Source organism: Rhodobacteraceae bacterium LMO-JJ12, assembly GCA_021555075.1.
GTDB lineage: Bacteria > Pseudomonadota > Alphaproteobacteria > Rhodobacterales > Rhodobacteraceae > JAKGBX01.
In genome coordinates, this window is record JAKGBX010000002.1 from 56,185 (window position 1) to 111,522 (window position 55,338).

Below are 55,338 nucleotides of genomic sequence, written 5' to 3' on the forward strand. Positions count from 1 at the left end.
CGATGACCGCGCTGATGTAAAAGATGAGGCCCATCAGCAGGAAAACCGAGCCCATGCCGGGGACTGCGCGGATGAAGCCTTCGACGACGCGGCGCAGAGAGGGCGCGACCGAAATCACCCGCAGAACCCGAAGGATGCGCAGCGCGCGCAGGGCCGAGAAGCCCTGACCTGCGGGCACGAGGGAAATGCCGACGATCACGAAATCGAAGATGTTCCAGCCATTGCGAAAGAAGCGCGGGCCGTATGCGATAAGTTTGAGTGCGATTTCCACAACAAAGATGGCGAGGCAGATGTAATCAAGCGTGACGATCAGCGCGCCAGAGGCTTGCATGACAGTCTTGGAAGTTTCCAGACCGAGGATGATCGCGTTGAAGGCGATTACTGCGGTGATGAAGCCGGTAAAGCGGGAGCTTTCGACCAGGGCAGCGAGGTGTTGGCGCATGCGTTCAGTTTTCCTTGGCCAGGAGGGCGGGGAGGCCATCGCGATAGCTTGGATAGAGCAGAGAGACGCCAAGCTCCTGCTTGATCCGGTCGTTATGCACGCGTTTGGATTCGGCATAGAAGCTGCGTGCCATTGGTGTCATTTCAGCAGTCGTATAGCTTTCTTCGGGCGGCGGTGGCATACCGAGCAACTCAGCAGCATGGGCGAGAACATCCTGCGGCGGGGCGGGATCATTATCGCAGACATTGTAGATTGCGCCGGGATTGGGCCGCTTGATCGAGGCAAGAAGGGTTTGCGCGATGTCATCGACATGGATGCGCGAGAACACCTGATTTGGCTTGATAATGCGTCGGGCCGTGCCGTGTCGCACCTTGGCGAATGGGCCGCGACCGGGGCCATAGATACCGGCGAGGCGGAAAATATGCAGTGGAGTGCCGAGCTGTTGCCATTGGCGTTCGGCCAGGACGCGGTGGTGACCGCGTTTGGTGGAGGGCGTGAGGGGGGTCGTTTCATCGACCCAGCCACCTTGGTGATCGCCATAGACGCCCGTTGTGGAGAGATAGCCGACCCATTCAAGATTTGGTGCGTATTGGGCCATATCAGAGCCGAATTCGGCAATCACGGGGTCGCCGTTTTCATCCGGTGCAGCAGAGAGCAGCAGATGTGTCGCCTTGGCCAGTGCAGGGCGCGGATCGGTGCCGGGCCAGAGGATCGGGGCGACGCCCTGCGCCGCGATGGCGTCAAGACGCTCCGGGTCACGGGTGGTGCCATGGAGCGCCCAACCCAGAGGGGTGAGGAGCCGGGCGAGCGCCGTGGCGGAGTATCCATGGCCGAAGGTGAGAAGCGTTTTTGTCATAGTGCTTTATCTGCTGTGCGGGGCGGGGGAAATCAAGAGTGCAGAGGCGGCCAGAGGCATGTCGTCGGGGGGCGTGTTGCACAGGGTGGCAGAAATGGGGGCCAGCCCCCATACCCCCCGGATATTTCCGGTCAGAGGAAGGGGCGGGCCCGGCGTGCGGCACGCAGTTGGCGGAACATCACCGTGGTGTAGAGGATGAGGGCCAGCCAGATCATCGGAAAGGCAATCATCCGGGCGCGTCCGAAGGGTTCGTCGAAGACAAAAACGCCGATGAGCATGATCATCGTGGGTGCAGTGTATTGCAGGATCGCCATGGTCGAGAGCCGCAACAATTTGGCACCGTTCGCATAAAGCAAGAGCGGCACAGCCGTGGCCACACCGGTGCCGAGCAGCAACCACGTATTGGCAGCGCCGGAATTGGCAAAATGGTTGTCGCCGGTGGCTATTAGCCAGGCGATATAGCCAAGTGCGGGCGGCGTGAGGATCAGCACTTCGAGCAGGAAGCCCTGATTTGGGCCGATAGGCAGCGATTTCTTGAAGAAGGCGTAAAAGCCCCAGGTGAACGTGAGGGTGAGTGCGACCCAGGGGACCGAGCCATTATCAATCGTGAGGATCACAACAGCGACAGCGGCGAGGCCGATGGCGACCCATTGCAGCGGTTTAAGTCGTTCGCCCAGCAATACGGCGGCGAGGAACACCGAAAACAGCGGGTTGATGTAATAGCCAAGAGCGGCATCGAGCGCGTGGTCTGAGATGATCGCCCAGATGTAGACGCCCCAGTTTACGGTGATGAGTGAGGCCGTGATGCAGCCCATGGCCAGCATTTTCGGGGTGCGCAGGGCGGTGCGGATATCATCGGTGCGCCCCAAAAGAACCAAGAGCGCGCCCGCAATGGGCACCGACCAAATGATCCGATGCGCGACAACCTCGGCCGGGGAAATGTGGCTAAGCAACTTCATATAAAGAGGCAGAAACCCCCAGATGGCATAAGCGCCGAGCGCGTAGGCAAGCCCCGCCGGTGTGTCGCGATCTTCTCTCATGGCGCTTTGCCTCCTTGGCATTGGCTTAGCGCCAGTTTGGCGGATGTTCCAGTAGGCGTGGAGGCGTCAGGCTTTCACACGCTCTGACGTTGGGTCGTAGAGCGGTTTGAGGGAAGCTTGCGCCGCAACACGGGTGCCCATGACGTCGATCTCATAGGTGGAGGCGAGCACATCTGAGGCGCTTTCGCCGGGGCAGGGCACATACCCCATGCCGATGGCAGCACCGAGCGTATGGCCATAGGCACCTGAACTGAGATAGCCGACGATCTCGCCATTCCGCAGGATCGGCTCGTTGTGATAGAGGAGCGGTTCGGGGTCTTGCAGCACGAATTGGACCATGCGGGATTGCGGACCGTCGGCCTTGCGTTTGAGTACGGCCTCGCGGCCGATGAAATCGGGTTTGCTTGTGTGGACGGCGAAACCGAGACCCGCGTCGATCACATGATCTTCGGGGGTGATATCGTGGCCGAAATGGCGGAAAGCCTTTTCGATGCGGCAAGAATCCATCATGTGCATGCCGCAGAGTTTGAGATTCATCTCTTGCCCTGCTTCCCAGAGAGTTTCAAAGGCGTGACCGGCCATGTCGGCGCTGATGTAAAGCTCCCAGCCAAGCTCACCCACGTAGCTGACGCGGTGGGCGCGGGCGAGGCCCATGCCAAGTTCGATTTCTTGCGCGGTGCCGAACGGATTCGTGTCGTTCGAGAAGTCGTTGGGCGAAACGGCCTGCAAGAGCTGGCGCGCGTTGGGGCCCATGACGGCAAGAGTGCCTTCGGCGGCGGTAATATCTGTAATTGTGGCTCTATCATTGCCCAAATGGCGCCTTAGCCATGTTTCATCATTGAGCCGTGTGGCGGCGGGGGTAACGACAAGATAGGCCGTTTCAGACAAGCGTGTGACGGTCACATCGGCCTCGATGCCACCTGTTGGGTTTAGAAACTGGGTATAGACGATCTTGCCCGGAGCAACCTGCATTTCGGCGCCGCAAACACGATTGAGGAAGGCTGTGGCATCGGGGCCTTCGACGCGGATCTTGCCAAATGAGGACATGTCATACATTCCGACATTCTCGCGAATGGCGCGATGTTCGCGGACAGCGTTGTCGAACCAGTTCTGGCGTTTCCAGGTGTATTGATATTCGCGCTCTTGTCCGGGATCGGCGAACCAATTGGCGCGCTCCCACCCGGCAATTTCGCCCATGACGGCGCCGTTTTGCAGAAGATGGTGATGGAACGGGGTGCGCCGGATGCCACGCGCGGTAGCCTTTTGACGGTAAGGGAAATGATCGGCATAGAGCAGACCGAGGGTCTCTTTCGAGCGTTCGAAGAGGTAGGTCTTGTTGCCCTGAAAGGGTTGCATCCTGGCAATATCGACATCGCCCAGATCGAAAGGCTTTTCGCCCGTATCCATCCAGGAGGCCAGCGCCATGCCAGCGCCGCCCGCCGATTGGATGCCGACGGAGTTAAACCCGGCAGCGACCCAGACATTGTCCATCTCGGGCGCGAGGCCGAGGTGATAGGCATCATCCGGGGTGAAGCTCTCGGGGCCGTTAAAGAAGGTGTGGATTCCGGTTTCGGCGAGCATGGGCATACGGTTGACTGCCATTTCGAGGATCGGCTCGAAATGGTCGAAATCTTCGGGAAGCTGGTCGAACTCGAAATCGGGGGAAATGCCGGCCATGCCCCAGGGCTTGGAGACCGGTTCAAACGCGCCAAGCATCAATTTGCCTGCGTCTTCCTTGTAGTAGGCGCATTCATCGGGAACACGTAGGACGGGAAGCTGGGTGAGGCCTGCGATTGGTTCGGAGACGATATAGAAATGTTCGCAGGCGTGAAGCGGAACATTGATACCGGCCATGCGGCCTATCTGATGGCCCCACATCCCGGCACAATTGACGATATGGTCGCAGGTGATATGGCCCGAGGTGCCATCTTCACCTTGCCAGTCAACACCAGTGATACGGTGGCCCTTTTTGGCGATATTAGAGACCGACACGCGTTCCTGAACGATAGCGCCGCGTTGACGCGCGCCTTTGGCGAGGGCGAGAGCGATGTTGGCGGGATCGCCCTGGCCGTCCTTGTCAAGATAGACGCCGCCCTTGACTCCATCGAGATTGAGATGGGGATAGCGGGCGCCGACCTCAGAAGGGGTGATCTCTTCGATATCGACGCCGAAGGCGCGCGCCATGGCGGCAGAGCGATAGATTTCTTCAAGGCGTTCATCGGTGAGTGCAGCCGTGATTGAGCCGACGCGCTTGAAGCCGGTGGCGACACCGGTTTCGGCCTCAAGACTACCGTAGAGTTCTTGGGAATACTTTGCCAGTTTGGTCATGTTGGCGGTTGCGCGGAGTTGAGCGATGAGGCCGGCGGCGTGCCAGGTGGTGCCCGAGGTGAGCTGTTTGCGCTCAAGCAGGATCACGTCTTTCCAGCCAAGTTTGGTGAGGTGATAGGCGACGGAACAACCGACGATGCCGCCGCCGATAATGACAACGCGGGCGTGAGTGGGAAGAGTAGGCATACCATGGCTCCTGTGCGTTCGGGAAGAGGGCAGGAGTGGGGGCCAACCCCCACACCCCCGGGATATTTTCAGTCAGAGGAAAAGCTAGGCCAACATTTGGTGCGCATGGCAAAAAGGGCGGAAAGGAGGAGTGTGACGCTGGTCCAAAGGGTGATCCAGCTGAAATACCAGTTGCGCCCTGCTGTTGCGTTGAAGTCCTCGGCGCTGACGAAGGCGGTTTTGGCGAAAGCAGCCGTAAAAGCGGCAGCGATCAGCGCGAGAAGGGCGGCAAGTGCGATCCATAGAGGGTTGATCGCGAAAATACGGGCAGCGAGAAAAAGCACGAGGCCGATCGGCGCGCCGATCAGACCAGAGCGCGCGGCCCACCACGGATGCGCGCCGAGTGCCTGGGAAAGGCCCCACCAAGAGGCAGCGGCGAGAGTAAGCGCAATTGCCACGGCAAAGATGGCATCCATGGGTGAGAGTTTCATGTGCGAATCCTTTCGTTTTGAGGATCCCAAAGGGGTTGGTCGGGTTCGACCGTGGCCTTGCGGCGGGTGCCGTAGATTTCGACTTCTATTTCGGTTCCTGGCGTGGCCAGATCGGCTCTGACCATGCCCAAAGCGATGGATTTTTCGATCCGGTAACCCCAGCCGCCCGAGGTTGTTTCACCGACGATTTCACCATCATGCCAGAGGGTGGACATATATGGGGCGTCGGCTTCGCCTGCGTCGACCGTGAGGGTGACGAAGCGCTTTTTCACGCCGCGCTGCTTTTCGGCGAGAAGGGCTGTCTTGCCGGGGAAATCCTGTGGTTTGTCGAATTTAATGAACCGATCAAGGCCGCCTTCGAGAAGGGAGTAATCGGTGGAAAGATCGCCCTTCCAGGCGCGGTAGCCTTTTTCGAGGCGTAGGGAGTTGAGCGCATACATGCCGAAAGGTTTGGCACCCGCAGAGAGCACGGCGTCGTAGATTGTGGGGAGGTCTTGATTGTCGGCATGGATTTCCCAGCCGAGTTCTCCGGCGAAGGAGACCCGTAGGAGCATCGCAGCCTGTCCCGCGACGGTGGCGGTCTGGCGCGAAAGCCACGGGAGGGTGAGGTCGGCATCTGATATCTCGGCCATCAGCGCGCGGGACTTGGGACCGGAGACGATGAGTGTGCCGTATTCGTTGGTGTGATCGGTTAATTCAATTTCAGACGTTTTGGGGAGGTTATGTCTGAGGTGCTCGAAATCATGCCATTGGGCGGCGGCTGCTGTGATCAGGGTGAACAATTCCTCGTCGTGGCGGATGATCGACATTTCGGTGAGGATGCGGCCGCGATGGTCGGGGAAATAGGCCAGGTTCATGCGGCCGACCTTGGGCAATGCCCCGGCAATCAGGCCGCGCAGCCATTCGGCAGCGCCATCGTTGCGCAGGGTGAAGCGCGAGAAACCAGGCAGATCGAGCACGCCGACATGATCGCGCACGGCTTCGCATTCTTCGCGAACGCGCGTGGCCCAAGGGCCAGCGCGATTCCAGGTTTGGGTGGCGTCATGCGAGGTGTCATCGCCGGGTTGGGCGAACCAGTTGGCGCGTTCCCAACCATTATAGGCGCCCATGACGCCGCCGAGGGCTTTGATGCGGTCATGCACGGGCGAGAGTTTGCGGTCGCGCCCGGCGGGCCATTCGTGATGCGGGAAATGCATGGCGTATTCGTTGCCATAGGTCTCCATTCCCTTGGCGACGCAATAGGCGGGGTCGGTGTAATCGGTGTAGCGGCGCGGATCAACGGCCCACATGTCCCATTCGGGCGCACCCTCGACGATCCATTCGGCCAGCACCTTGCCCGCGCCGCCGCCTTGGGCGATGCCGAAGGTAAAGACGCAAGCCTCAAAGGCATTTTTGACGCCGGGCATTGGGCCGAGCAGCGGCAGGCCATCGGGGGCATAGGGGATTGGGCCGTTGATCACCCGGCTGATACCGGAGGTGCCGAGAAGGGGCACGCGCTCCATTGCGTCGGTTACGATGTCTTCGATGCGGTCGAGATCGTCGGGGTAGAGTTGGAAGCTAAAATCATCCGGCATTGGATCATCGGGATTGACCCAATGGGCGCGGCAGTTGGGTTCGTAAGGGCCGAGATTGAAGCCGTTTTTTTCTTGCCGCAGGTAGTAAGAAACGTCGACATCGCGCAAAAGAGGCAGTTTAGAGCCTGATTTCTTGCTCCAAGCTGTGATTTCGGGGATTTCTTCGGAGAGTAGATATTGATGGCTCATAACCATCATTGGCACGGTGCGCCCGCCGTAGGGTTTGAACCATTCTCCGACGCGCTGGGCGTAGTATCCGGCGGCGTTGACGACGTAGTCGCAGGCGATATCGCCTTTCTCAGTGTGGACCGTCCATGTGCCGTCGTCATGCTGGGTCACGCCGGTGGCGGGGGTGAAGCGGTGAATGGACTGGCCCATGTCACGCGCACCCTTGGCCAGAGCCTGGGTTAGCTGGGCTGGGTCGATATCGCCGTCATGCGGATCGTAGAGCGCGCCAGCGAGATCGTGGGTTTCAAGGAAGGGGTAGCGGGCCTTGGCTTCTTCGGGAGTCAGGATTTCGATGTCCATGCCCTGATAAAGGCCCATGCCCTTGGCGCGCTCAAACTCCTGCATCCGCTCTTTGGTATGTGCGAGCCGAAGCGAGCCGGTTTGGTGATAGTTCATCGGGTAGTCGACCTCGTCTCCGAGGCGGGCGTAAAGCTCGGTCGAATAGCGTTGCATGTTCATGATCGACCAGGAGGTCGAGAAGGTCGGAACGTTGCCCGCTGCGTGCCATGTGGACCCGGCGGTGAGTTCGTTTTTTTCGAGCAGCACGCAATCGCTCCAACCCTTGAGGCCGAGATGATAGAGTACTGAGGCGCCAATGACGCCGCCCCCGATAATGACGACGCGGGCTTGGGCGGGCAGATCGGACATGGTTGTTTACTCCCAGATAAGACGGACTGCGAGGCCGCCGAAGATGAGTGCGGTCAGCTTGTTGAGCGGACCGGTTATACGTTGCAGCGCAGTGCGGAAGACCCCTGCGGCGGCGCCATAGGCGGAGGTGATGATCATGCCGGTGAGCGAAAAGAGCACACCGAGGATCAGGATTTGATGCCATATCGGGCCGATGGCCGGGTCGGCGAATTGCGGCAGGAAGGCGAGGATAAAGAGCGCCACCTTCGGGTTGAGAAGATTGGTGATGAACCCGCGCTTGAGGGCGGAATAGAGACGCTTTTCGCCATTTGAGTGGTTCGGTTGAACGGGTGCCCGCCATGCTTTGACGGCGAGCCATAACAGGTAGGCCGCACCGACCCAGCGAAGGAATTCATAAGCCAGGGGGCTGGCCATCAGCAGGGCGGACAAACCGAGGGCGGCGAGGATCGTGTGCGTCAGACCGCCGAGCGAAATACCTGCCGCCGCCGCAATCCCTGCGCGCGGGCCGCCGGAGAGCCCCGAAGCAGAGGCAAACAAAACGTCAGCACCGGGCGTCAGGTTGAGCAGGATGCCGGCGCCGAGAAAGGCCGAAATGGTGAGAGGGTCCATGGCAAGTAGCGTCTCTAACATTGGCTATTCCTTCTGCGGCAAGCCATCGGCGATGGTGTAGTAGTCGCCTTTGTCGGCGGTGAAGATATGCTTTTCGAGGTTGAGCCCGGTTGGTTTGCTCAGAGCGCCGAGAGCGAAGCTGATCGTGTCTTCATCGTGCGCTTTCCAGAACAGGAAGGAACCGCAGCGCGGGCAGAAGCCGCGCTTGGCGGTTGCGGAGGAGGCAAACCATTTAGCTGCGCCGGAGATGGTCAGATCCGATTCGGTCACGTAGGCAGACGACCAGATTCCGCCGGATTGGGCGCGGCATTGGCTGCAGTGGCACATTGAAGCGCCTTTTGGGGCGGCGGCGGTTTGGAAAGTGATATCGCCGCAGAGGCAGCTGCCTTTGATCATGTGTAGTCGTCCTAATACACCGGGGGGGCGATGACCCAGATCGCCTGGGCCGGTTGATCATAAGGATTGGCCCATTCAAAAGGTTCGCCCCGGATGCGGAAGCTGTCGCCTGGGTGGATGGTGAAACAGCGCCCCGAAATGGTCAGGTCGAGCTTGCCCGTGATCAGGTAGCCGACCTCTTGGGTGGGACGGGTAACGACCTCGTCGATACGCGAGTGCGGCTCAAACGTGGAATGAACCATTTCGAAATCATCGGTGAGGTCAGGAGAAAGCAATTCCTCGACCAAACCAGCATCATTGGAGCCGATAGCGCGGCGCGCGTCTTTGCGAACCACAAGGCCAGCCTCGTTAGCGGGTGCTGGTGCTTGGCCGAAGAGAAGTGACACGGGCACATCCAATGCAGCGGCGAGATGGCGCAGATCGGTGATGTTGGGTTCGGAGAGGTCACGCTCAACCTGGCTGAGCCAGCCGACGGAGCGGCCAAGCCTATCCGCCAGATCGTTCAGTGTCAGCCCACGCGATTTGCGAAGGGCACGGATGTCGAGGCCGAGTGTGGCTGGGTTTGCCGGATGATGTTGCATTTTGTGGCCGTGAAATTTGAGCGTCGTTTTTCACGGTGACTGATTCGCGTGAAAAAACAAAGAAAAATTTCATGGCGAGTGATTTCGTATGGTGGATCAGGCGCCGAAAATGCGCGTCAGAATGCCGGAAAGGCGGTTTGCATCCTCGGGCGTGAAGGCGGCGGGTTGATTGCTGTCAATATCGAGCACGCCGAGAAGGGTGCCATGGGCGTCCTGAACGGGGATAACCAGCTCCGAGCGCGTACTGCTGGCGCAGGCGATGTGGTCTGGGAAAGCCTCGACATCATCAACTAGCTGCACCTGCCTGGTGCGCGCAGCGGCACCGCACACGCCGCGAGAGAACGGGATTTGCAGGCAACCGTGGCCACCTTGGTAGGGGCCGATCTTGAGCATTTCCGGGCCGGTTACACGATAGAAGCCGGTCCAGTCAAAGCGATCATCGGAATGATGAATCTCGCAAGCGAGGGTGGCCATAAGCGCAATAATGTCGTCTTCGCCAGCGGCCAAGGCGAGCAGGGATTGTTCAAGCGTGTCGTAGTTGACCAGCATGGGGAGACCTTTGCGGGACGTTTCAGGAAAGAGCGCTCTTGAGCCAGGCTGCGGATTTCTGGATGGCATCGCGGCCTTGGGGGATAACTTTGGTCAGTGAAAGGAAGGCGTGGACCTGACCGGGGTATTTGAGCAGTTCGACGGGTACACCCGCATTATCCAGCGCTTTGGCGTGCGACAGGCCATCGTCCCATAGCGGATCATGCCCGCCGATAATAATCATGGCGGGGGGCTGAGTGGCGAGATGCGGTGATAGCAGGGGAGAGACGCGGGGATCGGTGCGATCTTGGCCGTCCGGGAGGTAGAGCGAGAGATACCAGTCAATCCGATCGGCGGCGAGTAGGGGTTGATCGCGCAGATCCTGCATGGATTTTGAAGTGAGGCGGCCGTCAAGGCCGGGATAGATCAGCAATTGGGCCGCCGGAAGCGGAAGGTTCGCCGCAAGGAGGTCGTGCATCAGGCAGGCTGCCAAGTTGCCCCCGGCGCTATCGCCGCCTACGGCGAGGTGTTCGGGCGTGATGTTGAGACCGCCGGCACCATCGAGGAGGGCATGGTAACAGGCCAGCACATCATCGGGCGCGGCGGGGAATTTGTGTTCGGGTGCGAGGCGGTAATCATAGGAAATAACGCGAACACCGGAGAGATCGGCCAGCGCGCCGCAGAGTCCATCGTGAGTGTCTATACTGCCCTGCACCCAGCCACCGCCATGGAGATAGAGCAGCGTGGGTTGTGCGGCGTTGGGGTCACGCCCGGCGGGGGTATAGATGCGCGCGGCACGTTCGCCCGCTGCGCCGGGGAGGGTGATGTCGGTTTTGTTGACGGAGGGCGGGCAGGGATGCTCGAACTTGGAGGCGAGCGTGGCGATCTGGGCGCGGCTTTGTTCGAGTGTCGGGGGCTGATCGGGATCGCGCAAAAGCGAAACGAGATCGGTCGCGGCCTGTGCCTTAGGGTCGATTTGGCGACCGGCGATTGTGGTGAGGCGCCCGGCATAGACGAAACGCACGAGTGGTTCGGGCAGGAAAACCTTTAGCAGCCCCCAGATCAGTTTCAGTTTTTGCATGTGCCGTCCCCCTTGTTGGCGCGATGATAGGGGCGAAGTGCAAGCAGGGGAAACCGAAAACAGCCGGGATTATGGCCCCGGCTGATTCAATCGTTTTAGGGTGTATTAGACCCGCTCAATCGCTATCGCGGTGCCTTCGCCGCCACCGATACAGATGGCCGCGATACCCCGTTTGAGGCCGCGCTTTTCGAGGGCATTGAGCAATGTAACCACGATGCGGGTGCCGGACGCGCCGATGGGATGGCCAAGGGCACACGCACCGCCGTTGACGTTCACGATATCGCGGGTGAGGCCCATTTCCTTCATGAAGGCCATGGGAACAACGGCAAACGCCTCGTTGACCTCCCAGAGATCGACATCGAACTTGTCCCAACCAAGACGCTCAAGCAGCTTTTGCGCAGCGGGGACCGGCGCGGTCGGGAACATCGCCGGAGCCTGTGCATGAGAGGCATGGCCCAGAATGCGGGCGCGGATATTGAGGCCATTGGATTCGGCATGATCGCGTGAGGCCAACACAAGAGCAGCGGCACCATCGGAAATTGACGAACTATTGGCGGCAGTGACCGTGCCACCCTTGCGGAAGGCGGGTTTCAGCATCGGGATCTTTTCGGGGCGTGCCTTGCCGGGTTGCTCGTCGGTGGTGATCATCTCTTCGCCGGTGCGCGAATGGATGGTGAAGGGTGAAATTTCATCAGCGAAGGCGCCAGTGCGTTCGGCCTCCAGCGCGTTGGACAGGGACGCCAGCGCATATTGGTCCTGTGCCTCACGGGTAAATTGGAAGGCTTCGGCGCAGTCCTCGGCGAAAGTGCCCATCAGGCGGCCCTTGTCATAGGCATCCTCAAGGCCGTCGAGGAACATGTGGTCCTTGACCTCTTGGTGGCCGATACGGGCACCACCGCGCATCTTGGGCAGGATGTAGGGGGAGTTCGACATTGATTCCATGCCGCCAGCAACCATCGTGGAGTTGTGGCCGAGCGCGATTTGATCAAAGGCCATCATCGCGGTGCGCATGCCCGAGCCGCACATCTTGTTGAGCGTGGTGGCAGGCACCTCTTCACCCAGACCAGCGGCGAAACCGGCCTGACGTGCGGGGGCCTGACCCTGACCGGCGGGCAGGACGCAGCCCATAAGGAGTTCATCAACTGTCTGGACGCCTGCGTCCCTGAGCGCGGCGCGAATAGCAGAGCCGCCGAGCTCAGCAGCAGCGACGCCGTCGAAGACACCCTGAAACCCGCCCATAGGCGTGCGTGACGCTCCTGCAATAACAACCTCGTTCATGATAATTCCTCCGATTGGTTGGGCCCTGCATACCGAATGGTAAGGATTGCGGTCTAGTCTAAGGGGCAATCTTACGTAGTTATACGGCACCCTGGAGGCAAGATGAATCTGGAAACTAGCGACGCGGGCGACTTTCAGGTCGTGACAGTTCAGGAACAGCGAATCGATGCGGCGGTGGCGATCCGTTTCAAGGACAGAATGCGAGAAGTGACCGCCACCGATTCTCCGCATGTCGTGCTGGACCTCAGTCAGGTGGAATTTGTCGATTCCAGCGGGCTGGGCGCCATCGTTGCGGCGATGAAGCAGTTGGGCAGCACGCGGCGGCTGGATCTGGCCGGGCTGACGCCGGCGGTAGAGCGGGTGTTCCGCCTGACGCGAATGGACACTGTGTTCACCATTCACGAGAGCGTGGCGCAGGCGCAGGCGGTCTACATCAGTTAGGCTTGCGACGATGCGACCGGAAACAAACTCAGCATTCAGCATCGGAAGAATAGGTGGCATGCCAGAGGACAAGTTGGCGCAACCGAATAGGCCTGTTTGCATCAGGCTCTCCTTTGTCAGCGGCGAGTTGGAGGTGCGCGCCGCGCTTGGTCAACTCATGCGCGCGCTTGCGCCAATAAGATTGGCCGATGTGGATGAAAACACTGTTGAACTGGTGCTGGGCGAGGTTCTCAATAATGTTGTGGAGCACGCATATGGGCCAGATGCCTCGGGGCGGATCACCATGGACTGCGTTTTGGAGGAAGGAAGCTTACAGTTCTGTGTCCGTGATGGCGGGAGAGCCCTTCCAGGGAAGCATCTGCCGGTTGGTCGCGCGCCTGATCTCGACCGCCCCTGCCATGAGTTGCCCGAAGGCGGTTTCGGCTGGTTTCTGGTGCACAGCCTTGCGGTTGAGTTGAGCTATCGACGTGACGCAGAACGCAACGTGTTGAGCTTTGGCATTGCGTTGAGCCAAACTGGTGGGGCGGCCTGACACCGGTGCAATCTATGTTGGTGGCCAACCCTGCCCGGCCAGGACCAGCTTGATGAACGGGTTCAAACCGCTCTCGCCATGCTTTGATAGCGCAGCGGACAATCTTTGAATCGCCCAAATTCGCCCGCAATGCCGCCCAATTTTGATGTGATACAGAAAGGGTAGCTGCATATAGCTTCCCTCGGCGCCGCGTGTTAACAGCCCCCACCCAGTGCGCGGTGCCGAGGTACTTATTTCCCCCCTTCCATAAATTGATGTCCTTCAGTCGAACGCAACGATGCGATTGGCAATTCAACGCACGCGCCCTAGGGTTCAGCAAGATTGACCAAGGGGTGTTTCGTATGCGTGATTTTCAATTTCCCGGACGATCGGCGGTTCTGGCGACGAACGGCATTTGCGCGACGTCGCATCCGCTGGCTGCGAAGGCTGCAGTCAACATCCTTGAACAGGGCGGAAACGCGATGGATGCCGCGATTGCCGGTGCGGCTCTGCTGGGGATTTGTGAGCCGCAGATGACGGGGATTGGCGGAGACTGTTTTGTTCTTTTCAAACCAGCCGGGTCGAATGAGATCAGGGCGCTGAACGGATCGGGCCGGGCAGCGGCGGCCGCCAATGCGGCGGCGTTGCGAGAGGCCGGTCATGCGGCAGTGCCGCCACATGGGCCGGATGCCGTGACCATTCCGACGGCGGTGGATGCGTTTTGCCGGTTGAGCGAGGATTGGGGTAAGCTGGGATTGGAGGCTCTGCTGGCGCCCGCGATCCACTATGCCGAGGCGGGCGTTCCGGTGGCACCGAGGGTCGCGTTTGATTGGAATGCTGCCGGTGCGACACTGAGCGGGCATGGCATCACGCATTTTATGTTTGACGGAAAGCCGGGGCAGGTGGGTCAGGTCTTTCGTGCACCAGGGCAGGCAGAAGTGCTGCGCAGGATCGCCAAACACGGGCGCGACGCCTTTTACACGGGCGAGGTGGCCGAGGATATGCTGGCCGCGCTGCATGCACGCGGTGGGGTGCATACGGCGGCGGATTTTGCAAATGCGCAGAGCTTTTACACCGACCCGGTTGCGGGGAACTACAAGGGCGCGGAATTGCTGGAGCATCCGCCGAACGGGCAGGGCGCGATTGCAAACTTGCTCCTCAACATCCTTGGGCATTTTGACATTGCTGCGATGGACCCGATGGGCGCGGAACGCGCGCATATCGAGGCAGAGGCGAGCAAGCTGGCCTATGATGCGCGCGACAGATTCCTGGCAGATCCCGACCATACCAAACGGTTGGATCACCTGCTATCGCCGCAAACGGCGGCTAAGCTGGCCGCGCTGATTGATCCTCGTCGCGCTATGGTATCGGCGGAAAGGACCAGCGGCGAGGTCCATAAGGATACGATTTATATCACGGTGGTGGACAAGGACCGCATGGCGGTTTCCCTGATCAATTCGATTTTCAAAAGCTTCGGCGCGGGATTTGCCAGCGAGAAATTCGGCATTTTGTTCCAAAACCGTGGAACCGGATTTACCCTGCAAGAAGGGCATCCGAATGAACTGGCCGGGGGCAAACGGCCGATGCACACGATTATTCCGGGAATTCTGAATTGGAATGGTGAAACCATGCCATTCGGCGTGATGGGCGGGGCATATCAGCCCTGTGGCCACGCGCGGTTGATCACGAATCTGGTGGATTTCGGGATGGACCTGCAAAGCGCGATTGATGCGCCGCGGTGTTTCGCCGAAGGTAACGTGATGAAGGTTGAGCGCGGGTATGACGAAAAGGTGCGTCGCCAGCTGTCCGAGCTGGGCCATGAGGTCAGCGTTCCTGATGGACCGCTTGGGGGTGGGCAGGCGATTGTGATCCGCGAGGATGGCATTTTGGAAGGCGCTTCGGACCCGCGCAAGGATGGTATCGCGCTGGGCTATTGATGCCAAAGCGCAAGGCGGCATGAAAGCCACAAATTTGGAGAACGGAAAGATGGGCATCACCCCAGTGAAAGAGATGGTCGCGACGGCCAAGGCGCAGATCACATCGCTGTCGACGCAGGAGGCGGAGGCGATGGTAGCGGCGGGAGAGGCGCTGTTGGTGGATATCCGCGATCCGCGCGAGTTGAGCCGTGACGGGCGCATTGAAGGGGCATTTCATGCGCCGCGCGGGATGCTGGAATTCTGGGTCGATCCACAGAGCCCCTATTTCAAGGAAGCGCTGGCGACCGACAAGACGTTGGTGTTGTTTTGCGCCAGTGCCTGGCGTTCGGCACTGTCGACCAAGCAGCTCAAGGACATGGGGGTGGAGAATATCGCCGAGATGGAAGGCGGATTTTCGGCATGGAAGAAGGAAGGGCGACCCGTCGCGGAGTGAGGGCGAGAACGGTGCGTGATTTCACGCGCCTTCAATTCAGTTGGAAATGCAGCGGATAGGTTCCGTCTTCGAACGGGCCGAAGAGATCGGGGATATCCGGATGATCAACGGGTTCCCCGGAATAGTCGGCGATCAGGTTTTGTTCGCTGACATAAGCTACGTAGTAGCTTTGATCATTTTCGGCCAACAGGTGATAGAACGGCTGTTCCTTTTCAGGGCGCGATTCTTCGGGAATGGCATCATACCATTCTTCGGTATTGTTAAATTCGGGGTCGACATCGAAGACAACGCCGCGAAACGGATGTTTCCGGTGTCGGACGATCTGGCCCAAGTGGTACTTTGCTAGTGTTTTACGCATCATTCAGCAGCCCCTACTCTCAGAGCATAGCGCTTTCAAGCCCCGCTTGTCCATTTGTGCCAGGTCAATTTCGCGGAAACAGTCTGTGTTAACAAGTTTAACAGTTGTGAAGGGCGCCGCCGCGAGAAGGTCTGTAATTCTGCTTTAGAAGTAGTGGAAAACAAGTTAAAATAAGAAAAAACAATGAAAAAGCGAGAGGCACAATGAGCAGACCCCTTCGCGCCCTGATTCTGTTGATGTTGCTGGCCAGTTGTGGCGGCGGACGGGACTATAAGGCCCCGCGCGAGTTCGACAACGCCTGTACCATCCTGCAAAGCAGGCCGCATTATGTGCGCGCGTTTCGCGCGACTGAGAGAAAATGGAACGTGCCAGTGCATGTGCAGATGGCTACGATCTATCAGGAAAGCAGGTTCAAGGCCGATGCGCGCACGCCGTATCGTTGGGCTATCGGGGTAATTCCGATGGGTCGGCAATCGAGCGCCTTTGGCTATTCCCAAGCGCTGGACGGGACCTGGAAGGAATATCTGGCAGAGACGGGCCGTCGCAGTGCCAAGCGCGACGACATTCGCGACGCAACCGATTTCATGGGTTGGTATATGAATACCACCAAAGCGCGCAACGGAATCGCGCTGCATGACGCGCGCAATCAGTATCTGGCCTATCACGAAGGGCATACCGGCTATAGCCGCGGTTCTTACAACAGCAAGGCCTGGCTGATGCGAATCGCGGGTGAAGTGGGCGATAGAGCGCAGGTTTATGAGGCGCAACTCAAAGGGTGCCGACGACTGAGATAGGCTTGGCCGCCCCGGATTAGGTCCGGGGCGGGCCTCTGAAGCGTGCCCTGCGCGTTCAGCGCTGGGGTCTATTGGTGTTGAGCTCGATATCAAACAGCCGCGAAGGCAGGTTTCCGCCTTTGCTCAGCGCGCCCAGAACGACCGTGGTGCGCGAGCCCGAATCATCGTTGATGATCCATTGGCGCAACTCGATCGGGTTGCCTGTGAACTTGAGCTGAATATTGCCGTATTCGGGATGTTCCGGGTCCTGGGCCGTCACGATTGTTGCCGTGCCGTCGTCGGTATGGCCGGTCACCATGTTGGCGCGTGCGAGATCGACGTTCTTGGCGAGGATAATCTTTAGTGGTGTCCGATTGAGCGGATAGGTTTCGGGACCTTGATTGGTTTTCGAATCAAAGATCGCTACCGCACCGGCCGAGGCCAGAACGAGGGTTTTATCCGGTGGATTGTATTCGAAACGAATATTTCCGGGTCGTTTGATATAGATTGTTCCGGTCGAAATAGTGCCATCATCGTTCACCTGCGTGAACGCGCCTTTGGCGGTTTGCATCCCGTTGAGGTATTGCGAGATTGCGTTTAGCGACAGCTTTTCGGCCCAAGCGGGCGCGGCAATGGCGCTGGTTAGGGCGGTAACAAGGGCAAGACGACCCAATTTCATAACTCGAACCTCATGGTGGTTGGCGGGCAAATCCGTAGATAGGCACAGTTTGCTGCAAACCCAAATGATAGGCGATAACAAGCCGGTGCTTCGGGAGAAAAGGTGGGCAGTTTGCCCACGTTACCCTTGTTCGGGAATCAGAATTTCGCGTTTGCCGACGTGGTTGGCAGCCGAGACGAGGCTTTCGTCCTCCATTTGCTCAACGAGTCGTGCGGCTTTGTTATAACCAATGCCGAGCTTGCGCTGAATGTAGGAGGTGGAGCATTTGCGATCCTTGATGACGATGGCAACCGCTTGGTCGTAAAGCGCGTCTTCGCCATTGGTGTTGCCACCTGTCGAAAGGCCGAGAACGGCGTCGATATTGTCGGCCTTTTCATCGTCAACGCCCTGCACGACACCGCCGACATATTCGGGCGGACCATAGGCTTTGAGATGGGTGACGATTTCCTCGACCTCTTCATCAGAGACAAACGGGCCGTGGCAACGCGTGATCTTGGCACCACCGGCCATGTAGAGCATATCGCCCATGCCCAAGAGCTGTTCGGCGCCCATTTCGCCAAGGATGGTGCGGCTGTCGATCTTGGATGTGACCTGAAACGAAATTCGGGTGGGGAAGTTGGCCTTGATCGTGCCGGTGATGACATCGACCGAGGGGCGCTGAGTCGCCATGATGATGTGAATGCCCGAGGCGCGCGCCATTTGTGCGAGGCGTTGAATGCAGGCTTCGATTTCCTTGCCCGCGACCATCATGAGGTCGGCCATTTCGTCGACGATAACGACGATATAGGGCATTTTCACCGGTGTGATTTCTTCGCTTTCGAATATGGGTTCACCGGTGTCATCATCAAACCCGGTTTGCACGGTGCGATCAAAGGTTTCGCCCTTGGCCAGCGCATCGGCGACGCGGGAATTGTAGCCATCAATGTTGCGCACGCCCATCTTGGACATCTTGCGATAACGCTCTTCCATCTCGCCGACGACCCATTTCAGCGCCACAACCGCCTTTTTAGGGTCTGTTACGACCGGGGACAGAAGATGCGGAATGCCGTCATAGACGGATAGTTCGAGCATCTTGGGGTCGATCATGATCATGCGGCACTCTTCAGGCGTCAGCTTGTAGAGAAGCGACAGGATCATCGTATTGATTGCGACGGATTTACCCGAGCCGGTGGTGCCCGCGATCAGAAGGTGGGGCATCTTGGCGAGGTTGGCCACCACGGGGTCGCCGCCGATATCCTTGCCCAGCGCGAGGGGGAGTTTGTGATTGCCATCGCCGAATTCGCGCGACGACAGGATTTCACGGAAACTGACCATCTCGCGGTTATCATTGGGCAGTTCGATGCCGATGACAGAGCGGCCCGGAACGGTGGAGACCCGCGCCGAGAGGGCGGCCATCGAGCGCGCGATATCATCGGCAAGGCCGATCACACGCGATGCCTTGAGACCCGGTGCCGGTTCAAGTTCGTACATTGTCACAACGGGGCCGGGGCGGACCGACACGATCTCGCCTTTCACTCCGTAGTCATCGAGTACAGTTTCCAGCATGCGCGCGTTTTCTTCCAGCGCTTCGTCAGACAGGTGGTGCCGTTCGATGTTGATCGGGTTGGACAAAAGCGACAGCGGGGGCAGTTCATAGGCCGCGCGATTGTCTTCGAATTGCAGCGAAGGCTGGGCCTCGGCCCGTGCACGGGTCGAGGGCTGAATCGGCTTGCGCTGGGGCTGCTGCACCACCTTTTTGGGTTGTGGTGTCGGGATCGCCATGGTCGGCTGGGGGACTTCCGCAGGTTTGAGCGGAAGGTGATCTTCGACCAATTCGGGGTCTTCGAAGTCGGGTTCGAAATCAGGTTGCAAGCTGGGTGCGGCATAGGCCTGAACGTCGCGCGCAGTCAGCGGCGGTTCGGGCGGCAGGGGGCTGCCGTCATGGGTGTTGAGCAGCAATGGCTCGGGTCCGCGTCCGCGTCCCTTGGTTAACGGCATCTGCACCGCAGGGTTTTGCCGCACACGCGACTTGATCACATCGGCGATGCGCGCCTTGATGTGTTCGTCGCTGGGCGCCTCGGGCTCGTGCTCATAGTGCATCGCGCGCTCGACAAGTTCGGGCTCGGGATCGGATTCGGGCATCGGTTCGGGGCGGCGAATCAGATTGGTCGCGCGCGAAAGAAGTCCCTGCCGTTCGACCTCGTACTCGGCTGCGCCAGCAGTGCGGAAATCGGGGTCTTGCACATGAATCGGATTGGGGGCGGCGGGGAGTGCCTCGGCCTGGGCCTCTTGCATGGCGGACCATTCCGCAGCGTCAGCGGCGGCTTGGGCGCGACGTTCGCGGCGCTCGGCATTGCGGGCCTGAAGCGATTGCGCAGTGGAAAGCGCGCCCCGGGCCGTGCGGCCCAGCAGCGCCATCAGTGTGGCATAAAGCAAAATCAGACCGATCAGCAGGAAACGTCCGGTTTGGCGGAGTTCGCCCTTGGTGAAACCCAGAACGAATGCACCGAGGGCGACCATGGACGCACCCAGGACAAGCGACAGGAGCTTGAGCCCGGTGGTGGCGCTGATTGGGAGGATGTTGATCAGACTGCCGAGGGCGGTTTTGCCAAACAACCCGCCCATTCCGAACGAATGGGTCCATTCCGGGCCGGGCACCAAAGTGGCGGCATAGATCGATAGCAACGCCACCCAGATCGGCGCAAAGATCAGCCGTGAAATGGCGCGTTCGTTACCACGATGCAGCGCAAAGCGAAGACCCCATGCCAGCAGAACGATGGCGACACCCCAGCTGCCCCAGCCGACGATCATGAACATCGGCGCGGCAAGAGACGCACCAAACCGGCCAAGCCAGTTTTGCACCGGCGCATCTGTGGCCGACATCCACCATGGATCAGAGGGCGCGTAAGACCCGATCATTGCAACAGCAGCCAACCCGCAAAAGAGTAGCGCAAAACCGATCAGCTCCTTGCCGCGTTTTTCGATGGCCTGTGCCATGTTGCTGTCGAGAAGCGGATCGCGGCCTCGTGTCTGGTATGCCATGTTTTCCCTCGTCCTCAGCTGTAGATGCAGTCGCGAAGCCGGATTAGCCCCTGCTGCATTTCTTGTTTGGGGGCGACCATTGCCGCCCGAATGTATCCCCGCCCCGGGTTGTGATCATTGACTTCGCGAGCGAGATAGGCGCCGGGCAGAACCCGCACGCCGGTCTCTTTCCACGCTTTGAGCGCGGCGGCTTCGCCATCCTCGACGGGAAGCCAGAGAAAAAATCCTGCCTCGGGGCCTTGGTAAGCCTGCACGCCGGAAAAGACCTCATCGGCGACGGCGTATTTTTCCTGATAGAGGCGACGGTTTTCGCTCACATGTTCTTCGTCGCGCCAGACGGCCGCAGCCGCAGCCTGCAACGGCAGGGGCAATGGTGCGCCGCCATAGGTGCGCAGTTGTTTCATCCTCGCGATGCTTTCTGGCCCACCGGCGACAAAGCCGGAGCGCAGCCCAGGCAGGTTTGAGCGTTTGGAGAGCGAATGAAAGACCACCACACGCTCGGGGTCGGCGCCCATCTCGGCAGCGATTTCGAGTGCGCCGGGAGGCGCCTCGTTGCGCCAAATCTCGGAGTAGCATTCATCGGCGAAAATCTTGAAATCAAATTGTTCAGCCAAGCCGATCAACTCGCGCAGGTAATCGCGGCTGGCCACTGCGCCCTGTGGATTGGAGGGCGAACAGATATAGGCGGCAGCGACACGATTGAGCATATCGGTGGGCAGGCCGGAGTAGTCAGGCAAATAACCGGTGGCACGGGTGGCAGGGACAAGAACGGGCCGTGCATTCACCGAAATCGCAGATACCATGTAGACCTGATAAAACGGGTTGGGCAGCAAAACGAGCGGTTGTTCGCCGCGCACCTTCTCGGGCACCAGCGCCATGCAGGCATTGTAGAGCCCTTCGCGGGTGCCATTGAGGGCCATGATCTGTGTGGACGAATCAACCGTCACGCCGTAGCGGCGCTTGAGCCAATCGGCGATGGCGCTCAGCAATTCCGGCGAGCCGTCATTGGGCGGGTAGCTGTTAAAACCAGCGGCATTTTCGGCAATGATATCAGTGACCCAGGGCGGAAACGCATGTTTCGGTTCGCCAATTGTCATGTGTGTTACCGCGCCACCGGGTTGGTGTCGGTCCAACAGCGCGCGCAGGCGCGGGAACGCGTAGTCCGGTAGGTTCGAAAACCGATCGGGAAACATGCCAATACTGCCTCTAGGTCGGAGTCGTTACTGCTCCGTTTCGTTCAAAATTACCCAAGCAGCGCGGCTACGTCCAGAAAAAGACGGGTGATTCCCAAGGGTTGTGGCAATTATAGCGCGTCAAGCTTTGGCTTTGCTCAATACCGTCTCGCACGCAGCGGCAACCCGCAAAAGCGCTTCTTCTGCAAAGGGTTTTCCCATCAGAATTACACCACAAGAGGGATGACCCGTTGGCAGGGTGATCGCCGAGAGACCCAGAACATTACCGATGCGTGTGTTGTGCAGGGCAAGAAGGTTTTCGCTGATGTAATAATCTTGATCGGTTTCAAGCCGTTCAACGTTGGGCGGCATGATCGGCGCCGAGGGCAGGATCACGGCGTCATAGCCCGCGACACGGGCATTCCACGCCGCGCGGCACTCGTCCAGCACCTGCCAGGCGCGCACATATTCGGGACCAGAAAAGGCTTTGCCCGTGCGGAAACGCTCAAGGATCTGATGATACATCTTGTCCGGGGCGGCCTCGATCACATCGCTCCAGGTGCCATAGGCCTCGCTGGTGAAGGTGACGGCGGATTGGGCCAGGGCTTTGGTCACTTCGGGGGCGTCGAATTTTTCGATGATAACACCCGCATCGACCAATTTTTCGAGCGCGTCGGTATAGGCCGCCATCGGAGTTTCGCGTGTGTTTTCCAGCGCGCCAGTCTGGAGCGCGCCGATGCGCAGCCCCTTGGCCGAAGCGCCGGTCAGATCGGCGGGCTGCCCGCCTTCCAGAACGGCCAGCATCAAGGCAGCATCTTCGAGGCTGCGACAGAGCGGACCAATAGTGTCGAAGCGCGCGCAAAGCGGCACCGTGCCAGTGAGCGGTATCCGAGTTGCGGTGGTCTTCAGCCCAACGAGATCATTCCAGGCGGCAGGTATGCGCACCGAGCCGCCAGTGTCCGAGCCGACGCCGCAGGGCGCTAGACCAAAGGCGACCGATGTTGCCGCCCCGGAGGAAGACCCGCCCGAGACCGCGCCTTCGTCGTTCACGCAAGGTGGCGTCGCGGTCGATGGGTTATAGCCCAGCCCGGAAAAGGCCAGTTCTGACATATGCGTTTTCCCGAGACAGACGGTGCCCGCCGCCGTGGCGTTCTTCAATACCCAGGCATCTTCATCGGGTACGCGACCCTTTAGCAGGGCCGAGCCTGCCTCGGTCGCAACACCGGCGGTGTCAAAGAGATCTTTCCAACTGAGTGGCACACCGTCGAGGGGGCCGCGCCGGTGCCCGGATTTGGCACGCGCCGCCGCTGCTTCCGCTTCGGCCATTGCGCGGGTCTCGGTCAGGCGGGCATAAATCCGGTCTTGCAAAGGATGGGCCTTGATTGCGCTCAGATAGGTCTCGGCCAGATCGATCGGATCAATCTCGCCCACACCGATCCTACGACCCAGGTCGGCCATACTCATCCAAAGCCAATCTTTCATTGCACGCTCCCAGCTTCCTCTGACCAAAAATATCTTCGCCGGAGGCTCCCGCACTCGCGACTTGCGATACGCTAGCGGTGAACTCGGGCATGGACAATCCCGGACACGTATCCATATGTGAGAGCATGACATATGACAGCGATATTGTGATTGTCGGCGGAGGGTTGAACGGCCCGGCGCTGGCCTTGGCCTTGGCGGGTAAAGGGTTTTCGGTGACAGTGGTCGACGCGTTGCCCGAAAAGCAGCGCAAGACCGCAGGGTTTGATGGGCGGGCCTATGCGCTGGCTCTGGCGTCAAAGCGGCTGCTTGCGCGCATCGGCATCTGGCAAATGGTCGAGAACCACGCACAGCCGATGGTCGAGATCAAAGCCGCGGACGGGCGTGCGGGCGAAGGGGCAGCACCGTTTTTCCTGCATTTCGACTCAGCCGAGATTGAAGAAGGCCCGATGGGTTTCATGCTGGAAGATCGCTTCCTGCGCCGGGCATTTCTGGACGCGATGAGTCAGAACGATGCGATTACCCAGATCGAGGGCCGTGTCGTGGCACAGGCGGCGGACGTCGGTGGTGTGACAGTAACGTTGGAGAGTGGTGCGGCCCTGCGCGCGCGGCTTCTGGTGGGCTGTGACGGTCGCGCTTCGGGCACGGCGGTGCGGGCGGGGATCAAGCGGACTGGTTGGGACTATGGGCAGAGCGCGCTGGTCTGTGCCATCGCCCATGAAAAGCCGCATAACGGCATCGCGCATCAGCTTTTCATGCCCGGCGGGCCGTTGGCAATTCTACCTTTGCCGGGGAATGTCTGTTCGATCGTATGGGCAGAGAGCCATGAGAATGCAGCTGCGATCAATGCGCTGAGTGATGCTGATTTCATGGAGGTGTTGCGCCCAAGGTTTGGCGATTTTCTCGGGCCGATCAAGCTCAAGGGCAAGCGCTTCAGCTATCCGCTGAACCTGACCATTGCCGATTCTTTCATGGCAGAGCGGCTGGCGCTGATCGGTGATGCGGCGCATGGGATGCATCCGATTGCCGGGCAGGGGTTAAACGCAGGCTTGCGGGATGTTGGTGCGCTGGTGGATGTTCTGAGCGTCGCCGCAAGACGGGGCGAAGACTATGCCTCGGCGCTTGTTCTGGCGCGCTATCAGGAATGGCGGCGGTTTGATGTGCAAACGTTGGCGATGGCGACAGACCTTACTAATAGGCTTTTTTCAAATGATAATCCGCTTCTTCGCGCGGCGCGTGATCTGGGCATGGGGGCGGTGAACGCGATACCTGGGTTGCGGCGGACGTTTATGCGCGAAGCGGCCGGGCTGACCGGGGAATTGCCGGAATTGATGAAAGCTTGAGAAACGGGCGCGCATTTTGCGCAGCTTGCCGTCAATCGAGCTTGCGCGCCTCGTCGATCAGCATCACCGGGATGCCGTCACGGATCGGAAAGGCCAGACCAGCGGGTTTGCTGATCAACTCTTGGGCGCTGGCGTCATATTCAAGCACGCTCTGGGTTTGTGGGCAGACCAGCGCTTCGAGCATGTGGCGGTCGAAGGCGGGGGTGGAATCACTCATTGCATCAAATCCTCGTCGTCCCCGCCATGCAGGGAATATTCAATCAGGGTTACAAGGGTTTCGCGGCGTGTCGAAAGCGACGGCGCTTCGAGCAGGGCTTGTTTGTCTTCCGGTTGAAACTCGAGCAGCATCGACAGGGAATTGATCAAAAGCTCCGCTTCGGCGTCTTTCAGTGTATCCCAATCGGTGTTGAGCCCTTTGGTCGAGAAATACCGGCTCAGAAGCGTCATGAACCGCGCACGGTTGAAGTCGGGGTCTTGGTCGGCGCCGCCACGGTCGCGCTCGAAACCGTTCCAGGAGACTTGAGCGCGGCGATATGGGGTGAAGCCTTCAACCTCCTGAAGGACGCGAAACCGCGACACACCTGAAAGCGTGATCATGTAGTGGTGATCTTCGGTTTCAGAGAAGTGCGTGACCCGTCCGGCGCAACCGATCGTCATTAACCCGCTACCATCTGAGCGGCCCGGCACCTCGTAGGGTTGGATCATGCCGATCAGCCGCTCCGGCGTCTTGAGTGCGTCTTCGAGCATCGTCAGGTAACGCGGCTCGAAAATATGCAACGGAAGACGCGAGCGCGGCAGCAATAGCGCGCCGGGGAGTGGGAAAACCGGGATAACCTCGGGAAGGTCGATGAGGCTTGTCATGGAATGATGATAGCGCGAAACACCCGCTTAGACCAAGATCATCGAGCCGAGCTTGCGGCGACCGTTGAGCGCGATGGGGTCCTGCGGTGGCAAGGCTTCGAAAATCTTCAAAAGCTGAGCCTTGGCGGCGGCCTCGTTCCATTCCCGGTCACGACGGAACAATTCGAGCAGTTGATCGACGGCGCCCTGGACGTCTCCGCTCGCATGTAGCGCCATGGCCAGATCAAGCCGCGCCTGATGATTGTCGCCATTCGCTTCAACGGCGGCTTGCAGCTCGCCGACGGGTCCGGCGTTGGCGGCCTGCTTTGCCAGATCGAGTTGCGCATGGGCGGCTTCAAGCTCGGGTTTTTCGGAAATCTCGGCAGGGGCGCCGTTGAGTACGGCTTCGGCCTGATCAAGATCGCCCGTTGCGATGTGCGCGCGCACCAGTCCGCCATAGGCGGGGGCATTCGCGGGATCTTCCTCAAGGATTGCGGCGAAGGTTTGCGCGGCGTCGACAGCGGCGCCTTCCGCGAGCATTTCTTCTGCGGCGGCGACCGCCTCGGCCAGGCCTCCATCATCGCCGTCACCCGCGAGGGCAGCGGTTTTCTCGACGAATTTCGTAACTTCCGAGGGCGGTAGCGCGCCTTGGAACCCATCGACCGGCTGGCCCTGCCAAAAGGCATAGACTGTAGGGATGGATTGCACCTGTAGCTGGCCCGCGATCATCTGGTTTTCATCGACATTGACCTTGGCCATGCGGACTTTGCCGCCTGCTTTTTGCACAGCCCCTTCCAGCGCCGGGCCAAGCGTTTTGCAGGGGCCGCACCACGGTGCCCAGAAATCAACGATCACGGGGACAGTCTTACTGGCCTCGATCACGTCGGCCATGAAATCGGCTTCCGAGACGTCCTTGACCAGATCGGTGGTGGGGGTTTCGGTTTGTCCAAGTTCGAGCATCGGTTGCCTCATTATTATGCTGGTTTCGGACCTTATATGAGGTCCGGCGGGTCGGATTCAAAGGGCAAATATAGCCGCGCGTTGCTTATAGGTCGAACGTTGCGAAGACGGGCGCGTGGTCCGAGGGCTTTTCCCAGCCGCGCGCGGCGCGCAGGATACGGCTTGAGTGAGCGGCATTGGAGATATCGGGCGTGGCCCAGACATGATCGAGGCGGCGCCCTTTGTCGGCGGCGTCCCAATCGCGGGCGCGGTAGGACCACCAGGAATAGAGCTGTCCTTCGGGGATATCAGCGCGGGTAACATCGACCCAGCCGCCGGCATCCTGGGTTTCGGCCAGATGTTCGACTTCGATGGGGGTGTGCGAGACGATCTTGAGGAGTTTCTTGTGCGACCAGACGTCATCTTCGCGGGGCGCGATGTTGAGATCGCCGACGAGGATGGATTTCTTGGGCTTCTCGGCATGGAACCAATCGCGCATCTCGGTCAGGTAATCGAGTTTTTGGCCGAATTTGATGTTTTTCTCGCGATCAGGGATATCGCCCCCGGCGGGGACATAGAAATTGTGGATTGTGACACCGTTTTCCAACCGCCCGGCAATGTGGCGGGCGTGGCCAAGCGAGGCGAAATCATGGTCTCCGGCTTCAACAATCGGCAAGCGCGACAGGATGGCGACGCCGTTGTAACCCTTCTGTCCACGCGCAACCATGTGGGAATAACCAAGCTCTGAAAACATCTCGCGTGGGATCTTGTCGACGGGGCTTTTGCATTCTTGCAGGCAGAGCACGTCGGGCGCTTCTTCTTGCAGGAGCTTGCAGACGATTGGTTCGCGCAGGCGCACCGAATTGATGTTCCAGGTGGCGATTGTGAAGGGCATGATCTCTCCTGAATGGCGCGAACGCGGTCAGGCTATCTGTTGGGTGGAGAAGACACCAGCAACGAAATGGAAAAAGGCCTGAGGAACCCATGAAGGTTCTCAGGCCTTACCGAGTACCTTCGGGCAATCGCTACAAGCTAACGGTGGAGGCAAAACGTTGTTTTGCGATCTGTCACTGCTTACGCTACACTGGCTACACTGCTCGGCCCTGTCATAGTTCGAATGAAAACACAGCAAAACAAGCCCATTTGTCACGAACTGCGTATTGTTGCCATGAACGGCTATGTCTTTCGTGCGACGCTGAACGATGCCTTGCAGGTATTGCGCTCCAGACTATTCCAGGGATCACTAATCGCGTTTGGAATCCTGATTGCGTTGGTCAATCCGGTGCTGTTCGGGGTCACGTTGCCCTTGGGGTGGCGGCCGGTGTTCTGGGTTCTCAATTGCAGTTTGTCCACGGCGGTGTGGATAGCGCAGTTCCAGTTTTGCAATAGTTTGATGCGCTTTGCGCAGCGCGATTTCGTCGTGCCGTCGGGGTTGTTTCATGCGGTGGCCGTCGTTGTGCTGATCTGGGTCAACTATGTTGTGTTTGTGTATTGGCTTGAGTTTCCCGAGTTGGAAACGATCACGATATGGGGCGAGATCCTGCGCTTTACGCTGATTGCGGTGGTTTTCGAGTTGATGATGGTGATCTTCATCCTGCCCAAATTTCCGCAGATTCGACGGGTGCAGTGGAACGGTGAGGAGATCGAGGATGGGTCGCTTTCGGCGGACGGTGTTGTGCGATCATCTGATGCGGGGACGTCACCGGAGCTGGAAGTGCAGGATCGCCAGATCGCGCTTGAGGGGCTGCTCTATCTGAAATCGGTTGAGCATTATGTTGAGTTTGTCTTTCATGAGGGACGAGAGCTTTTGCGGGCTGCGTTACGCGATCTGACAGAACAGCTTGGGCCGGAACACGGCATACAAACACATCGTTCTTATTGGGTGCGCCGCCAGGCGATTGACGGGCTGATCCGCCAAAACGGCCATCGGTTCCTCCGACTGAAGGACGGCACGGATATTCCGGTGTCGCGGACGCGGCGCAAGGAGGTGAGCGAGTGGATGCAGCGTTTTGGACCGGATTCGTAATGGGTTTGGCCCCAAAAAAAAGCCCGGGCAAGCCCGGGCCAAGTCCAACAGGGAGGTGCATGTGATAACCCGCACATGCAACGGGATGGGTGAACTCTATATCTTCCTTCACAATACAACTTTGATCTGTCTCAAACGAGTATGGAATTCCATACAACGCATATGTTGTGACATTTAGGCCATGAGACGGTAGCCGCCTGACTCTGTTACCAGCAGGCGGGCTTGTGAGGGATCGGGCTCGATTTTCTGGCGCAGGCGATAAATGTGGGTTTCCAGCGTGTGGGTTGTGACACCCGCATTGTAGCCCCACACTTCGTGCAAGAGTACATCGCGCGCCACCACGCCTTCGGATGAGCGATAGAGAAACTTGAGGATATTGGTTTCTTTCTCGGTCAGCCGGATTTTGCGCTCGTCCTCGGTCAGCAGCATTTTCATGGCCGGTTTGAAGGTATAGGGACCAAGCGAAAAGACGGCATCTTCGGACTGTTCATGCTGACGCAACTGGGCGCGGATGCGGGCAAGCAGCACGGGGAATTTGAACGGTTTAGTCACATAATCATTGGCGCCTGCATCGAGGCCGAGAATGGTGTCGGAATCGCTGTCATGGCCGGTGAGCATGAGAATCGGAGATTTGACACCCTGCTTGCGCATCAGACGGCAAAGTTCGCGCCCGTCGGTATCGGGCAGGCCGACATCGAGAATGACCAGATCATAGATTGCTTCCTTGGCCCGAGTCATTGCTTCGGCACCATTGGCGGCTTCGAAAACGTCGAAGTCTTCTGTCATGACGAGCTGTTCGCTGAGCGCCTCGCGCAGGTCTTCATCGTCATCGACGAGTAGTATCTTCTTGAGCTGTGCCATTTTTTCGGCCTCCTCATTGGCGTTAGCAACAGATGAGGTGGAGAGGCTGCGACAGCAAGATATGCTGCAATTCCCTCACGGCCTCGTGTAAAGGGGACGGCGAATGTTTCAAAATGCGCCGTTCAGATATAGGAAGACTACATGAGTTTTGCCCCGGATATTACAGAAACGCTGGCTCGTGCGCATGCTGATTTGCGTATGGGTGTGCCTGTTGTGTTGATCGGAGCGCAGGGCGAGGCGGTTCTGATGCTGGCGGCTGAGACACTTGATGCGCAGCGGCTCGCTGACCTTCGGGCGATGGGCGGGGAACCTCATCTGGCGATTACGGCGCGGCGGGCAGAGACTCTAAAGGCGCGCGCCTATGATGGCGCTCTGGCGCGGATAGCTTTGCCTTTGGATGCGGGGCTTTCTTGGGTGTTGGCTGTGGCTGATCCGGCGGATGATCTCAAGGCACCCATGAAGGGGCCACTTCAAGCGGCACGGGGCGGCGATGTGACGCTTCACCGGTTGGCGATTCGGCTGACCAAGACGGCGCGGCTCTTGCCTGCGGCTCTGGTTATGGAATTGAGCAACGCGCGAGAATTCGCGGCTGAGAACAATCTGACGCTTGTAAGTGAGGCTCTGGCCGGTCCGGTGCTGGAAGCGTCTGCGGAGTTGCACCCGGTCGTGGCGGCGCGTCTGCCGATGGCGGCGGCAGAGGCGGGGCGGCTGCATATTTTTCGGCCCGAGGATGGCGGCGAGGAGCATTATGCAATCGAAATCGGGCGACCTTCGCGGGATATGCCGGTTCTTGCGCGGTTGCATTCGGCCTGTTTCACCGGCGATGTGCTTGGCTCGCTCAAATGCGATTGTGGGCCACAACTGCGCGGCGCCCTGGCGCAAATGGGGGCGGAGGGTGAAGGCGTGCTGCTCTACCTCAACCAAGAGGGGCGCGGTATCGGGCTTGCCAACAAGATGCGGGCATATTCCTTGCAGGATCAGGGGTTTGATACAGTCGAGGCCAATCATCGTCTGGGCTTTGAGGATGATGAGCGCGATTTTCGCATTGGGGCGCAGATTTTGCAGTCGATGGGATTTAGCGCGGTTCGGCTTTTGACCAACAATCCGCGCAAGATCGCGATGATGCAGGCGCATGGCGTGGACGTGGTTGAGCGTGTACCATTGAAGGTGGGTGAGAGTGAGCATAACCGCGCCTATCTTGCGACCAAGGCCGCGAAATCCGGGCATTTGCTGTGACGCTGGCTGGTGCTGCTAACCGCGATTTGGTTCTGACGCGACGTGGTGTGCGATTTGCGGGGCGGTATTTGCCCTGCTCGATCGGTAGGGGGGGCGTGCGGGCCGACAAGCGTGAAGGGGACGGCGCCACGCCTGTTGGTGCGCACCAAATTGTTGCGGTGCTTTATCGTCCTGACCGGCTTGCGCAGCCGAATGCCTGGGCCAAGGCGATCAGACCGGGAGATCTGTGGTCGGATGCGAGCAGCGAGGCTGGGTATAATCAGATGGTGCGGGCGCCCTATGGGCATAGTCATGAGGTGCTGCGGCGGGCCGATCCGCTTTATGACATTGTGCTGGTGACCGATTGGAATTGGCCGAATGCCGAAGCGGGCAAAGGGTCGGCCATATTTCTACATCAGTGGCGGCGGCCCGGTTATCCCACGGAAGGCTGCGTGGCGTTTGCGCGCAGTGATCTAATATGGCTTGCAGAGAGATTACACGCTGGGGCTCGGTTGATCGTGCCGGAGGCGCTGGCGGGGTAGAATCAGGCGGGCACGCGATCGCCAAAAATGGCTGATCCGACGCGTATATGCGTAGCGCCAAGGGCGATGGCGCGTTCGAAATCACCGCTCATGCCCATTGAGAGACCAGTGAGGCCATTGCGGGCTGCGATTTTTGCCAACAGGGCAAAATGCAGGCTGGGTTCCTCATCGGCGGGGGGGATGCACATCAGACCTTCGATTGGCAAATCCATGCCTTGGCATTCAGCGATGAATGAATCTGCATCGGCGGGCAGGATGCCGGCTTTTTGCGGCTCTTCGCCGGTGTTGACCTGAATGAAGAGGGTGGGGCAATGGCCATCTTCTTGGGCAATGCGGGCGATGCTTTTGGCGAGTTTGGGGCGATCGACAGAATGGATTGCCTGGAAAAGCTCGAACGCAGCCCGTGTCTTGTTGGTTTGCAGCGGTCCGATCAGGTGGACTTGGGTATCGGGGAATGATTCGCGGAAGGCGGGCCATTTTCCGGCGGCTTCCTGCACCCGGTTTTCGCCAAAAAGGCGATGACCCTGCTCCAGAACGGAACGCACGCGAGATTCGGGCTGAACCTTGGATACGGCGATCAGCTTGACCGAGCCGGGCGCGCGGTCTGCGTCAGCTTCGGCTTTGGCGATTCGGGTCTGGATTTCGGTAAGCGACATGGGCGGTCCTGTTTGATGGGTCGAGCGGAATGAACATCATCAGGGAACCAAAGAACAGGGCAAAAGAAAAGGGCAGGTCAAATGACCTGCCCTTCCTTATTGGATCGTTCGACTTCTGAATTAGAAGTTGAAGCGGATACCCATGTCATACATGGTCACGCCACCGGTAGCATTGGTGTCGTCACGTGCAACACCAGCTTCGAGCGATGCACCACCGCCGAGGCTGTGCGAAACAGCCAGACCGTAGGTTTCGCCGCCAGCAACGCCATCTTCCGAGGTGACAAATACGTCAACGCGGGTTGCCGCGCCTACGTCGATGTTACCATAGAGGCCGAATTTGCCGATGCCGTCGTTGTCAGCATATGCCAAGCCGATGTTTGCCGGGCCGATTTTGCCGCCAACGGTCAGAACAACTTTGTCACCACCAACCCATGCAGCGTCTTGGTAAGCAGCTGCAACGGTCCAGTCGTTGAACTTGTAGTTCAGTTGCAGAGCGGTCAGTTCGCCTACGCCGTTACCGGTGTGCGACAGGTGAGCACCGAAGTCGCCAGCCGAATACATGATTTCAACGCCATTACCGCGAACAGCACCGCCGCCGAGGCCGCCGTTACCTTTGGACGAGTAAGCGTCCCAACCCCAGTAGCCTTGGCCTTGGGTGTTGGTCACGAGGTTCGAGAAGCCGAGACCCGAGAGGCCGATACCAGCCGATTGAGTGCTCATGTAGAGGCCAGGCATTGCTTCGATGGCGCCGATGATGTTGCCAACACCGAGTTGGAAGCCGCCGGCTGCTGCGTAGAAACGCACGCCGTTGAAGCCACCGGGGCCGCCGTTAACGACGCCGCCGTTGAACGAGTCTTGCTCGTGGCGAAGACGCGCACCAAATTTCAGACCATTGTCTGCTTCGGTGGACATATCGATTTGCAGGCGAAGACGGCTGTAAACGCCGGATGTGGCGCCGTTGTCCATTGCGCCGAAACGGCCATAGCCGCTGAACGACACGTCAGCTGCGGCGACACTTGCAGTGGCGACGAGAGCGGTCGTTGCGAAGAGAATCTTTTTCATGTGTTTTCCCTCGGTTTTCCAGTCATGCGCCCAAAACGGGGAATCCGTAGTGGGTATAGGCCACTCTCTCGCTCCAAACGGGGGGGCATTGCAAGTCTGGCAGGTGGGCCATGCGCATAGGGGGGTGAAATTGGTGCAGCAATGCCACAGTTTCGACGTGCCCCTATGCAGTAAAGTGTTCGCAGCCCTGAAAACCGCAATTTGCACGGGATCAAAGAGGTTTATCATAGGTCGATGGCGCGCGCGATAAAACCTTGCTCCTATCGCATCGCTTGGGTAGGAGAGTATCAGAAGGGCAGGACCGGGGCAAAAACATGCAAACCTTGAACGCTTTCAAACTTCTGGCCGCTGGGCTGGTCGCGTTTACGCTGGCATCTTGTGGTGGCAGCGGGATGGGCTCGTTAGGACAGGTCGGCTTTGGCGGCGCGCGTGATGCCGTCGATTCCGAGGATGACGAGGGCGCGCCGGTTATCGAAGGTCGCGGTGGGATGAGCCAGGTTGGCCAGACCTCGATCTTTGATCTCTTCAAGCGCAAAGATACCGGCACGACTGTCAAAGTGAACCGTTACTTGTGGAACGCGTCGCTTGATGTGCTGAACTTCCTTCCGGTGCAAAGCATTGATCCGTTCACTGGTGTGATCGTGATGGGCTATGGCACGCCGCCGGGTGGTGGGCGGGCATATCGTGCGACGGTCTATATCAAAGACCCGGCGCTGGATGCGCGCTCGCTCAATGTCGCGATTGCCACGCGGGGCGGGCCAGTGGCCGCCGGAACACAGCGCGCCGTGGAAGACGCAATTCTGAACCGCGCACGTCAGATGCGGATCAGCGACAAGAGATTCTGAGCCCGTAGGCAGAGCGTTTCTGCCTAAACGCTCCAGGCAGGAGAACCGGCAAGATAGGCAGAATGCCCATCCCCCGGATCAAATGCAGGGCGAACCCATTGTGCGGGGTGGCAATTCTGCAAGGTCGTGCACCCATTTGAGCTGACCCGGTAGGCAAATCTTTTTCAGATCGTAATGGCTTACCACATGTTTGCGGGCGGCTTGGCCCAGCCTTGTGCGCAATGCCGCATCGTCGAGCAGGTTGCAGACTTCCGCAATCAGCGCGTCGCGGTCGAAGAAATCGACCAATCTTCCGGTTTCATCATGCGTGACCAGCTCTTTCACAGGATCCGTATCGGAGGCAACGATGGCGCCCTCGACGCTCATGGTTTCAAACAGCGACCATGACAGCACGAAGGGATAGGTGAGATAGACATGCACGCGGCTGACCTGAAGCAGCGCAACGAAGCGATCATAGGGGATGCGGCCAAGAAAATGCACCCGCGCCCAATCTTCATCACTGATCTGTTCGCGAACCTCGTCGATGAAGATCTGCTTCCAAGTTTTGCCCTTGGGCGGGCGCGCACCATAGCTTACCTCGTCCCCGCCGACGATCAGGACGCGCGCATTGGGGCGTTCTTTCAACAACCGAGGCAGAGTGCGCATGAAGATGTGATAGCCGCGGTAGGGTTCGAGATTTCGATTCACGAAGGTGATGATCTCATCCTTGCGGCTGAGCGTTGGGCCGTCCTTGATGGGATATGTCGCATCTGTGTTGGGCACGAGATGATCGGTGTCGATCCCGTCGAAACAGATGCTGATGCGGTCACGAAAGCTGTCGGGGAAAGTATCTGCCTGGAACCGTGTCGGGCTGAGGCCGGCATCGCCCATGGCAAAGCTTAGATGATTGTTAATGTTCTTCATTCGCAGCCGGAGCGGTTCAGTGACAGGGATTTCCGGCTGGAATTCGGGGTCAAAGCCCGTGTGCGGATAGACGGGCTTGTGATAAAGCTCGCAGTAGAGGCCGATACGCGCCTCGGGCCAGATATCCTTGAGGAACAGCGATTCCCCCCAGCCGGGATGCGCCAGAATGACATCCGGCATGAAACCGGAAGCGCGCAATTTGAGCGCGGCATTGAAGCAGGCTTCGGCGCGCACGACCTTGGTGTCGAGGTCTACCAGCCAGGGATGGAGCACCTGACCGGTTTTGCGCGACAGCTTATAGGGCAGGATACGCACACCCTGCCAAACTGTCGGTTTGTCGACCCGCAAGGTCAGCGCAACAGTCAGATGGCCCTGGGCGGCGAGTGCCGGGGCGAGATGTTTGAACTGTCCTGGGAAGTTCTGATGAATAAAAAGGATTTTCATGTGTTTTGCGCGCGTAAATCCGCTCCCGAGTTCGCTCTTATACCGGTTATAACGTGATATTTCGGCTTGCACAGTAGAGGTGGCGTTACAAAGCGGACTGGACCAACGCGCGCGTGCAGCCTATCACCCCACACAACGTTGAAATTTTCAAGCAAGAGCCATCAGACATGAACCGCTATTCGCCAGCCGAAATCGAAGCCAGATGGCAGGAAGCCTGGGACAAAGCCGGAATTTTCCGCGCCACCCGTGAGGGCAACAAGCCGAAATACTATGTGCTTGAGATGTTTCCCTATCCGTCGGGGCGCATCCATATCGGGCATGTACGCAACTATACGATGGGCGATGTGATCGCGCGCTACAAGCTGGCCAATGGCTTTAACGTGCTGCACCCGATGGGATTCGATGCGTTTGGCATGCCGGCGGAAAACGCCGCGATGGCGATTGGCGGACACCCCAAGGAATGGACCTATTCCAACATTGACGACATGGTGGCGCAGATGAAGCCGCTGGGATTCGGGCTCGATTGGTCCCGGATGTTTGCCACTTGCGACCCGGAATATTACGGCCAGCAGCAGTCGCTGTTTCTTGATTTCATGGAAAAGGGGCTGGTTTACCGCAAGAACGCGGTGGTCAACTGGGATCCGGTGGATATGACCGTTCTGGCGAATGAACAGGTGATCGACGGCAAGGGCTGGCGTTCGGGCGCTGAGGTTGAACGGCGTGAGCTGACCCAGTGGTTCGGCAAGATCAGCGATTTCAGCGAAGAATTGCTAGAGGCGCTGGATACGCTGGAGAACTGGCCTGCCAAGGTGCGGCTGATGCAGGAGAACTGGATCGGCAAATCGCGGGGTTTGCAGTTTTCCTTTGAGCGGGTCGATGGCGGTGAGCCGATCGAGGTTTATACCACGCGGCCTGATACACTGATGGGGGCGAGCTTTGTCGGTATTTCACCGGATCACCCGATTGCGCGCGCACTTGAGGCGGAGAGCGACGAGGTGAAATCCTTTGTTGCCAAGGCACGCAAGGGCGGAACCACGGAAGAGGCCATCGAGACCGCGCCGAAACTTGGCTATGACACCGGAATCAAGGTGCGCCATCCGCTGAATCCGGATTGGGAACTGCCGGTGTGGATCGCCAATTTTATCCTGATGGATTATGGCACGGGCGCGATTTTCGGCTGTCCGGCGCATGATCAGCGCGATCTGGATTTCTGCCATAAGTATGAATTGCCGGTGATCGACACTTTCTTTGCGCTCAGCGATCCCAAGCCGGTGGACAAGGAAGCCTTTGTGCCGCCGAAAACCGAGGTGGTGAAATGGGTGAATCATTTCGCTGGATTGGACGAGGCAACGGGGCAGGAAGCCATCGACGCCACCATCGACTTTGTCGAAAAGGCGGGCTGGGGCACTGGTGTGACCAAGTATCGCCTGCGCGACTGGGGGCTTTCCCGCCAACGCTATTGGGGCGCGCCGATTCCGGTGGTGCATTGCGAGACCTGCGGCGTGGTGCCCGAGAAGAAAGAGAACCTGCCGATTGTGCTTCCCGATGATGTGACCTTTGATCAGCCGGGAAATCCGTTGGACCGACACCCGACATGGCGTGATTGTAGCTGTCCAAAATGCGGCAAGGCGGCCAAGCGCGAGACCGACACGATGGACACGTTTGTCGATTCGAGCTGGTATTTCGCGCGGTTTACTGCGCCGAGAGCAACGACACCGACGGATATGGAAGAAGCGTCTTACTGGATGAACGTCGATCAATATATCGGCGGTATTGAGCACGCGATTTTGCACCTGCTCTATTCGCGGTTTTTCGCGCGGGCGATGCATATCTGTGGCCACCTGCCGGAAAGCGCGATCGAGCCGTTTGATGCGTTGTTCACCCAAGGCATGGTGACGCACGCGATTTACAAGACCAAAGGTAAGGATGGGCGGCCAGTCTATCATTATCCCGAAGAGGTCGAATTGCGCGAGGGCAAGGGCTTCCTCAAGGACGGTTCCGAGGTCGAGATCATTCCGTCGGCCAAGATGTCGAAATCGAAGAACAACGTGGTCGATCCGGTGAATATCATCGCCGAGTTCGGTGCCGATACGGCGCGCTGGTTCGTTCTGAGCGACAGCCCCCCCGAGCGTGATGTGGAGTGGACTGCAAGCGGTGCAGAGGCAACGCACAAGTTTCTCGGGCGTGTCTGGTCTCTTAGTGATCGGATCAACGCGATGGGCGAAGGGATCGGCGAGGGCGACGAAGAGTTGCTGCGCGAGATGCACAAGACCATCCATGACGTAACGATGGGTGTCGAAAGTTTTGGGTTCAACGCGGCGATTGCCAAGCTCTATGCATTTACCAACACGCTTTCGAAATCAAAAGCCGGTAAGGCGGCACAACGCGAGGCGGTAATGACGCTGGCCCAGTTGATGGCGCCGATGACGCCGCATCTGGCCGAAGATATATGGCTCCGTCAGGGGGGGGAGGGCCTGATTGCTTCGGCGCCCTGGCCCAAGGCTGATGAGGCGATGTTGATTGACGATACAGTGACCTTGCCGATTCAGATCAATGGCAAGCGGCGTGCGGAAATCAGCGTGCCCAAGGATATGGGCAAGGCAGAGGTTGAAAAACTGGCTATGGCGACGGATGCTGTTCAAAAGGCGCTAAACGGCAATGCGCCGAAGAAGGTGATCGTTGTGCCGGGGCGGATTGTGAATGTGGTTGTCTAAGAGACGAAGCTTTCTGAAAATTTTGGTGCCGACACTGTTTCTGTCGGCGTGTGGGTTTACCCCCGCCTATGGGCCAGAAGGTGGCGCCGGGCGACTACAGGGCACGATCGAGATCGACGAGCCGGTAGATCGCAACAGCTATCTTCTGGTGCAGCAGTTGGAACACCGGTTGGGCCGAGCGGTGGTGCCAAGCTATGGTCTTTCGTTGGCGTTGGAGGTCAAGCAAGAACGCATGGCGATCAATGCCACCAACATCACCACCCGCTTCAATGTGATTGGCAAGGCGACCTATGCGCTGCGCGATCTGGGCGATGGCAAGGTGCTGCAAACTGGCACGGTGGACAGTTTCACCGGTTATTCTGCGACAGGTTCAACCGTTGCGACCCAAGGCGCGGAGCGCGATGCGCGTGAGCGGTTGATGACCATTCTCGCCGATCAGATTACCACGCGGCTTATTGCGAAGGCCGCGGAGCTGGCGCAATGAAGCTCTCGCCGCGTGATGCTGCGGGCTATTTCGCCAAGCCCGACCCAAAGCGCACCGGGGTGTTGATCTATGGTGGGGACGCGATGCGTGTAGCGCTGCGGCGTCAGGAGGTGATTGCCGCGTTGATCGGACCCAAAGGCGACGAGGAAATGCGGCTGGCGCGGATGAGCGGGGCCGAATTGCGCAAAGACCCCGCGATGCTACTTGATGCGATCAAGGCGCAGAGCTTTTTCCCGGGGCCAAGGGTGGCGTTTGTCGAAGAGGCCAACGATACCGTCACGCCCACTGTGACGGCGGCGCTGGAGGCTTGGGTCGAGGGCGATGCGCAGGTGATCATTACGGCCGGAATGCTCAAGGCCAGTTCGAAACTGCGCAAGTTGTTCGAGGGGCATCGGAATGCCTATGCCGTCGGGATTTACGACGACCCGCCGAGCCGCGCCGAGATAGAAGACGAGATGGCCAAGGCGGGACTGCGCGACGTGTCCAGCAATGCAATGACCGATTTGGTCGGTCTGAGCCACGACATGGGGCCGGGAGATCTGCGCCAGGTTATTGAAAAGCTCGGGCTCTACAAGCTGAGCGATGACAGCCCTGTTTCCTCTGCCGATGTGGCGGCTGTGGCTCCTACATCGACTGAGGCAGTGCTGGATGATGTGCTCAATATCGTGGCCGAAGGGAAGACAGGCGAGATCGGCCCGGTGATGCGCAAACTTGAGGCGCAGGGCGTGCAGCCGGTGGGATTATGCATTGGCGCGATGCGGCATTTCCGGGCGCTTTATACGGCGGCGAGCGACCCCGGCGGTGCAGCGCAGGGTATTGCACGAATGCGGCCGCCGATATTCGGGCCGCGGCGCGATCGGATGTTGCGCCAGGCGCAGGGCTGGGGCGCACGCAAGCTGGAAACAGCGCTGGGCATGCTGACCGATACCGATTTGCAGCTGCGCAGCGCAGGCCAACGCGCGCCTGCGATGGCACTGGTGGAACGCAGCCTGATCCGCCTGGCGATGCTGAGCCGCAAGTGATGCCGCGGTAGGTGCCTGTTGGAGCCTGCGCCAACGCAACGTCGCTGCAATTGTGCTGGTATTCCCTGAACATATGGGCAAACCATCGGCTAAAGCCTGCCTTGGCGGGCGGGTGTCATCGAACGGCTGAAATAGTCGAACAACAGGATTTCTGTCAGAAGGGAGCGCAATATGTATGAAGTGATTGGAGCCACGCCAAGCCGGGCAACACGGGTAATCTGGATGTTGGAGGAATTGGGTCAGCCTTATACCCACACCAAGGTGAAACCGCATTCCGAACTGGTGAGCAAGGTGAACCCGTCGGGCAAGATCCCGGTGCTGAAAGATGGCGACGCGGTTTTGACTGACAGCACGGCGATCATGACCTATCTGGCCGATAAACATGGCGACATGACCTATCCGGCCGGCACGATTGAACGAGCGTGGCAGGATGGGCTGACCAACCAGATATTGGATGAGCTAGATTCGCTTCTCTGGGTGGCGATGCGCCACGCCATGATCCTGCCGGAAGAGCATCGCGTGCCGGATGTGAAGCATTCGCTGCGCTGGGAGTTTGCGCGCAATATCGCGCGGCTGGCCGAACGATTTGAGGGGCCGTTTCTCATGGGCGAGCGGATGACCGTTCCCGACATCATCATGACGCATTGCCTGAACTGGGCCTATTCGGCAAAATTCCCTGTCGAGCATGAAAATCTGCTGGCCTATGGCAAGGCAATGCGTGGCCGGGAAGCTTTCAAACGCGCGTCGGTGGTGTGAAGTCAGGGGCTTTGCGCGCCAATCTGCGGTGATTGTAATTTGTGCAGGCGGGGTGATAGCCCGTAATGCAGGTATTTAGAGGGGCGGCGCATGGGCACCCAGTATTACGTTGTCGGTTCGGGTTCGATCGGGCGGCGGCATCACGATAATCTGCAAAAGCTCGGGGTCGAGGCGCATCTTCTTGGCTGGCGCGGGCTGGATATGACCACGTTGGAGGCGCTGATCGGCGGCGCCGAGAGCGCAGCGGTGGTGATTGCCACGGCAACGCAGGTGCGGTTTGAACTGATTGCACTGTGCGGGCGGCTGGCTGTGCCGTTCTACGTGGAAAAGCCGGTAGCGTTCCGGCTGGCGGAACTGGAGAAAATTTATCGTGCCGCGATGCCTGTGGCCGAACGGTCGATGGTTGGGTTCATGATGCGCTATCACCCGGCGTTGCGCGCACTGGTCGACGCGCCGGTGGCGCAGCCCTATGGGTTTCATCTGGAAATCGGCCATGACGTGCGGCAGTGGCGGCAGGACTGGCGCTTTGGCGACAGCTATGCGGCGCGCGCCGAGGGAGGCGGTGTGTTGCTTGATCTGTGTCACGAATTGGACATGGCGCATTGCCTGTTTCCCAAAACGAAGCTTTGCGCGGTCGATTGCATCGGCCATGCCGAATTTCCCGGCGTCGATTTCGCCACGCGGGTGACATTGGCACAGGCGGGCGGACCGGTGGGCACGGTGGCGATGGATTATCTCTCGCCCAAGAGCCTGCGGCGCATGGCGCTGCGTGGGCGTGCGGAGGTTGTTGATCTTGATCTGCTAGGGCCGTCTTGGGTGCGCTCCTCGGGGGGTGATGACGCGGTGCGCGACTGGTCGTTTGAACGCAACGACATGTTTCTGGGGATCATGGGCGATTTCACGGCGTTGGTGGAGGGACGGGCACCATCGGGCAACCCGCTGATGCCTCGGTTCGACGCGGTTTATGACAGCTGCGCGTTGATTGCGCGAGCCTGGGAAGCACGGACATTTCACGGCTCAATTGAAGGAGGGTTCGCATGATCATCGGTCATATTGGTGTACGCAAGGGTTCCAAAGGGGTGCCGGGCAAGAATTTTCGCGATCTGCTGGGCAAGCCGCTGATTGACTGGTCGCTGGAGCAACTTCTGGCACATTCGCGGGTGGACGCCGTGGTGGTCAGCACCGATGACGAGAGGATTTATGCCCATGCGGTGGCCAAAGGCTGCCTTGAGATGGGTTTGCGACCCGATCAACTGGCCACCGACACAGCGGGTAAATGGGGGGTTTGGCAGCATGCGCTGGAGCGTGCCGAGGAATTGGTCGGGCCTGCGACAGCGTTTCTCGACCTCGATTGCACCTCGCCGCTGCGCGAGCCGCGCGATATCGACGGTGCGCTGGATGCGTTTTTCGCCGATCGGCCTGACATGATCATGTCTTGCACCGAGGCGCGCAAGAACCCCTATTTCAACCTTGTCGAGCCGGATGAAACGGGTGCCCTGCATGTCTCCAAACCGCTGCCGGGCGGTGTTGTCGCGCGCCAGCAGGCTCCTACGGTCTGGGAACATGCGGCTTCGACCTATGTGGTTGATCCGGGCTATTTGCGGCGCGCAGGGAGCCTCTTTGAAGGTCGTGTGCTGCCCTATCTTATGCCGCCCGAGCGCTGCCTTGATATCGACAGCGAGCTGGATTTCAAAATTGTCGAATGCTTGATGAAGGAGCATGTGAATGGCTGATCAACTCAAGGAGCGCACGGTGTTCATCACCGGATCAGGCGGCGTTCTGGGCTCGACTTATGTGCGCCGGATGCTGGCGGAGGGCGCGAAGGTGGTGTCGACCGATCTGGCGGGGTCGCGTGCCGAGGCACTGGTCGATGCGCATGGCGAAAACCCCGATTTTGCCTTTTACGAGCTTGATGTCGGCGATGAGACGGCTGTCGAGGCCATCTTCCAGAAGGTGATTGCGGATGGCTGGCAACCCAACGTGGTGCTCAACAATGCTGCGATCACCGGCGAGATGCTGATGGGCAAGGGCAAGGGCTTTCCTGATTTCGCCGATACCACGGTCGAGGATTTTGAAAAAACCCTGCGCACCAACCTGACCGGCGCTTTCATGATCGCGCGCCAGATGGATCGCGACATTGTCGGGCGCTGGCCCAGCACGTTGATCAACGTGGCGTCGATGTATGCCCTCAATGGCGCGCATCACCCGATCTATGACGGCATGCCGTTCAAGAATTTCTCGGCCTATGGCGTAACCAAAGCCGGCATCCACGGATTGACCGTGTGGCTCGCGGGTTACTGGGCCAGTCGGCAGGCGACGGTGAACACAATCGCGCCGGGGGCGGTATTCAATGGCCACTCTGACGAGTTTCAACGCCGGGTAGGTGAACTGATCATGGCGGGACGGATGGCACAACCGGACGAGATCGCCGATGTGATGCTCTTCTTAGCCAGCCAGCAAGCAGGCTATATGACCGGGCAAATGGTCAACGTTGATGGCGGTTTTTCCGCCTGGTGATTCACTTGGTGTGTTCCGTGACGAAATGCTCATTTCCCCGGTTCAGCGCGGCGATGCGCCAAGCCTTGACGTAAGTCCTCAGTGTCGGGGCGTTTTGAATCTCGTGAGCGCTGCAAGCGTCTTTTCCACTGCGCCTGCGTGGTCATCCAGAAAACGCGAGATGTCGTCAGCATCGGGTAGGACGGGATCACGCAAGGTTTCGGCCAAGGCTTCGGGGCTGACCTGTTGCACGACACCTGCAGCAATAGCCTCCACCGCCGGGTATTCGATGGTCCAGATTTCAGGCCCCACGATGACCGGTTTTCCGAGGCTGAGTGGCTCGATGATGTTGTGCGAGCCTTTCGGGTTGAACCCGCCGCCGGCCACCGCGATGTCGCAAAGCTCGAGATAGAAATACATCTCGCCCAGACTGTCGCCCACCAACACTTCGATTTCCGGGTTTTCCCGTAGGGCCAGCGCATCGTTGAAAATCTCGCTGCGCCGGGCCATGCGCAACCCTGCATCCGCAACGCATTTTGCCACAGCGTCGAACCGTTGCGGTGCGCGGGGAACATAGATGAAGAGCGGTGTCTCGCGTTTCTGGTTTAAAACCTGCCGAATCGTGTCGATGAAGAGCGTATCTTCGGCCTCAACCACCGACGCCAGCGTGATTACGCGCCTGCCATGCGCCAAGGCTGAACGTGCGGCGCGGGCCGCCGTAAGCTGCTGCTCGGGAATTGGCTGTTCGAAACGCATCTCGCCGGTAATGGCGATATTGGCCTGGCCCAAGGCGTGAAACCGCTCGGCCTGAAGTGCGGATTTTACCATCACACCGGCGAATCCCGGGACGAAATTGGCAGGTGAAAGGTAACGTTCGCGATCGCGCTCAAAACTCTTGACCGGGTATTGCCCGTTGCAAAGATAAAGCGGCACGCGCGCCTTTCGCGAAGCCATGATCATGCCCGGCCAGAATTCGACCTCCATGACCAGCCCGATTTTCGGTTGAAACGCCCGGAAGAACCGCCGGTATGCGAGGCCGTAATCGAACGGCACATACGTTGCGAAAAGCTGTCCGGCAGCGATTTCGGCGGCAAAAATCCGTTCAGCCTCGGCGAGGCCAGCCGGTGTGAAATGGGTGGTGACCAGATGTTCACCCCGTTCGAGAAATGCCCGGATCATTGGCACTGCCGAGCGCAGTTCGCCAATCGAGACGGCGTGAACCCAGACATGCGGCGCGTCTCGCTTGGCATGAAAGCCAAATCGCTGGGCGATGCGCTGACGGTATAGCGGCTCGCCCCGTCCGCGCCAGAAAAGATAACCGAGCAGCGCTGGCATGAACACAAGCCATACCACGCGCCAAAACGCCAGAAAGACGCGCAGCTTGAAGGTGGGTTGCCAGTGAGGAAAGGACGGGTCGGCCAAGGGCATCGCCTGCTTAGAGAAGTCCAAGCAGCTTTTGGCACAATTGATCCATCCGGTCCATATGTGCATCGATCAGGGAGGTGGCGCGTGCGGTTTGTTCGCCGAGGGCTGGGTCAGATAGCGTCGCGGCAAGCGTGTGGGGTGTGTCTGTGAGCCTGGCAGCCGCGGAACGGGACAATTGGGCGTAATCGTCAGCGAAATTGGCGGTGTGAGGACCATGCAAGACGGCGCAGCCAAGTCGCACGGCTTCCCAAGGGTTGTGGCCCTCAATGTCACTCATTGTGCCGCCGATAAATGCAGTGGGCGCAAGACGGAAGAACAGACCCATCTCGCCAAATGTGTCGGCCAGATAGACTTGCGTTTCGCGAGTTACGGGGTCTTTCCTGCTGCGCTGTGCTGGGACCAAACCAGCCGCGCGGATTGCCGAAAGTATCTCAGGGGCACGATCAGGCAGGCGAGGGGCGATGACAAGGAGCGCGTTGGGGTCGGTTTTCAGCCGTATCGCGTGGGCCGCGAGAACAAGAGCTTCATCCTCGGGATGAGTTGATGCAGCGAGCCAGAGCGGGCGCCCCCGAAAGGCACGCTCAAGCAAGGCCCGATCTTCCGGTTTATCCGCAAGCGGCGGTGCGATTGGTTTGAGCGACCCGTCGCACTGAACCAGCGGCGCTCCGAGCACGGCAAGATGCTCGGCTGTCTTGGCATCTTGGGCCGAGATCAGGGCAAACCGCGGTAAAATATCGCGATACATTGCTGCACCGCGCTCGCGTCGCGCAAATGCGGCCTCGTTCATCCGGGCATTGACCAGAGCCAGCGCAATACCGGCACGATCGATTCGATAGACGAGACCCGGCCAAAGCTCCTGTTCGGCCCAGATTGACAGATCGGGGCGCCAATGGGCGAGAAAACGCCGCGACGGGCCGGGTGCATCAAGGGGCGCAAACTGATGGATCGTGCGCGGCGGAAGGTTGTGCGCAAACACTGCGGCCGAGGCGCGTGTGCCAGAAGTGACAAGAAAATGCAGGTTGCGGTCCTGCGCCTGCATTCGGTCAATCAACCCGCGCAAGGCCAGCACCTCACCAAGCCCCACGGCATGCAGCCAGACGAGTTTCCCCTCCGGTCGCGCGACGGACGTTTCGCCCAGCTTCTCGCGCCAACGGGTTGGATGCTCTTTGCCTCGTTTCAACCGACGTTTTAGATGCCAAGGCAACAGCGGCTCAATCGCCCAAGTCAACGTCAACCATCCACGCAGAGCAATACTGGGAGGGCGTGGCTCAGACCGCATAGCTAGGCGTTCCATCATTCCTCTGACCAGAAATATGCTGGGGGTTTGGGGGTAAAACCCCCAAGGCCTGCGTGGCCTGAACGCATTCCAACCTTCTGCGCGCAGCGCCCCGATGGAACGCCGCCCCTAACGGCACCTTAGCCATGGTCGTGGAATTCTTTTTGCAGGCTGCGGGACCAGAACGCAGGATCGGCCAGCACTTCGACAAACCTTGCGGCGGCGTTTCCTTCACCAAAGGCGGCATCGCGCGGGTGTCGTTGGGCCCATTCGCGGGTCAGGAAACCGGCGATAGCTGCGGTGTCAAAGGCGCCGCAAAAAGTAATCGACGCGCCCTCGGCGCGATTGTTCTGCCGGGTGCCAATATCGAGCGAAGGAATACCCAGGAACGGTGCCTCTCGCACACCAGCGCTGGAATTGCCGATTATGCAGGTGGCGTGCTTCATGGCTTCTGAGAAATGTGCAAACCGCATTGACGGGATGGCGCGAAAGCGGTCCGCTGGCAGAGCGTTGATGACCTCAAGGATATCCTCCGAGCCGGGATCATTGTTGGGCAGGATCACAACGAAATTCCGGCCCGAGGCTTCCAGCGCCGCGAACAGTGCCGCCGCCTGGGCACCTATGGTGTCGGCTTCGGAGGTGACGGGATGAAAGGTGACAATGCCGAAATCATCAAACGGGATGGCATAATGCGCCCGCACCGTTTCAATGGCTACGCCAGAGGAATGTGAATGAAAATCAAGCTCAGGCGAACCAATGGGAAAGATTGCATCTGTTGGCTCTCCCAGGGCCATGACCCGTTTTGCCGCCGCTTGGGACGAGACGAAATGGCAATAGGCCAGCTTGGTGTTGCAGTGGCGAAAGAGCTCATCAATCGTGCCCGACACTTCGCCTCCTTCGATATGGGCGCAGCGTATGTAATTGGTTGCGCAGACCAAAGCACAGGCCAGTGCCTCGACACGATCGCCATGTACTACCACCAGATCGGGGCGGTGTTCGGCGACAAAATCGGAAAAGCCCAGCAAGGTCTTGGCCAACACCAGGTCCTGAGGATCGCCGATGCGCTGGTTGAGAAATTCATGAACCGTGACCCCAGGCGTGCGGTGCACCTCGATCTTGGTCAGACCGTAACGCTCGAGCATATGCATGCCGGTGACGAAGATGCTCACGTCATGGCCAGCATCACGCGCCGCCAGCGCCAGAGGTTCGATCTTGCCAAAATCGGCGCGGGTTCCGGTGACGAAGAGAAGGCGTTTTTGCATGGGGCTTCCACGTTGCGAAGTGTTTGATGGTATGGACAGAATGGCTGACGATGTCTAGTTAGTCGCGGATTTCCATCTGAAAGGCGAAGCTCCATGACAGATGAACGGATCGTGCTTTGTATGAAATGGGGCACGCTATTTCCGCCCGATTATGTCAATGTGCTTTATAACGCCTGTCGGCGGGCCATTTCGGGTAACTTCCGGTTTGTTTGTCTGACGGATGATGCGCAGGGGTTTGTTGAGGGGATCGAGGCGTTGTCGATCCCTGATATCGGGTTGAGTGCGGATCAGTGGTACACCAAAGGGGTATGGCCGAAATTGGCGCTCTATGTGGCGGACTTGCATAGCCTTAAGGGGCGGTGTCTTTTTATCGACCTTGACATGGTGGTGCTGCGCGGGTTGGACGAGATGTTTGATTTCGGTCATGGTTTCGTGAGCACGGATATGGGCGAAGGTTGGCGGCCCGGTGGGCGGGAAGGCGCCAAAAAGGAACCGGGAACGTGTGTTTTTGCTTTTAACGTCGGGGAAGAAACGCAAATTCTGGAGGCTTTTCTGGCCGATAAATCAGCTGCATTGCAGAATTTTCAGAACGAGCAAGATTTCGCGGGCGCACATGCGCAAACCATGGAGTTCTGGCCCGATGGTTGGGTTCTGAGCTTCAAGAGGTTTTTGCGGCGTCCGATTGGGGTGGATTTGTTCTTGCCGCCGCTCGCTCCGCCGGATAGCGCCAAGATTATTGCATTTCATGGTGACCCGCGCCCGATCAAGCTGGTTCCGAGGCGGGCAGGCTTCTGGGACAGGTTCCCGCATATGGGGCATGGGCAAGTGGATTGGGTGCGAGACTACTGGGTGGAAAACGGCGGGCGGGAGCCTCTTGAGCGTGAAAGGGACGGGTGAGATCATGGGGGCTTTCGGGCGATTGAAAGAGAAAATAAGGCGATGGAAGCTGGCCGGGCGCGAGCCGCGTGACGTTTTTTCTAACATCTACACCAGCAATAAATGGGGCGATCCCGAGAGCCGGTCCGGAAAGGGTTCGAACATAGTGGCGACGGAGAGGATCCGTGCAGCACTGCCCGGGTTGGTGCGCGATCTTGGTGCCGAGAGCTTTCTCGACCTGCCCTGCGGCGATTATTTCTGGATGCAGCGGGTGGAGCTTGGAGTGAAGACCTATACCGGCGGCGATATCGTGGTGGAACTCATTGCGGAGAATCAACGGAAGTATGCGCGGGAGGGCGTGAATTTCGAGGTGATCAACCTTATCGAAGGCCCGGTGCCGAGACATGACATTGTATTCGTGCGCGATTGTTTGGTACATCTGAGCCTCGCGCATGTGGCTGCAGCAATTCGCAATCTGAAAGCCTCGGGATCGACATGGCTCGTGACCACTACGTATCCGGAAACCGGCACCAACGAAGCCATTTCCACCGGCCAGTGGCGGGCGCTCGATCTGACGGCGCCGCCTTTCTCTTTCCCCTCGCCTGAACGGATGATCGACGAGGCGATGCCTGGGCTGAAAGGCAGTAGCCACGACAAGTCGATGGGTGTCTGGCGGTTGGCCGATTTGCCGGACCTTGCGGCACTGGAGGCCGACGTATGACTGTCGTGGGTAAGGATTTCCTTTTCGTTCATGTACCAAAATCGGCAGGTAAATCAGTGGCGGCCTATCTGGGTGGCACCACGAAAGGAATTCCGAGCCATGCGCCGCTCTGGTATCTGCGCGAAGAGTTGGGGCTGACGCAATATGCATTCGGTACCGTGCGCAATCCCTGGGCGCGGATGGTTTCGGCCTATGCCTTCATTTCCCAGAAACCGCTGCGTAAGCATGAATCAGCCGATTATCAGCGCGACGTTGCTGATCGGGGTTTTCGCGACTGGCTATTGAACGACACCTTTTTCTCGCACGAGGATGCGCTTTGGGATGTGCCCGCACGGGCTGCGTTCCAGCGACGGTCACAGGAATTCTGGCTGAAAGGCTGTGATTACATCTGCAAGGTAGAGACGCTGGTGCAAGATCTGAAACAGGTGAGCAAACATATCACCATGCCCCGCAGGCGGTACTTCGGATTGCTTGGGCGGCCGGAGTTGAAGCAAAAAAACACCAGTTCACACGGCTCCTATCGAGACTATTACGACGAGGAAACGCGCGCTTTCATCGCCCTGCATTTCGCATGGGAAATCGGGGAATTCGGTTACAGTTTCGAGTGAGACGAAGCTGTGCAAGACCACACGCCGCAAAACCTTTCATGCGAGATCGCTCCATTTGAGTTGTTGGTTTCGTTTTACCGGCTGTTTCAACGTCTTTCCCATCACCTTGTCGAAATCATAGCCCGGAATCTCGCCCGAGCCGGGGCGGCGGGCCCAGATGTCTTGCTCCTCGATAACATGACCTGCGGGCAGATCAGCATCAGCCACGACAGAGGCGCGGGCGAAGCGATAGACATCTTCTTCGGGGCCGGTGCGTTTCTTGTCGTTGTTCGCGGCGATCCAGATTTCACGTGAGCGATCAATCAGCAGGCGCAGTTCGGCAGGGTCCATTGAGCAGGAGATATCCGGTCCCTTGCGGTAGCGCGTGTCGGTATAGTGCCGCTCGAGGATCGAGGCACCCAGCGCGACCGAGGCCAGTGCCATTTCTGGGCCGATAGAGTGATCAGAAAAGCCTACAACGGCGTTTGGGAAGGCTTGGCGCAGGTCGGTTACACCCTTGAGCGAGACGATTTCGGCCGGAGAAGGATAAAGATTGGTGCATTCCAGCAGCGCATATTCGATCCCGGCATCATCCAGGATCTGAACGCTGGCGCGCATTGTCTCGATGGTCTGCATACCGGTGGACATGATCACCGGTTTACCCTTGCGCGCGATGTGGCGGATGAGGGGCAGGTTGTCCGCTTCTCCTGAACCGATCTTGTAAGCAGGTACGTCGAGCGTTTCGAGAAAATCGGCAGCGGCGCGGGAGAATGGCGTGGAAATCCAGATCAGGCCGAGGCTTTCCGAGTAGCGTTTCAGCTCGGCCTCGTCGTCGAGGGAAAGCGCGCATTGCTGCATCACCTCCCAGATCGAGATGTCGGCATTGGGCGGGAAGATCTGCTTGGCCTCGTCAGTCATCTCGTCTTCAACGATATGGGTCTGATGCTTGACCATCTCGCAGCCTGAGGCGGCGGCAAGGCGCACCATCTCCTTCGCGACAGCCAGATCGCCGCCGTGGTTTATGCCAATCTCGGCAATGACAAGTGGGGGATGGGCGGGGCCGATCTCGCGGTGGGCGATTTTCATGTGTCACTCTCCTGAGCTTGCGGGATGTCTTTCCAGCGATTGTGGATCCAGAACCATTGGCCCATGTGCTGGCGCACTATGGCTTCCAGAGAATCGTTGAGTGTTTGGGTCATTTCTTGAGCTGTTGAATGCGCAATCGGGGCCTCGAGCACGGCCCGGAAGCTGAGCCCGTCGGGCTGGCGAATGCTATAGCAGGGGATCACGATGGCGTTATACTTTAACGCCAACTCGGCGAAGCTGAGCGCGGTATAGGCGGTGTGGCCGAAGAACTTGAGCGGCACGCCGTTGTTGAGGCGCTGGTCGATCAGCACGGCAAGCGTGCCGCCGCCTTTCATGAAACGCATCATTTCGGCCATGCCGCGCCGCCCGCGCGAAAACAGGGGCGTGCCGACTTTCGAGATCGTCTCAACATAGATCGTATTGAACTGGGGGATGTTCATCGGACGATAAATTCCGCCAACCGAAAAACCACGGGCAATCACACCCGCGCGGATCACATCGTAATTCCCGAAGTGACCGGAGACGAGGATCGACGGGCGGCCTTCTGCGCGGGCTTGTTCCAGTGCGGCAACGCCCGGCCCCTCTAGCGGTGTCGCCTGTGCGATTTTGATGAATTCGTCGGGTGAAAAAAGTTCTGCCAGGGTGCGACCGAAATTGTCAGGCACGTCGCGCGCAATCTGGTTGATTTCGGCGTCAGGCGTTTCTGGCGCGACAAGCCGAATATTGGCGCCAATTCTTTTGCGCCATCCGAGCAGGGGCGCCACGATACGCGAAAGAAACCACCCCGAGAATGGCACGCGTTTATTGTAAGGCAGGCGGCGCATGATCCAAAGCACCGCCTTGATCAATGCAAATTGCACGCGGTCTTTAGCGCTGCGGGGTTGGGCGGGCTTGGTGCTCATATTGCGGTATATCGCGCAAAACACTGACGTGGGGAAGGGCGAATGGGTAGGTCGGGATCATACGCTATGCACAGGCCACCGCGCGCGCCCTTTGAGACGACGGCGTGCGTGCAATCAGTTTTCGAGCTTTAACTTGACGAGCTCACTCGACCATCCATCAACGGAACATCGGGCGCGTATATAAACTTCGCGCGTGCCGTCGGGCGGCATTACGTTGACTAACGATCTGGTAAATGGCTGTTCTTCGACATGCGGATGCATCAACTCGCGATAGCCGATAATATTGCCGTTGGCGTCTTGAACGTCCCAACCATCGGCATAGTGGTCCCAGCCTGTATCGGGGTGCCGCAGTGTGACATTGATGCGCCAGCCCATGCCGCTGCGTTCAGCAGTTGCCTTGACGATTTCCGGAAAGTCGGCCCGCACAGCGGTGGTGAAACCGACAGCAAGCAGACCGGCAAGGACGAGAGATATGAGATGGGATCTGATCATGACAGCGTCTATACCAACACTTGGGCCTGGCCGGTAACTCAACTCTTCGTGCAGTGTCGTGAACTGAGGCAATTGCGCATCATGAGAACAACGCGGCTTGTGCCTCTTTTAAGATTGGTTATAATTTCTTACCAGTCAGCAGGAGTTGCCACATGGAGATGCCCAAACCCGATTCCAGCGTATTGGCCAAAAAGCCGATTCTGGTGAAGCGACTGTTGGAGGTGTTGCCAAAAGATGCGGTGATCCATGAGGTGGCAGAGACGCGGGCGTATGAATGTGACGCGCTCACGGCCTATCGCTGCCCGCCGATGTTGGCGGTATTGCCGACGAGTACTCAAGAAGTCTCGGATGTTTTGCGCATCTGTCATCAGATGGGTGTTCCGGTGGTGCCGCGTGGGGCAGGCACGTCGCTGGCCGGCGGGGCGCTGCCCACGGCGGATTGCGTGATTCTGGGTGTTGCGCGGATGAACGAGGTTCTGGAGACCGATTACGATAACCGTTTTATCCGGGTGCAGACCGGGCGAACCAATCTGAGCGTTTCGGGCGCTGTGGAGGAGGAAGAGTTCTTCTATGCACCCGATCCGTCAAGTCAGTTGGCCTGTGCCATCGCTGGAAATATCGCGATGAATTCCGGGGGCGCGCATTGTCTGAAATACGGGGTGACAACCAATAACCTTATCGGCGTGACAATGGTGATGATGGATGGCGAGGTGGTCGAGATCGGCGGCGCGCATCTGGATGCGGCACATTACGATCTGCTCGGCCTGATCTGTGGCTCGGAAGGGCAGTTGGGTGTTGTTACCGAAGCGACGCTGCGTATTCTGCGCAAGCCCGAAGGTGCGCGACCGGTGCTAATGGGTTTCGATAGCAACGAAGTCGCAGGGGAATGCGTTTCGGACATTATCAAGGCCGGAGTCTTGCCGGTGGCGATCGAATTCATGGACCGGCCCTGTATCCGAGCGACAGAAGCCTTTGCGCATGCGGGATACCCCGATTGCGAGGCGCTTTTGATCGTTGAGGTCGAGGGCAGCGACGCCGAAATTGACGAGCAACTGGGCATGATCCTAGAGATCGCCCGACGGCATAACCCGGTGGAATTGCGCGAAAGCGGTTCGGCTGAGGAAAGCGCAAAGATCTGGCTGGGCCGCAAGAGTGCCTTTGGCGCAATGGGGCAGATCAACGATTACATGTGTCTTGATGGTACGATCCCGGTGAGCCAGCTGCCGTATGTGCTGCGTCGTATCGGCGAAATGAGTCGTGAGTATGGGCTGGATGTCGGGAATGTGTTTCATGCGGGCGATGGTAACATGCATCCGCTGATCCTGTATGATGCCAACAAACCCGGTGATCTGGAACTGTGCGAGGCATTTGGCAGCGATATCCTGCGACTCTGCGTCGAGGTGGGTGGCTGTTTGACCGGAGAGCATGGCGTGGGCATCGAAAAGCGCGATTTGATGGTCGATCAGTTCGGGCCAGATGACCTTGATATTCAGATGGCTGTGAAGGATGTGTTTGATCCTGGGTGGCTTTTGAACCCCGCCAAGGTATTTCCGCTTGGTGCGTCAGCTAATCGACGCGCCGCCTGATCAGCGCCGGGGGGCTCGCGACGGCCCTTGTGCACCTTAGGTGCGACCGGACCCCCGGAGTATTTTCAGCAAGATGAAGACCATGGTGCCTGAGAGCGAAAAAGAACTGAGCGAAATGATTGGCGAGGCCCGAGGGGCGCTGTGCATTTCGGGCGGCGGCACCCGACCTGTGGGTCAGGTCGTGGCGGGTGAAGCGCTGTCAACGGCAGGGTTGAGCGGGATTGTGGACTATGAACCCGGTGCGTTGACCCTTGTGGCGCGGACAGGAACACCGATGGAAGAGATCAATTCTGCGCTGGCGGCGGAGGGGCAGCGGCTCGCCTTTGAACCGATGGATCATCGCGGTCTGTTGGGGACGACGGGCGCGCCGACGATTGGCGGCGTCGTCGCGGCGAATGTCAGCGGGCCGAGGCGGATTGCCACAGGCGCCTGCCGCGATTTCCTGTTGGGAGTGCGCTTTGTCGATGGGATGGGGCGCATTCTGAAAAATGGTGGGCGTGTGATGAAGAACGTCACCGGCTACGATCTTGTAAAGCTGATGGCAGGCAGTCGGGGCACGTTGGGCGTGCTGACTGAAGTGAGTTTCAAGGTCTTACCAGAACCACGCGCGCTGGCGGTCTTGCGGATCGAAGGATTGAGCGAGGCCGAGGCGGTGGCGGCGATGACACTGGCACTGCGATCTCCCTTTGAGGTGACGGGGGCCGCGCATGCGCCGAGTGGCATCAAGGCTGAGCCGGTGACAATGGTTCGGATCGAAGGTTTTGCAGATAGTGTGGCATATCGCGCCGGGCAATTGAAAACGCTCTTGCGACAGTACGGCGATGCCAAAGTGGAAACCGATCCGCAGACCTGCGTGGCCAGTTGGCGTTGGGTGCGCGATGTCGAGATGTTTCACGGCGAGGCGGGCGATGTCTGGCAATTTTCAGTCAAGCCCAGCGATGCGCCGAAAATCGGCGTTGGATTGCGCGAACTGGGCGCGCTGGATCTGCTCTATGATTGGGGTGGTGGGCGCATATGGGCGTTGACGCCGCAAGGGCAGGATATGCGCCCCGTGGGCCTGAACGGGCATGCAAACCTGGTGCGGGCGAGCGAAGAGACCCGACAGGTGTTGTCGGTTTTTCAGCCTGAACCATTGGCGCTCAAAAAGATTTCGCAAGGTTTGCGCGATAGGTTCGATCCCAGGGGGGTTCTGAACCCCGGGTTGATGGGATAGCGCTTATGACACTTTTGATCGCTTATATCGTTTTCGTGCTGGTGGGTCCGGTGATTTTCCTGGGCTTGATCCGACCCAAGCCCAGTGAGAGGCGGTTTGCAATTGGCTGCGCCTCGGCTGTTACGCTGATGTGCGCGGCCTTGCTGATGCGGCCGGCCGGACAGGGCACCGATTTGGCGACGATCGGATGGCTGATCTGTGCCTGGCTGTGCTGGATCGTAACGATTGCGATGGTGGTGCAGGCGTTGACGCTCAGGCGCGGGTTTGGCTGGCAGAGGAAATGGAAAGCGGCGTTGGGGGCAGCGGCAACGATTGTGCCGTGGTTCGGGCTGTCGCTGGCGATAACGGCGGCAGGATAGATGCAGACTAATTTCACCGAAGAACAGATGAAGGATCCCGGCATTCTGCGGGCCAACGAGATTTTGCGCGCCTGTGTGCATTGCGGATTTTGCACGGCAACCTGTCCGACATACCAAGTTCTGGGAGACGAGCTCGATAGTCCGCGAGGTCGGATCTATCAGATCAAGGACATGCTGGAGAATGAGCGGATACCTGATCCGAAAACCGTGCTGCATATCGACCGTTGTCTGAGCTGTTTGGCTTGCATGACAACCTGTCCCTCGGGCGTGCACTATATGCACCTCGTCGATCATGCACGTGCCTATATCGAAAGCAATTACAAACGCCCTTTCACGGATCGCATGCTACGCTGGGTGTTGTCGCGGATTCTGCCCTATCCGGGGCGATTCCGGCTTGCTTTGTTGGGTGCGAAAATCGGCAGGCCCTTTGCTTTTGCGATGCCCGACAAGCGGCTGAAGGCCATGTTGAAGATGGCGCCCAAGAGCATTCCACCCGTGAGCCGCAATGACGATCCGCAAAGTTTCCCGGCCAAGGGGGAGCGCAAAATGCGCGTGGCTCTCATGACGGGTTGTGCGCAAAAGGCGCTCGATACCGATATCAATGATGCCACCATCCGGTTGTTACGCCGGTTGGGTTGCGAGGTGGTGGTGGCCAAGGGGGCGGGCTGTTGCGGGGCGCTGACCCATCACATGGGCAAGGAAGGTGAAAGCCATGCTTCGGCGGCAAGGAATATCGAGGCCTGGTGTGCGGAAATGGCAGGCGAGGGGCTTGATGCCATCGTGATAAATACCTCCGGCTGTGGTACGACCGTGAAGGACTATGGATATATGTTCCGCAATGCCGAGATGGCGGAAAAGGCGGCCAAAGTATCGGCGCTTGCCATGGATGTGAGTGAGCTCGTAATGAAGCTCGACCTGCCGGAAGGCGGCGCCAAAGGAATGAAGGTGGCCTATCATTCGGCGTGCTCCCTGCAACACGGCCAACAAATCAAGACCCATCCAAAAACTCTGCTCAAGAGAGTTGGCTTTGACGTGGTTGAACCCGCGGACAGCCATCTTTGTTGTGGTTCGGCAGGAACCTACAATCTCATGCAACCCGAGATTTCCGCGCAACTGAAAGATCGCAAGGTCAAGACGCTGATGGCGAAGACGCCGGATGTGATCGCGGCGGGTAATATCGGTTGTATGGTGCAGATCGGATCGGGCACTGATGTGCCGGTGGTGCATACAGTTGAGCTGCTCGACTGGGCCACGGGCGGGCCGAAACCGGGCAAGATGGCGGCGGAACTTTAACCATTTGCCCTAATTTTGACAAACCGCGTCGGTAGCAGGCTAGGCAAAGCTCTGACCGGAGAG

At 58.9% G+C, this 55,338-nt stretch carries 55 protein-coding genes (1 of these 55 only partly in view); 24 read left to right on the top strand and 31 right to left on the bottom strand.

Features of this window, described 5'->3' with window-relative positions:
* From LZG00_12320 to LZG00_12375, 12 genes are all read right to left on the bottom strand, one after another.
* Positions 1-442, bottom strand: the 5' portion of a protein-coding gene (locus tag LZG00_12320) for an ion transporter (protein ID MCF3594781.1). It extends 374 nt beyond the left edge of the window; only the first 442 of its 816 coding nucleotides appear in the window; the start codon lies at positions 440-442; its stop codon lies beyond the left edge, outside the window.
* A 4-nt stretch (positions 443-446) separates the two neighbouring features.
* Positions 447-1,298, bottom strand: a complete 852-nt coding sequence (locus LZG00_12325) for an SDR family oxidoreductase (GenBank protein MCF3594782.1) — start codon at positions 1,296-1,298, stop codon at positions 447-449.
* A gap of 131 nt (positions 1,299-1,429) precedes the next feature.
* Positions 1,430-2,338 carry an EamA family transporter RarD gene (rarD, locus tag LZG00_12330; GenBank protein MCF3594783.1) on the bottom strand — a complete coding sequence of 303 codons (909 nt, stop codon included), beginning with the start codon at positions 2,336-2,338 and terminating at the stop codon, positions 1,430-1,432.
* 66 nt (positions 2,339-2,404) lie between these two features.
* Positions 2,405-4,852, bottom strand: coding sequence for an FAD-dependent oxidoreductase (locus tag LZG00_12335; GenBank protein MCF3594784.1), 2,448 nt, complete (start codon positions 4,850-4,852; stop codon positions 2,405-2,407).
* A 68-nt stretch (positions 4,853-4,920) separates the two neighbouring features.
* On the bottom strand, positions 4,921-5,322 hold the full coding sequence (locus tag LZG00_12340; GenBank protein MCF3594785.1) for a hypothetical protein: 402 nt from the start codon (positions 5,320-5,322) through the stop codon (positions 4,921-4,923).
* A complete protein-coding gene (locus tag LZG00_12345) occupies positions 5,319-7,772 on the bottom strand; it encodes an FAD-dependent oxidoreductase (protein ID MCF3594786.1) in 2,454 nt (817 codons plus the stop codon). The genes LZG00_12340 and LZG00_12345 overlap by 4 nt, the downstream gene beginning before the upstream one ends.
* Positions 7,773-7,778: 6 nt before the next feature.
* Positions 7,779-8,402, bottom strand: coding sequence for a LysE family translocator (locus LZG00_12350; GenBank protein ID MCF3594787.1), 624 nt, complete (start codon positions 8,400-8,402; stop codon positions 7,779-7,781).
* 3 nt (positions 8,403-8,405) lie between these two features.
* Positions 8,406-8,777 (bottom strand): GFA family protein, encoded by a 372-nt coding sequence (locus tag LZG00_12355; GenBank protein ID MCF3594788.1) that lies wholly within the window; start codon positions 8,775-8,777, stop codon positions 8,406-8,408.
* Positions 8,778-8,788: 11 nt separating this feature from the next.
* Entirely contained in the window at positions 8,789-9,358 is a 570-nt protein-coding gene (locus LZG00_12360) for a helix-turn-helix domain-containing protein (protein MCF3594789.1), read from the bottom strand.
* 96 nt (positions 9,359-9,454) lie between these two features.
* On the bottom strand, positions 9,455-9,907 hold the full coding sequence (locus LZG00_12365) for a GAF domain-containing protein (protein ID MCF3594790.1): 453 nt from the start codon (positions 9,905-9,907) through the stop codon (positions 9,455-9,457).
* 22 nt (positions 9,908-9,929) lie between these two features.
* A complete protein-coding gene (locus LZG00_12370) occupies positions 9,930-10,967 on the bottom strand; it encodes an alpha/beta hydrolase (protein MCF3594791.1) in 1,038 nt (345 codons plus the stop codon).
* A gap of 105 nt (positions 10,968-11,072) precedes the next feature.
* A complete protein-coding gene (locus LZG00_12375) occupies positions 11,073-12,245 on the bottom strand; it encodes an acetyl-CoA C-acyltransferase (GenBank protein MCF3594792.1) in 1,173 nt (390 codons plus the stop codon).
* Positions 12,246-12,347: 102 nt separating this feature from the next.
* Here LZG00_12375 and LZG00_12380 point away from each other — a divergent pair, with 102 nt between their 5' ends.
* From LZG00_12380 to LZG00_12395, 4 genes are all read left to right on the top strand, one after another.
* Positions 12,348-12,686: an STAS domain-containing protein gene (locus LZG00_12380; protein ID MCF3594793.1), complete on the top strand. Its 339-nt coding sequence runs from the start codon at positions 12,348-12,350 to the stop codon at positions 12,684-12,686.
* A gap of 58 nt (positions 12,687-12,744) precedes the next feature.
* A complete protein-coding gene (locus LZG00_12385; protein ID MCF3594794.1) occupies positions 12,745-13,218 on the top strand; it encodes an ATP-binding protein in 474 nt (157 codons plus the stop codon).
* Between the two features lie 341 nt (positions 13,219-13,559).
* Positions 13,560-15,134 carry a gamma-glutamyltransferase family protein gene (locus tag LZG00_12390; GenBank protein MCF3594795.1) on the top strand — a complete coding sequence of 525 codons (1,575 nt, stop codon included), beginning with the start codon at positions 13,560-13,562 and terminating at the stop codon, positions 15,132-15,134.
* Positions 15,135-15,183: 49 nt separating this feature from the next.
* The gene (locus tag LZG00_12395; GenBank protein MCF3594796.1) at positions 15,184-15,567 is read left to right on the top strand and encodes a rhodanese-like domain-containing protein; all 384 of its coding nucleotides are present in this window, start codon (positions 15,184-15,186) and stop codon (positions 15,565-15,567) included.
* A gap of 31 nt (positions 15,568-15,598) precedes the next feature.
* On the opposite strand, the gene hspQ is transcribed toward LZG00_12395, so the two are convergent.
* A complete protein-coding gene (gene hspQ / locus LZG00_12400) occupies positions 15,599-15,925 on the bottom strand; it encodes a heat shock protein HspQ (GenBank protein ID MCF3594797.1) in 327 nt (108 codons plus the stop codon).
* A 203-nt stretch (positions 15,926-16,128) separates the two neighbouring features.
* Between hspQ and LZG00_12405 the strand changes: the two genes are divergently transcribed.
* Entirely contained in the window at positions 16,129-16,719 is a 591-nt protein-coding gene (locus tag LZG00_12405; GenBank protein MCF3594798.1) for a lytic transglycosylase, read from the top strand.
* Between the two features lie 55 nt (positions 16,720-16,774).
* Here LZG00_12405 and LZG00_12410 read toward each other — a convergent pair whose 3' ends face one another.
* The 4 genes from LZG00_12410 to LZG00_12425 all read right to left on the bottom strand — a co-directional run bounded on the left by LZG00_12410 (position 16,775) and on the right by LZG00_12425 (position 23,052).
* The gene (locus LZG00_12410; GenBank protein MCF3594799.1) at positions 16,775-17,377 is read right to left on the bottom strand and encodes an outer membrane lipoprotein carrier protein LolA; all 603 of its coding nucleotides are present in this window, start codon (positions 17,375-17,377) and stop codon (positions 16,775-16,777) included.
* Between the two features lie 120 nt (positions 17,378-17,497).
* Positions 17,498-20,398 carry a DNA translocase FtsK 4TM domain-containing protein gene (locus LZG00_12415; GenBank protein ID MCF3594800.1) on the bottom strand — a complete coding sequence of 967 codons (2,901 nt, stop codon included), beginning with the start codon at positions 20,396-20,398 and terminating at the stop codon, positions 17,498-17,500.
* Between the two features lie 14 nt (positions 20,399-20,412).
* Positions 20,413-21,591 (bottom strand): aminotransferase class I/II-fold pyridoxal phosphate-dependent enzyme, encoded by a 1,179-nt coding sequence (locus LZG00_12420; protein ID MCF3594801.1) that lies wholly within the window; start codon positions 21,589-21,591, stop codon positions 20,413-20,415.
* A gap of 120 nt (positions 21,592-21,711) precedes the next feature.
* On the bottom strand, positions 21,712-23,052 hold the full coding sequence (locus tag LZG00_12425; GenBank protein MCF3594802.1) for an amidase: 1,341 nt from the start codon (positions 23,050-23,052) through the stop codon (positions 21,712-21,714).
* A 125-nt stretch (positions 23,053-23,177) separates the two neighbouring features.
* Here LZG00_12425 and LZG00_12430 point away from each other — a divergent pair, with 125 nt between their 5' ends.
* The gene (locus LZG00_12430) at positions 23,178-24,392 is read left to right on the top strand and encodes a UbiH/UbiF/VisC/COQ6 family ubiquinone biosynthesis hydroxylase (protein ID MCF3594803.1); all 1,215 of its coding nucleotides are present in this window, start codon (positions 23,178-23,180) and stop codon (positions 24,390-24,392) included.
* 31 nt (positions 24,393-24,423) lie between these two features.
* Here the strand turns inward: LZG00_12430 and LZG00_12435 are convergent, their stop codons facing one another.
* The 4 genes from LZG00_12435 to LZG00_12450 all read right to left on the bottom strand — a co-directional run bounded on the left by LZG00_12435 (position 24,424) and on the right by LZG00_12450 (position 27,066).
* Complete coding sequence (locus LZG00_12435) at positions 24,424-24,609, bottom strand: Trm112 family protein (GenBank protein ID MCF3594804.1); 186 nt, start codon at positions 24,607-24,609, stop codon at positions 24,424-24,426.
* On the bottom strand, positions 24,606-25,253 hold the full coding sequence (locus LZG00_12440) for an LON peptidase substrate-binding domain-containing protein (protein MCF3594805.1): 648 nt from the start codon (positions 25,251-25,253) through the stop codon (positions 24,606-24,608). The genes LZG00_12435 and LZG00_12440 overlap by 4 nt, the downstream gene beginning before the upstream one ends.
* A gap of 27 nt (positions 25,254-25,280) precedes the next feature.
* Positions 25,281-26,192 (bottom strand): thioredoxin, encoded by a 912-nt coding sequence (gene trxA, locus LZG00_12445; GenBank protein MCF3594806.1) that lies wholly within the window; start codon positions 26,190-26,192, stop codon positions 25,281-25,283.
* Between the two features lie 85 nt (positions 26,193-26,277).
* Entirely contained in the window at positions 26,278-27,066 is a 789-nt protein-coding gene (locus LZG00_12450; GenBank protein MCF3594807.1) for an exodeoxyribonuclease III, read from the bottom strand.
* Positions 27,067-27,288: 222 nt separating this feature from the next.
* Between LZG00_12450 and LZG00_12455 the strand changes: the two genes are divergently transcribed.
* On the top strand, positions 27,289-28,197 hold the full coding sequence (locus LZG00_12455; GenBank protein MCF3594808.1) for a LytTR family transcriptional regulator: 909 nt from the start codon (positions 27,289-27,291) through the stop codon (positions 28,195-28,197).
* A gap of 174 nt (positions 28,198-28,371) precedes the next feature.
* On the opposite strand, the gene LZG00_12460 is transcribed toward LZG00_12455, so the two are convergent.
* Complete coding sequence (locus tag LZG00_12460; GenBank protein MCF3594809.1) at positions 28,372-29,058, bottom strand: response regulator transcription factor; 687 nt, start codon at positions 29,056-29,058, stop codon at positions 28,372-28,374.
* A 141-nt stretch (positions 29,059-29,199) separates the two neighbouring features.
* Here LZG00_12460 and ribA point away from each other — a divergent pair, with 141 nt between their 5' ends.
* Both ribA and LZG00_12470 read left to right on the top strand, forming a co-directional pair.
* Positions 29,200-30,294, top strand: a complete 1,095-nt coding sequence (gene ribA, locus LZG00_12465; GenBank protein MCF3594810.1) for a GTP cyclohydrolase II — start codon at positions 29,200-29,202, stop codon at positions 30,292-30,294.
* Positions 30,291-30,815, top strand: a complete 525-nt coding sequence (locus tag LZG00_12470; GenBank protein MCF3594811.1) for a L,D-transpeptidase family protein — start codon at positions 30,291-30,293, stop codon at positions 30,813-30,815. The genes ribA and LZG00_12470 overlap by 4 nt, the downstream gene beginning before the upstream one ends.
* A 2-nt stretch (positions 30,816-30,817) precedes the next feature.
* On the opposite strand, the gene LZG00_12475 is transcribed toward LZG00_12470, so the two are convergent.
* Together LZG00_12475 and LZG00_12480 are read right to left on the bottom strand one after the other, a co-directional pair.
* The gene (locus tag LZG00_12475) at positions 30,818-31,471 is read right to left on the bottom strand and encodes a YggS family pyridoxal phosphate-dependent enzyme (GenBank protein ID MCF3594812.1); all 654 of its coding nucleotides are present in this window, start codon (positions 31,469-31,471) and stop codon (positions 30,818-30,820) included.
* 120 nt (positions 31,472-31,591) lie between these two features.
* Positions 31,592-32,533 (bottom strand): porin, encoded by a 942-nt coding sequence (locus LZG00_12480; protein ID MCF3594813.1) that lies wholly within the window; start codon positions 32,531-32,533, stop codon positions 31,592-31,594.
* Positions 32,534-32,847: 314 nt separating this feature from the next.
* On the opposite strand from LZG00_12480, the gene LZG00_12485 reads away from it, so the two are divergent.
* On the top strand, positions 32,848-33,378 hold the full coding sequence (locus LZG00_12485) for a DUF3576 domain-containing protein (protein ID MCF3594814.1): 531 nt from the start codon (positions 32,848-32,850) through the stop codon (positions 33,376-33,378).
* A 78-nt stretch (positions 33,379-33,456) separates the two neighbouring features.
* Here LZG00_12485 and LZG00_12490 read toward each other — a convergent pair whose 3' ends face one another.
* A complete protein-coding gene (locus LZG00_12490) occupies positions 33,457-34,725 on the bottom strand; it encodes a glycosyltransferase (protein ID MCF3594815.1) in 1,269 nt (422 codons plus the stop codon).
* 167 nt (positions 34,726-34,892) lie between these two features.
* On the opposite strand from LZG00_12490, the gene leuS reads away from it, so the two are divergent.
* From leuS to LZG00_12525, 7 genes are all read left to right on the top strand, one after another.
* Positions 34,893-37,439, top strand: coding sequence for a leucine--tRNA ligase (gene leuS, locus LZG00_12495; protein MCF3594816.1), 2,547 nt, complete (start codon positions 34,893-34,895; stop codon positions 37,437-37,439).
* A complete protein-coding gene (lptE, locus tag LZG00_12500) occupies positions 37,426-37,923 on the top strand; it encodes an LPS assembly lipoprotein LptE (GenBank protein ID MCF3594817.1) in 498 nt (165 codons plus the stop codon). The genes leuS and lptE overlap by 14 nt, the downstream gene beginning before the upstream one ends.
* Entirely contained in the window at positions 37,920-38,945 is a 1,026-nt protein-coding gene (locus tag LZG00_12505; GenBank protein MCF3594818.1) for a DNA polymerase III subunit delta, read from the top strand. The genes lptE and LZG00_12505 overlap by 4 nt, the downstream gene beginning before the upstream one ends.
* A 171-nt stretch (positions 38,946-39,116) precedes the next feature.
* Positions 39,117-39,701: a glutathione S-transferase family protein gene (locus LZG00_12510; GenBank protein ID MCF3594819.1), complete on the top strand. Its 585-nt coding sequence runs from the start codon at positions 39,117-39,119 to the stop codon at positions 39,699-39,701.
* Positions 39,702-39,791: 90 nt separating this feature from the next.
* Positions 39,792-40,742: a hypothetical protein gene (locus tag LZG00_12515; GenBank protein ID MCF3594820.1), complete on the top strand. Its 951-nt coding sequence runs from the start codon at positions 39,792-39,794 to the stop codon at positions 40,740-40,742.
* Positions 40,739-41,434, top strand: a complete 696-nt coding sequence (locus LZG00_12520) for an acylneuraminate cytidylyltransferase family protein (protein MCF3594821.1) — start codon at positions 40,739-40,741, stop codon at positions 41,432-41,434. Before LZG00_12515 ends, LZG00_12520 begins: the two co-directional genes overlap by 4 nt.
* Positions 41,427-42,218, top strand: coding sequence for an SDR family oxidoreductase (locus LZG00_12525; protein MCF3594822.1), 792 nt, complete (start codon positions 41,427-41,429; stop codon positions 42,216-42,218). Before LZG00_12520 ends, LZG00_12525 begins: the two co-directional genes overlap by 8 nt.
* A gap of 78 nt (positions 42,219-42,296) precedes the next feature.
* On the opposite strand, the gene LZG00_12530 is transcribed toward LZG00_12525, so the two are convergent.
* From LZG00_12530 to neuC, 3 genes are all read right to left on the bottom strand, one after another.
* Positions 42,297-43,619: a 3-deoxy-D-manno-octulosonic acid transferase gene (locus LZG00_12530; GenBank protein MCF3594823.1), complete on the bottom strand. Its 1,323-nt coding sequence runs from the start codon at positions 43,617-43,619 to the stop codon at positions 42,297-42,299.
* A gap of 13 nt (positions 43,620-43,632) precedes the next feature.
* Positions 43,633-44,901, bottom strand: coding sequence for a 3-deoxy-D-manno-octulosonic acid transferase (locus LZG00_12535; protein ID MCF3594824.1), 1,269 nt, complete (start codon positions 44,899-44,901; stop codon positions 43,633-43,635).
* Positions 44,902-45,038: 137 nt separating this feature from the next.
* On the bottom strand, positions 45,039-46,160 hold the full coding sequence (neuC, locus tag LZG00_12540) for a UDP-N-acetylglucosamine 2-epimerase (GenBank protein ID MCF3594825.1): 1,122 nt from the start codon (positions 46,158-46,160) through the stop codon (positions 45,039-45,041).
* Positions 46,161-46,253: 93 nt separating this feature from the next.
* Here neuC and LZG00_12545 point away from each other — a divergent pair, with 93 nt between their 5' ends.
* The 3 genes from LZG00_12545 to LZG00_12555 are packed head-to-tail and all read left to right on the top strand — an operon-like array spanning position 46,254 to position 48,365.
* Positions 46,254-47,057, top strand: a complete 804-nt coding sequence (locus tag LZG00_12545; protein ID MCF3594826.1) for a hypothetical protein — start codon at positions 46,254-46,256, stop codon at positions 47,055-47,057.
* Positions 47,035-47,757, top strand: a complete 723-nt coding sequence (locus tag LZG00_12550; GenBank protein ID MCF3594827.1) for a class I SAM-dependent methyltransferase — start codon at positions 47,035-47,037, stop codon at positions 47,755-47,757. The genes LZG00_12545 and LZG00_12550 overlap by 23 nt, the downstream gene beginning before the upstream one ends.
* Positions 47,754-48,365, top strand: a complete 612-nt coding sequence (locus LZG00_12555) for a sulfotransferase family protein (protein ID MCF3594828.1) — start codon at positions 47,754-47,756, stop codon at positions 48,363-48,365. Before LZG00_12550 ends, LZG00_12555 begins: the two co-directional genes overlap by 4 nt.
* Positions 48,366-48,401: 36 nt before the next feature.
* Here LZG00_12555 and LZG00_12560 read toward each other — a convergent pair whose 3' ends face one another.
* The 3 genes from LZG00_12560 to LZG00_12570 all read right to left on the bottom strand — a co-directional run bounded on the left by LZG00_12560 (position 48,402) and on the right by LZG00_12570 (position 50,824).
* Positions 48,402-49,430 carry an N-acetylneuraminate synthase family protein gene (locus tag LZG00_12560; protein ID MCF3594829.1) on the bottom strand — a complete coding sequence of 343 codons (1,029 nt, stop codon included), beginning with the start codon at positions 49,428-49,430 and terminating at the stop codon, positions 48,402-48,404.
* The gene (locus tag LZG00_12565) at positions 49,427-50,332 is read right to left on the bottom strand and encodes a lysophospholipid acyltransferase family protein (GenBank protein ID MCF3594830.1); all 906 of its coding nucleotides are present in this window, start codon (positions 50,330-50,332) and stop codon (positions 49,427-49,429) included. Before LZG00_12565 ends, LZG00_12560 begins: the two co-directional genes overlap by 4 nt.
* Before the next feature lie 114 nt (positions 50,333-50,446).
* Positions 50,447-50,824, bottom strand: a complete 378-nt coding sequence (locus LZG00_12570; GenBank protein ID MCF3594831.1) for a hypothetical protein — start codon at positions 50,822-50,824, stop codon at positions 50,447-50,449.
* 152 nt (positions 50,825-50,976) lie between these two features.
* Between LZG00_12570 and LZG00_12575 the strand changes: the two genes are divergently transcribed.
* The 4 genes from LZG00_12575 to glcF all read left to right on the top strand — a co-directional run bounded on the left by LZG00_12575 (position 50,977) and on the right by glcF (position 55,275).
* Positions 50,977-52,410 (top strand): FAD-binding protein, encoded by a 1,434-nt coding sequence (locus LZG00_12575; protein ID MCF3594832.1) that lies wholly within the window; start codon positions 50,977-50,979, stop codon positions 52,408-52,410.
* Between the two features lie 82 nt (positions 52,411-52,492).
* Positions 52,493-53,623, top strand: a complete 1,131-nt coding sequence (locus tag LZG00_12580) for an FAD-binding protein (GenBank protein MCF3594833.1) — start codon at positions 52,493-52,495, stop codon at positions 53,621-53,623.
* 5 nt (positions 53,624-53,628) lie between these two features.
* A complete protein-coding gene (locus tag LZG00_12585) occupies positions 53,629-53,982 on the top strand; it encodes a hypothetical protein (protein ID MCF3594834.1) in 354 nt (117 codons plus the stop codon).
* The gene (gene glcF / locus LZG00_12590) at positions 53,983-55,275 is read left to right on the top strand and encodes a glycolate oxidase subunit GlcF (protein MCF3594835.1); all 1,293 of its coding nucleotides are present in this window, start codon (positions 53,983-53,985) and stop codon (positions 55,273-55,275) included.
* Positions 55,276-55,338: the final 63 nt, after the last annotated feature.

What these genes read in the sequence shown, in the direction of transcription:
- LZG00_12430 (MCF3594803.1), top strand. Translation starts at nt 23,178, where the DNA reads ATGACATATGACAGCGATATTGTGATTGTCGGCGGAGGGTTGAACGGC.
- LZG00_12385 (MCF3594794.1), top strand. Translation starts at nt 12,745, where the DNA reads ATGCCAGAGGACAAGTTGGCGCAACCGAATAGGCCTGTTTGCATCAGG.
- LZG00_12505 (MCF3594818.1), top strand. Translation starts at nt 37,920, where the DNA reads ATGAAGCTCTCGCCGCGTGATGCTGCGGGCTATTTCGCCAAGCCCGAC.
- LZG00_12380 (MCF3594793.1), top strand. Translation starts at nt 12,348, where the DNA reads ATGAATCTGGAAACTAGCGACGCGGGCGACTTTCAGGTCGTGACAGTT.
- leuS (MCF3594816.1), top strand. Translation starts at nt 34,893, where the DNA reads ATGAACCGCTATTCGCCAGCCGAAATCGAAGCCAGATGGCAGGAAGCC.
- ribA (MCF3594810.1), top strand. Translation starts at nt 29,200, where the DNA reads ATGAGTTTTGCCCCGGATATTACAGAAACGCTGGCTCGTGCGCATGCT.
- LZG00_12565 (MCF3594830.1), bottom strand. Translation starts at nt 50,332, where the DNA reads ATGAGCACCAAGCCCGCCCAACCCCGCAGCGCTAAAGACCGCGTGCAA.
- neuC (MCF3594825.1), bottom strand. Translation starts at nt 46,160, where the DNA reads ATGCAAAAACGCCTTCTCTTCGTCACCGGAACCCGCGCCGATTTTGGC.
- LZG00_12475 (MCF3594812.1), bottom strand. Translation starts at nt 31,471, where the DNA reads ATGTCGCTTACCGAAATCCAGACCCGAATCGCCAAAGCCGAAGCTGAC.
- LZG00_12355 (MCF3594788.1), bottom strand. Translation starts at nt 8,777, where the DNA reads ATGATCAAAGGCAGCTGCCTCTGCGGCGATATCACTTTCCAAACCGCC.
- LZG00_12555 (MCF3594828.1), top strand. Translation starts at nt 47,754, where the DNA reads ATGACTGTCGTGGGTAAGGATTTCCTTTTCGTTCATGTACCAAAATCG.
- lptE (MCF3594817.1), top strand. Translation starts at nt 37,426, where the DNA reads ATGTGGTTGTCTAAGAGACGAAGCTTTCTGAAAATTTTGGTGCCGACA.
- LZG00_12350 (MCF3594787.1), bottom strand. Translation starts at nt 8,402, where the DNA reads ATGTTAGAGACGCTACTTGCCATGGACCCTCTCACCATTTCGGCCTTT.
- LZG00_12535 (MCF3594824.1), bottom strand. Translation starts at nt 44,901, where the DNA reads ATGCGGTCTGAGCCACGCCCTCCCAGTATTGCTCTGCGTGGATGGTTG.
- LZG00_12455 (MCF3594808.1), top strand. Translation starts at nt 27,289, where the DNA reads ATGAAAACACAGCAAAACAAGCCCATTTGTCACGAACTGCGTATTGTT.
- LZG00_12545 (MCF3594826.1), top strand. Translation starts at nt 46,254, where the DNA reads ATGACAGATGAACGGATCGTGCTTTGTATGAAATGGGGCACGCTATTT.
- LZG00_12425 (MCF3594802.1), bottom strand. Translation starts at nt 23,052, where the DNA reads ATGAAAGATTGGCTTTGGATGAGTATGGCCGACCTGGGTCGTAGGATC.
- LZG00_12490 (MCF3594815.1), bottom strand. Translation starts at nt 34,725, where the DNA reads ATGAAAATCCTTTTTATTCATCAGAACTTCCCAGGACAGTTCAAACAT.
- LZG00_12525 (MCF3594822.1), top strand. Translation starts at nt 41,427, where the DNA reads ATGGCTGATCAACTCAAGGAGCGCACGGTGTTCATCACCGGATCAGGC.
- LZG00_12340 (MCF3594785.1), bottom strand. Translation starts at nt 5,322, where the DNA reads ATGAAACTCTCACCCATGGATGCCATCTTTGCCGTGGCAATTGCGCTT.
- LZG00_12335 (MCF3594784.1), bottom strand. Translation starts at nt 4,852, where the DNA reads ATGCCTACTCTTCCCACTCACGCCCGCGTTGTCATTATCGGCGGCGGC.
- LZG00_12405 (MCF3594798.1), top strand. Translation starts at nt 16,129, where the DNA reads ATGAGCAGACCCCTTCGCGCCCTGATTCTGTTGATGTTGCTGGCCAGT.
- LZG00_12520 (MCF3594821.1), top strand. Translation starts at nt 40,739, where the DNA reads ATGATCATCGGTCATATTGGTGTACGCAAGGGTTCCAAAGGGGTGCCG.
- LZG00_12460 (MCF3594809.1), bottom strand. Translation starts at nt 29,058, where the DNA reads ATGGCACAGCTCAAGAAGATACTACTCGTCGATGACGATGAAGACCTG.
- LZG00_12420 (MCF3594801.1), bottom strand. Translation starts at nt 21,591, where the DNA reads ATGTTTCCCGATCGGTTTTCGAACCTACCGGACTACGCGTTCCCGCGC.
- LZG00_12515 (MCF3594820.1), top strand. Translation starts at nt 39,792, where the DNA reads ATGGGCACCCAGTATTACGTTGTCGGTTCGGGTTCGATCGGGCGGCGG.
- LZG00_12450 (MCF3594807.1), bottom strand. Translation starts at nt 27,066, where the DNA reads ATGCCCTTCACAATCGCCACCTGGAACATCAATTCGGTGCGCCTGCGC.
- LZG00_12375 (MCF3594792.1), bottom strand. Translation starts at nt 12,245, where the DNA reads ATGAACGAGGTTGTTATTGCAGGAGCGTCACGCACGCCTATGGGCGGG.
- LZG00_12440 (MCF3594805.1), bottom strand. Translation starts at nt 25,253, where the DNA reads ATGACAAGCCTCATCGACCTTCCCGAGGTTATCCCGGTTTTCCCACTC.
- LZG00_12410 (MCF3594799.1), bottom strand. Translation starts at nt 17,377, where the DNA reads ATGAAATTGGGTCGTCTTGCCCTTGTTACCGCCCTAACCAGCGCCATT.
- LZG00_12360 (MCF3594789.1), bottom strand. Translation starts at nt 9,358, where the DNA reads ATGCAACATCATCCGGCAAACCCAGCCACACTCGGCCTCGACATCCGT.
- LZG00_12480 (MCF3594813.1), bottom strand. Translation starts at nt 32,533, where the DNA reads ATGAAAAAGATTCTCTTCGCAACGACCGCTCTCGTCGCCACTGCAAGT.
- LZG00_12395 (MCF3594796.1), top strand. Translation starts at nt 15,184, where the DNA reads ATGGGCATCACCCCAGTGAAAGAGATGGTCGCGACGGCCAAGGCGCAG.
- glcF (MCF3594835.1), top strand. Translation starts at nt 53,983, where the DNA reads ATGCAGACTAATTTCACCGAAGAACAGATGAAGGATCCCGGCATTCTG.
- LZG00_12580 (MCF3594833.1), top strand. Translation starts at nt 52,493, where the DNA reads ATGGTGCCTGAGAGCGAAAAAGAACTGAGCGAAATGATTGGCGAGGCC.
- LZG00_12510 (MCF3594819.1), top strand. Translation starts at nt 39,117, where the DNA reads ATGTATGAAGTGATTGGAGCCACGCCAAGCCGGGCAACACGGGTAATC.
- trxA (MCF3594806.1), bottom strand. Translation starts at nt 26,192, where the DNA reads ATGCTCGAACTTGGACAAACCGAAACCCCCACCACCGATCTGGTCAAG.
- LZG00_12365 (MCF3594790.1), bottom strand. Translation starts at nt 9,907, where the DNA reads ATGCTGGTCAACTACGACACGCTTGAACAATCCCTGCTCGCCTTGGCC.
- LZG00_12390 (MCF3594795.1), top strand. Translation starts at nt 13,560, where the DNA reads ATGCGTGATTTTCAATTTCCCGGACGATCGGCGGTTCTGGCGACGAAC.
- LZG00_12585 (MCF3594834.1), top strand. Translation starts at nt 53,629, where the DNA reads ATGACACTTTTGATCGCTTATATCGTTTTCGTGCTGGTGGGTCCGGTG.
- LZG00_12485 (MCF3594814.1), top strand. Translation starts at nt 32,848, where the DNA reads ATGCAAACCTTGAACGCTTTCAAACTTCTGGCCGCTGGGCTGGTCGCG.
- LZG00_12345 (MCF3594786.1), bottom strand. Translation starts at nt 7,772, where the DNA reads ATGTCCGATCTGCCCGCCCAAGCCCGCGTCGTCATTATCGGGGGCGGC.
- hspQ (MCF3594797.1), bottom strand. Translation starts at nt 15,925, where the DNA reads ATGCGTAAAACACTAGCAAAGTACCACTTGGGCCAGATCGTCCGACAC.
- LZG00_12370 (MCF3594791.1), bottom strand. Translation starts at nt 10,967, where the DNA reads ATGCAAAAACTGAAACTGATCTGGGGGCTGCTAAAGGTTTTCCTGCCC.
- LZG00_12560 (MCF3594829.1), bottom strand. Translation starts at nt 49,430, where the DNA reads ATGAAAATCGCCCACCGCGAGATCGGCCCCGCCCATCCCCCACTTGTC.
- rarD (MCF3594783.1), bottom strand. Translation starts at nt 2,338, where the DNA reads ATGAGAGAAGATCGCGACACACCGGCGGGGCTTGCCTACGCGCTCGGC.
- LZG00_12415 (MCF3594800.1), bottom strand. Translation starts at nt 20,398, where the DNA reads ATGGCATACCAGACACGAGGCCGCGATCCGCTTCTCGACAGCAACATG.
- LZG00_12570 (MCF3594831.1), bottom strand. Translation starts at nt 50,824, where the DNA reads ATGATCAGATCCCATCTCATATCTCTCGTCCTTGCCGGTCTGCTTGCT.
- LZG00_12575 (MCF3594832.1), top strand. Translation starts at nt 50,977, where the DNA reads ATGGAGATGCCCAAACCCGATTCCAGCGTATTGGCCAAAAAGCCGATT.
- LZG00_12435 (MCF3594804.1), bottom strand. Translation starts at nt 24,609, where the DNA reads ATGAGTGATTCCACCCCCGCCTTCGACCGCCACATGCTCGAAGCGCTG.
- LZG00_12325 (MCF3594782.1), bottom strand. Translation starts at nt 1,298, where the DNA reads ATGACAAAAACGCTTCTCACCTTCGGCCATGGATACTCCGCCACGGCG.